58 protein-coding genes and 2 pseudogenes (2 of these 60 cut by a window edge) are annotated in these 57,671 nt (G+C 30.9%); 19 read left to right on the top strand and 41 right to left on the bottom strand.

Features of this window, described 5'->3' with window-relative positions; translation table 11 throughout:
* From AJ885_RS03300 to lepA, 12 genes are all read right to left on the bottom strand, one after another.
* Positions 1-731, bottom strand: the 5' portion of a protein-coding gene (locus AJ885_RS03300; RefSeq protein WP_070210232.1) for an ABC transporter substrate-binding protein. The gene continues 385 nt to the left of window position 1, outside the view; the window shows 731 of its 1,116 coding nt (coding positions 1-731); its start codon is at positions 729-731; its stop codon lies beyond the left edge, outside the window.
* 30 nt (positions 732-761) lie between these two features.
* Positions 762-1,196 (bottom strand): c-type cytochrome, encoded by a 435-nt coding sequence (locus tag AJ885_RS03295; protein WP_002853959.1) that lies wholly within the window; start codon positions 1,194-1,196, stop codon positions 762-764.
* Between the two features lie 8 nt (positions 1,197-1,204).
* Positions 1,205-1,396, bottom strand: a complete 192-nt coding sequence (locus tag AJ885_RS03290; protein ID WP_002853004.1) for a mini-MOMP protein — start codon at positions 1,394-1,396, stop codon at positions 1,205-1,207.
* A gap of 51 nt (positions 1,397-1,447) precedes the next feature.
* Entirely contained in the window at positions 1,448-1,954 is a 507-nt protein-coding gene (locus AJ885_RS03285; protein ID WP_002852919.1) for a YqhA family protein, read from the bottom strand.
* An 8-nt stretch (positions 1,955-1,962) separates the two neighbouring features.
* Entirely contained in the window at positions 1,963-2,994 is a 1,032-nt protein-coding gene (locus AJ885_RS03280) for an aspartate-semialdehyde dehydrogenase (protein ID WP_002880732.1), read from the bottom strand.
* On the bottom strand, positions 2,994-4,295 hold the full coding sequence (gene flgR / locus AJ885_RS03275) for a fla regulon two-component system response regulator (RefSeq protein ID WP_002880734.1): 1,302 nt from the start codon (positions 4,293-4,295) through the stop codon (positions 2,994-2,996). The genes AJ885_RS03280 and flgR overlap by 1 nt, the downstream gene beginning before the upstream one ends.
* Positions 4,296-4,351: 56 nt before the next feature.
* Positions 4,352-4,801: a flagellar assembly protein FlgQ gene (flgQ, locus tag AJ885_RS03270; protein WP_002880735.1), complete on the bottom strand. Its 450-nt coding sequence runs from the start codon at positions 4,799-4,801 to the stop codon at positions 4,352-4,354.
* Positions 4,777-5,292 (bottom strand): flagellar assembly lipoprotein FlgP, encoded by a 516-nt coding sequence (flgP, locus tag AJ885_RS03265; RefSeq protein ID WP_002880736.1) that lies wholly within the window; start codon positions 5,290-5,292, stop codon positions 4,777-4,779. Before flgP ends, flgQ begins: the two co-directional genes overlap by 25 nt.
* Before the next feature lie 66 nt (positions 5,293-5,358).
* Entirely contained in the window at positions 5,359-7,947 is a 2,589-nt protein-coding gene (gene gyrA, locus AJ885_RS03260) for a DNA topoisomerase (ATP-hydrolyzing) subunit A (RefSeq protein WP_070280736.1), read from the bottom strand.
* A 40-nt stretch (positions 7,948-7,987) separates the two neighbouring features.
* The gene (locus AJ885_RS03255; protein ID WP_002880738.1) at positions 7,988-8,563 is read right to left on the bottom strand and encodes a ComF family protein; all 576 of its coding nucleotides are present in this window, start codon (positions 8,561-8,563) and stop codon (positions 7,988-7,990) included.
* Complete coding sequence (gene mapA, locus AJ885_RS03250; protein WP_002861759.1) at positions 8,560-9,204, bottom strand: outer membrane lipoprotein MapA; 645 nt, start codon at positions 9,202-9,204, stop codon at positions 8,560-8,562. The genes AJ885_RS03255 and mapA overlap by 4 nt, the downstream gene beginning before the upstream one ends.
* Positions 9,205-9,280: 76 nt before the next feature.
* Positions 9,281-11,077, bottom strand: coding sequence for a translation elongation factor 4 (gene lepA / locus AJ885_RS03245; RefSeq protein ID WP_070247878.1), 1,797 nt, complete (start codon positions 11,075-11,077; stop codon positions 9,281-9,283).
* A gap of 125 nt (positions 11,078-11,202) precedes the next feature.
* Between lepA and cmeD the strand changes: the two genes are divergently transcribed.
* The 3 genes from cmeD to cmeF are packed head-to-tail and all read left to right on the top strand — an operon-like array spanning position 11,203 to position 16,234.
* On the top strand, positions 11,203-12,477 hold the full coding sequence (gene cmeD / locus AJ885_RS03240) for a multidrug efflux RND transporter outer membrane subunit CmeD (protein ID WP_070247876.1): 1,275 nt from the start codon (positions 11,203-11,205) through the stop codon (positions 12,475-12,477).
* On the top strand, positions 12,474-13,214 hold the full coding sequence (gene cmeE / locus AJ885_RS03235; protein WP_070210233.1) for a multidrug efflux RND transporter periplasmic adaptor subunit CmeE: 741 nt from the start codon (positions 12,474-12,476) through the stop codon (positions 13,212-13,214). Before cmeD ends, cmeE begins: the two co-directional genes overlap by 4 nt.
* Positions 13,215-13,216: 2 nt before the next feature.
* Positions 13,217-16,234 carry a multidrug efflux RND transporter permease subunit CmeF gene (gene cmeF / locus AJ885_RS03230; RefSeq protein ID WP_070210234.1) on the top strand — a complete coding sequence of 1,006 codons (3,018 nt, stop codon included), beginning with the start codon at positions 13,217-13,219 and terminating at the stop codon, positions 16,232-16,234.
* A gap of 23 nt (positions 16,235-16,257) precedes the next feature.
* On the opposite strand, the gene AJ885_RS03225 is transcribed toward cmeF, so the two are convergent.
* Genes AJ885_RS03225 through AJ885_RS03210 form a run of 4 tightly spaced genes read right to left on the bottom strand, consistent with a single transcriptional unit; the run spans position 16,258 to position 19,484 of the window.
* On the bottom strand, positions 16,258-17,064 hold the full coding sequence (locus tag AJ885_RS03225) for an adenylosuccinate lyase (protein WP_002861764.1): 807 nt from the start codon (positions 17,062-17,064) through the stop codon (positions 16,258-16,260).
* Positions 17,065-17,784: an arginyltransferase gene (locus tag AJ885_RS03220; protein WP_070210235.1), complete on the bottom strand. Its 720-nt coding sequence runs from the start codon at positions 17,782-17,784 to the stop codon at positions 17,065-17,067.
* On the bottom strand, positions 17,784-18,035 hold the full coding sequence (locus tag AJ885_RS03215; protein WP_002861766.1) for a hypothetical protein: 252 nt from the start codon (positions 18,033-18,035) through the stop codon (positions 17,784-17,786). The genes AJ885_RS03220 and AJ885_RS03215 overlap by 1 nt, the downstream gene beginning before the upstream one ends.
* Before the next feature lie 3 nt (positions 18,036-18,038).
* Positions 18,039-19,484, bottom strand: coding sequence for an acetyl-CoA carboxylase subunit A (locus AJ885_RS03210; RefSeq protein ID WP_002856595.1), 1,446 nt, complete (start codon positions 19,482-19,484; stop codon positions 18,039-18,041).
* 139 nt (positions 19,485-19,623) lie between these two features.
* Between AJ885_RS03210 and ftsW the strand changes: the two genes are divergently transcribed.
* Positions 19,624-20,787 (top strand): putative lipid II flippase FtsW, encoded by a 1,164-nt coding sequence (gene ftsW / locus AJ885_RS03205; RefSeq protein ID WP_002853553.1) that lies wholly within the window; start codon positions 19,624-19,626, stop codon positions 20,785-20,787.
* A complete protein-coding gene (murG, locus tag AJ885_RS03200) occupies positions 20,784-21,812 on the top strand; it encodes an undecaprenyldiphospho-muramoylpentapeptide beta-N-acetylglucosaminyltransferase (RefSeq protein ID WP_002880747.1) in 1,029 nt (342 codons plus the stop codon). Before ftsW ends, murG begins: the two co-directional genes overlap by 4 nt.
* On the opposite strand, the gene AJ885_RS03195 is transcribed toward murG, so the two are convergent.
* The 21 genes from AJ885_RS03195 to ileS form a co-directional block, all read right to left on the bottom strand.
* Complete coding sequence (locus AJ885_RS03195) at positions 21,783-22,946, bottom strand: MFS transporter (protein ID WP_070280734.1); 1,164 nt, start codon at positions 22,944-22,946, stop codon at positions 21,783-21,785. The genes murG and AJ885_RS03195 overlap by 30 nt on opposite strands.
* 7 nt (positions 22,947-22,953) lie before the next feature.
* A complete protein-coding gene (locus AJ885_RS03190; protein ID WP_070210340.1) occupies positions 22,954-23,805 on the bottom strand; it encodes an ATP-binding protein in 852 nt (283 codons plus the stop codon).
* Between the two features lie 61 nt (positions 23,806-23,866).
* Complete coding sequence (locus AJ885_RS03185) at positions 23,867-24,757, bottom strand: helix-turn-helix domain-containing protein (RefSeq protein WP_070247867.1); 891 nt, start codon at positions 24,755-24,757, stop codon at positions 23,867-23,869.
* Positions 24,754-25,359 carry a thiamine phosphate synthase gene (locus AJ885_RS03180; protein WP_070210237.1) on the bottom strand — a complete coding sequence of 202 codons (606 nt, stop codon included), beginning with the start codon at positions 25,357-25,359 and terminating at the stop codon, positions 24,754-24,756. The genes AJ885_RS03185 and AJ885_RS03180 overlap by 4 nt, the downstream gene beginning before the upstream one ends.
* The gene (thiH, locus tag AJ885_RS03175) at positions 25,349-26,494 is read right to left on the bottom strand and encodes a 2-iminoacetate synthase ThiH (protein WP_002870572.1); all 1,146 of its coding nucleotides are present in this window, start codon (positions 26,492-26,494) and stop codon (positions 25,349-25,351) included. The genes AJ885_RS03180 and thiH overlap by 11 nt, the downstream gene beginning before the upstream one ends.
* A 2-nt stretch (positions 26,495-26,496) precedes the next feature.
* Entirely contained in the window at positions 26,497-27,273 is a 777-nt protein-coding gene (locus AJ885_RS03170) for a thiazole synthase (protein WP_057100806.1), read from the bottom strand.
* A gap of 2 nt (positions 27,274-27,275) precedes the next feature.
* Positions 27,276-28,079, bottom strand: coding sequence for a thiamine biosynthesis protein ThiF (gene thiF, locus AJ885_RS03165; RefSeq protein ID WP_079396818.1), 804 nt, complete (start codon positions 28,077-28,079; stop codon positions 27,276-27,278).
* Entirely contained in the window at positions 28,076-28,267 is a 192-nt protein-coding gene (thiS, locus tag AJ885_RS03160) for a sulfur carrier protein ThiS (protein WP_044780229.1), read from the bottom strand. The genes thiF and thiS overlap by 4 nt, the downstream gene beginning before the upstream one ends.
* A 9-nt stretch (positions 28,268-28,276) precedes the next feature.
* Positions 28,277-29,374, bottom strand: coding sequence for a succinyl-diaminopimelate desuccinylase (gene dapE / locus AJ885_RS03155; protein ID WP_070210239.1), 1,098 nt, complete (start codon positions 29,372-29,374; stop codon positions 28,277-28,279).
* A gap of 3 nt (positions 29,375-29,377) precedes the next feature.
* Positions 29,378-29,977, bottom strand: coding sequence for a LysE family translocator (locus tag AJ885_RS03150; protein WP_070280733.1), 600 nt, complete (start codon positions 29,975-29,977; stop codon positions 29,378-29,380).
* Complete coding sequence (locus AJ885_RS03145) at positions 29,970-30,671, bottom strand: SIR2 family NAD-dependent protein deacylase (protein ID WP_070210240.1); 702 nt, start codon at positions 30,669-30,671, stop codon at positions 29,970-29,972. Before AJ885_RS03145 ends, AJ885_RS03150 begins: the two co-directional genes overlap by 8 nt.
* A complete protein-coding gene (locus AJ885_RS03140; RefSeq protein ID WP_079860269.1) occupies positions 30,668-32,878 on the bottom strand; it encodes an endonuclease MutS2 in 2,211 nt (736 codons plus the stop codon). Before AJ885_RS03140 ends, AJ885_RS03145 begins: the two co-directional genes overlap by 4 nt.
* Positions 32,868-33,218 (bottom strand): hypothetical protein, encoded by a 351-nt coding sequence (locus AJ885_RS03135; protein WP_044779174.1) that lies wholly within the window; start codon positions 33,216-33,218, stop codon positions 32,868-32,870. The genes AJ885_RS03140 and AJ885_RS03135 overlap by 11 nt, the downstream gene beginning before the upstream one ends.
* On the bottom strand, positions 33,211-34,509 hold the full coding sequence (gene murC, locus AJ885_RS03130; protein WP_079860270.1) for a UDP-N-acetylmuramate--L-alanine ligase: 1,299 nt from the start codon (positions 34,507-34,509) through the stop codon (positions 33,211-33,213). Before murC ends, AJ885_RS03135 begins: the two co-directional genes overlap by 8 nt.
* Before the next feature lie 63 nt (positions 34,510-34,572).
* On the bottom strand, positions 34,573-36,546 hold the full coding sequence (locus tag AJ885_RS03125) for an LTA synthase family protein (RefSeq protein ID WP_070210243.1): 1,974 nt from the start codon (positions 36,544-36,546) through the stop codon (positions 34,573-34,575).
* Positions 36,547-36,557: 11 nt separating this feature from the next.
* Entirely contained in the window at positions 36,558-37,334 is a 777-nt protein-coding gene (locus AJ885_RS03120) for a carbon-nitrogen hydrolase family protein (RefSeq protein ID WP_002880769.1), read from the bottom strand.
* Entirely contained in the window at positions 37,327-37,500 is a 174-nt protein-coding gene (gene xseB / locus AJ885_RS03115; protein ID WP_002853034.1) for an exodeoxyribonuclease VII small subunit, read from the bottom strand. The genes AJ885_RS03120 and xseB overlap by 8 nt, the downstream gene beginning before the upstream one ends.
* Positions 37,497-38,954: an IMP dehydrogenase gene (guaB, locus tag AJ885_RS03110; protein ID WP_002880772.1), complete on the bottom strand. Its 1,458-nt coding sequence runs from the start codon at positions 38,952-38,954 to the stop codon at positions 37,497-37,499. Before guaB ends, xseB begins: the two co-directional genes overlap by 4 nt.
* A gap of 9 nt (positions 38,955-38,963) precedes the next feature.
* Complete coding sequence (gene gatA, locus AJ885_RS03105; protein WP_070280729.1) at positions 38,964-40,325, bottom strand: Asp-tRNA(Asn)/Glu-tRNA(Gln) amidotransferase subunit GatA; 1,362 nt, start codon at positions 40,323-40,325, stop codon at positions 38,964-38,966.
* A complete protein-coding gene (locus AJ885_RS03100) occupies positions 40,322-40,432 on the bottom strand; it encodes a hypothetical protein (protein ID WP_002880777.1) in 111 nt (36 codons plus the stop codon). The genes gatA and AJ885_RS03100 overlap by 4 nt, the downstream gene beginning before the upstream one ends.
* Positions 40,432-43,179 (bottom strand): isoleucine--tRNA ligase, encoded by a 2,748-nt coding sequence (ileS, locus tag AJ885_RS03095; RefSeq protein ID WP_070280727.1) that lies wholly within the window; start codon positions 43,177-43,179, stop codon positions 40,432-40,434. Before ileS ends, AJ885_RS03100 begins: the two co-directional genes overlap by 1 nt.
* A 98-nt stretch (positions 43,180-43,277) precedes the next feature.
* Between ileS and AJ885_RS03090 the strand changes: the two genes are divergently transcribed.
* The 7 genes and pseudogenes from AJ885_RS03090 to AJ885_RS03060 all read left to right on the top strand — a co-directional run bounded on the left by AJ885_RS03090 (position 43,278) and on the right by AJ885_RS03060 (position 48,708).
* Entirely contained in the window at positions 43,278-44,366 is a 1,089-nt protein-coding gene (locus AJ885_RS03090; protein ID WP_002880779.1) for a CinA family protein, read from the top strand.
* A gap of 11 nt (positions 44,367-44,377) precedes the next feature.
* A pseudogene (locus AJ885_RS03085) lies at positions 44,378-44,802 on the top strand (GNAT family N-acetyltransferase).
* A 63-nt stretch (positions 44,803-44,865) separates the two neighbouring features.
* Positions 44,866-45,486, top strand: a complete 621-nt coding sequence (locus tag AJ885_RS03080) for an NAD(P)H-dependent oxidoreductase (protein ID WP_002880780.1) — start codon at positions 44,866-44,868, stop codon at positions 45,484-45,486.
* Positions 45,486-46,091, top strand: a complete 606-nt coding sequence (locus AJ885_RS03075; RefSeq protein WP_002861791.1) for an NAD(P)H-dependent oxidoreductase — start codon at positions 45,486-45,488, stop codon at positions 46,089-46,091. Before AJ885_RS03080 ends, AJ885_RS03075 begins: the two co-directional genes overlap by 1 nt.
* 124 nt (positions 46,092-46,215) lie before the next feature.
* Positions 46,216-46,752 carry a CDP-diacylglycerol--glycerol-3-phosphate 3-phosphatidyltransferase gene (gene pgsA / locus AJ885_RS03070; protein ID WP_044780215.1) on the top strand — a complete coding sequence of 179 codons (537 nt, stop codon included), beginning with the start codon at positions 46,216-46,218 and terminating at the stop codon, positions 46,750-46,752.
* Positions 46,749-47,855 carry an RIP metalloprotease RseP gene (gene rseP / locus AJ885_RS03065; RefSeq protein ID WP_053872670.1) on the top strand — a complete coding sequence of 369 codons (1,107 nt, stop codon included), beginning with the start codon at positions 46,749-46,751 and terminating at the stop codon, positions 47,853-47,855. The genes pgsA and rseP overlap by 4 nt, the downstream gene beginning before the upstream one ends.
* Positions 47,848-48,708, top strand: a complete 861-nt coding sequence (locus AJ885_RS03060; RefSeq protein ID WP_002882614.1) for a VirK family antimicrobial peptide resistance protein — start codon at positions 47,848-47,850, stop codon at positions 48,706-48,708. Before rseP ends, AJ885_RS03060 begins: the two co-directional genes overlap by 8 nt.
* Here AJ885_RS03060 and AJ885_RS03055 read toward each other — a convergent pair.
* Positions 48,701-49,702 carry a sugar phosphate isomerase/epimerase family protein gene (locus AJ885_RS03055; protein ID WP_070280725.1) on the bottom strand — a complete coding sequence of 334 codons (1,002 nt, stop codon included), beginning with the start codon at positions 49,700-49,702 and terminating at the stop codon, positions 48,701-48,703. The genes AJ885_RS03060 and AJ885_RS03055 overlap by 8 nt on opposite strands.
* Positions 49,699-50,972 (bottom strand): annotated as a pseudogene (locus AJ885_RS03050) (MFS transporter). The gene AJ885_RS03055 and the pseudogene AJ885_RS03050 overlap by 4 nt, the downstream one beginning before the upstream one ends.
* Positions 50,973-51,189: 217 nt before the next feature.
* Between AJ885_RS03050 and rpsF the strand changes: the two are divergent.
* Genes rpsF through rpsR form a run of 3 tightly spaced genes read left to right on the top strand, consistent with a single transcriptional unit; the run spans position 51,190 to position 52,398 of the window.
* Positions 51,190-51,567, top strand: coding sequence for a 30S ribosomal protein S6 (rpsF, locus tag AJ885_RS03045; protein WP_002812868.1), 378 nt, complete (start codon positions 51,190-51,192; stop codon positions 51,565-51,567).
* A gap of 8 nt (positions 51,568-51,575) precedes the next feature.
* Complete coding sequence (locus tag AJ885_RS03040) at positions 51,576-52,127, top strand: single-stranded DNA-binding protein (RefSeq protein WP_002861797.1); 552 nt, start codon at positions 51,576-51,578, stop codon at positions 52,125-52,127.
* A gap of 10 nt (positions 52,128-52,137) precedes the next feature.
* Positions 52,138-52,398 carry a 30S ribosomal protein S18 gene (gene rpsR / locus AJ885_RS03035; protein ID WP_002853032.1) on the top strand — a complete coding sequence of 87 codons (261 nt, stop codon included), beginning with the start codon at positions 52,138-52,140 and terminating at the stop codon, positions 52,396-52,398.
* Between the two features lie 60 nt (positions 52,399-52,458).
* Here the strand turns inward: rpsR and lon are convergent, their stop codons facing one another.
* Together lon and bamD are read right to left on the bottom strand one after the other, a co-directional pair.
* Positions 52,459-54,834: an endopeptidase La gene (lon, locus tag AJ885_RS03030; RefSeq protein ID WP_002861798.1), complete on the bottom strand. Its 2,376-nt coding sequence runs from the start codon at positions 54,832-54,834 to the stop codon at positions 52,459-52,461.
* 16 nt (positions 54,835-54,850) lie between these two features.
* Complete coding sequence (gene bamD, locus AJ885_RS03025; protein WP_070280723.1) at positions 54,851-55,498, bottom strand: outer membrane protein assembly factor BamD; 648 nt, start codon at positions 55,496-55,498, stop codon at positions 54,851-54,853.
* Positions 55,499-55,658: 160 nt separating this feature from the next.
* On the opposite strand from bamD, the gene fliW reads away from it, so the two are divergent.
* The 4 genes in view from fliW to AJ885_RS03005 are tightly spaced (each overlapping or abutting the next) and all read left to right on the top strand, a layout consistent with a single transcriptional unit that may run on beyond the window.
* Positions 55,659-56,048, top strand: a complete 390-nt coding sequence (gene fliW / locus AJ885_RS03020; protein WP_002852982.1) for a flagellar assembly protein FliW — start codon at positions 55,659-55,661, stop codon at positions 56,046-56,048.
* A complete protein-coding gene (locus AJ885_RS03015; RefSeq protein ID WP_070280721.1) occupies positions 56,048-56,779 on the top strand; it encodes a pyrroline-5-carboxylate reductase in 732 nt (243 codons plus the stop codon). The genes fliW and AJ885_RS03015 overlap by 1 nt, the downstream gene beginning before the upstream one ends.
* Positions 56,776-57,078, top strand: a complete 303-nt coding sequence (locus AJ885_RS03010; protein ID WP_002855822.1) for a transformation system protein — start codon at positions 56,776-56,778, stop codon at positions 57,076-57,078. The genes AJ885_RS03015 and AJ885_RS03010 overlap by 4 nt, the downstream gene beginning before the upstream one ends.
* Positions 57,075-57,671, top strand: the 5' portion of a protein-coding gene (locus tag AJ885_RS03005; protein WP_002866103.1) for a hypothetical protein. It continues 66 nt past the right edge of the window; 597 of the gene's 663 nt are visible here — the first part of the coding sequence; it begins with the start codon at positions 57,075-57,077; the stop codon falls past the right edge of the window. Before AJ885_RS03010 ends, AJ885_RS03005 begins: the two co-directional genes overlap by 4 nt.

The following is a 57,671-nucleotide window of genomic DNA, read 5'->3' as shown; positions in this document are numbered from 1 at the left end:
TCTCCTGCTGCTAAAAGTTTATCAAAACCAATTTGTCTTGCTTGTCTCGCAATTAAAGCAGCTTCAGGATGATAAATAGGCATATAAACAAAATCAGGATTTAAACTCTTAAGTTGCGAAACCACAGCTCTAAAATCTTTATCTCCTGAATTAATAACAAGTTTTTTTATAATTTTCCCACCATTATTCTTAAAAGAATTTTCAAAAGCTCTTGCCAAACCTAAAGAATAAACATTGCTTTGATCTATGATGATAACAGCGTTTTTAAGCCCTAAATCCTTAGATACATAAGTAGCAAATTTATCTCCTTGAAAACTGTCTTTAAAACAAACTCTACTTGCATATTTCTTTTTATCTAGCAATTTATCTCCAGATGCCACTGGAGCTATTAGAGGAATTTTTTTCTCTTCTGCTATAGAAATAGCTTGAATGGTATTTGGAGTTGTAGCTTCACCAATAATCCCAAGGACTTTATCTGTTGCTATTAAACGATTAACTCCGTTTGAAGTTTCAAGTTTATCTCCTTTTGTATCTATTGTGATAAGTTTAATAACATCTCCATTTGAAAGTTTTGGTTGTAGCTTATTAGCCAGTTCAATTCCGTTAAAAACATCTTGCCCATAAGCTGCCACAGTTCCAGTTAAAGGTAAAACTACTCCTATATTAATATCCTTAGCATATAAGCAATTTACCATAGTTAAAACACTTAAAGTTAAAATTAGTTTTTTCATAGCATTCCTTTTAATTATAGTTTTTACATTTTATTTTAGAAATATATTATGTTTTGTTTTTTGCGCAGGTTCTTCTTCAAGAAGGTCTTTTACTTGCAAATCAAGCGCAAAATTTCCACCTTTAATATAAGCAATAATATTATCTATATCCTCGTGGCTTAAATTTCTAGCATAAAAAGCCATTTGAGAAGCTGTTGTAGAGCTACTACTATCAAGAGTATAACCTATCAAAGCTCCTTTAATATCCTCAGGAGACATATCTTTTAAAATTCTAGATCCTATAACACTCTTTTCAGCATTATCTCCATGGCAAGTATTGCATTTATTTTGAAAATACAAAGCCTTCGCTTTTTCCATATCATATTGCTTATTTGCATCAAAGGTATAAGTAAAAAATGATTTCAAGTTAATACCAAAAAGCGCAACAACAAATATTGAACTAATAAACAACCATCGTATAATCATGATTTTCCTTATTTTATTGTAATTTCCGTTTGTGTTTTATTTTGATATCTATGTGTTTTTTTATTGTATTTTTTTTCTTTTTTAATATCATAGCGATAACGAACAGTCCCTGAAACTTCTATATCTTTAAAGACTTCATCCAACGGAGCTGCAAAAACAAAATGATTTAAAATCATACCAATTAAAAATATTTTTTTCATTTTTATTCTTTAAACACAAAAAACGATTATATCAAAAAAAGATAATCCTTGTTAATGACCACCTTTATGTAAAAAATAAAGTCCTACACAAAGAGCTAAAATCGATCCAGCAAGAAAAGCCATATCCACAGGAGTAGCAAATTTCATCTGCAAAACCCTTTGAAAGAAATTTACCACTAAGACCATAATGATAACTTTTGCAAGCTTGTCTTTTAATTGATCTAAGCTATGCACCTCTAAAACCTTGCTTTGTTTTGTTTGTTTAAATTCTTCTATTTCGCTGATAAAAAGCTCATAAACTCCAAAAGAAAAAATAAACAAAACTAAAGCCATAAGATAAAGATCAACAGCTCCTATAATTAAAGCCACCACATCCTCATGCAAATCCACATTAGAACCTGCATCAAAAAAATAATTATAAGTATAAAATATAACTTTTAAAACATCATAACTTGCAATAAAAAACAATACAAAAGCTCCAATTAAACCAAAAATTACGGGTAAAATTGTAACAATACGACTTCTAACAAGTAAAGATTCAAATATTTTCTCTAACATTTTTTTCCTTATTTATTTTTTAATTCTAACCATTTTTGCGCAATACGCACAGCATTTGTTGCAGCACCTACACGAATTTGATCTGCCACACACCAAAGATGGAGTATTTTTTTATCATACACATCAGCGCGAATTCTTCCTACATAAGTTTCATTAGTATCACTTGTCATTAAAGGCATAGGGTATTTTTTATTTTTAGGATCATCTATGACAACAACACTTGGTGCTTTTTCTAAAATTTCTTTAGCTTTTTTTACATCTATTTCTTTTTCAAAATGCATAGTAATGGCTTCGCTATGACTTCTTAAAACAGGTACTCTTACACAAGTTGCTGAAACTTCTAAATTTTTATGTAAAATTTTTTGAGTTTCATTGACCATTTTAAGTTCTTCTTTGGTGTAATCATTATCCATAAAAACATCAATTTGTGGAATAAGATTAAGTGCTAAAGTATAAGGAAAAGTTTGAGATTTAAACTCATCAAGTTTAAAAGCAAAAAAACTTTGCATGGCTTCGACCAATTCTTGCATTCCTTCTTTTCCTGCTCCACTTGCAGCCTGATAGGTACTTACATCAACACGCTTTAAATTAAATGCATCATTTAAAGGTTTTAAAACTTGCACCATTTGTATGGTAGAACAATTTGGATTAGCAATAATCCCTGTTTTTTTCCAATCTTTAATATCCTCAGGATTGCATTCAGGAACCACCAAAGGAACATCTTTTTCCATTCTAAAATGACTTGTATTATCAATAACAACAGCACCAGATTCTGCTGCAAATTTAGCATATTTTTCACTCACACTTCCACCTGCGCTAAAAAAAGCAATATCAATAGGATTTTCTTTAAATACATTTTCAGTAAGTTCTTTGACTTTATAAGCTTTGCCTTTAAATTCTACTTCACTACCTACACTTTTTGCACTTGCTAAAGGTAAAATACTTTCCACTGGGAAATCAAGTTCATCTAAAACATTTAAAAGCTCTTCCCCAACCGCACCAGTAGCACCCACAATGGCTATTTTTTGTTTTTTTGACATTACTTATCCTTTATTTGATATTTTTTAATTTTTTCATTTAAAATTTTTATATCCATACCTAAAATTTGAGAAGCTTGATCCTTGTCATAATCTACACTTAAAAGAACTTCACAAATCAATTCTTTTTCTAAATTCTTTACATCTTTTTTTATACTTCTAGCTTCTAAGAACAAATCTTCACTTGAAATTTCATCATTTTCACTTAAAATACAAGCTCTTTGTACAACGGATATTAATTCTCTAATATTACCAGGAAAATCATATTCAAGTAAAGCATTTTTAGCTTCTTGGCTGAGCTGTTTTTCCTTAAAATCATATTCTTTACAAGTATCTTCTAAAACCTTTTGAGCTATACCCAAAACTTCTTCTTTACGCTCTCTTAAAGGCGGAATATTAATAGGAACAGTGTTTAAACGATAATATAAATCTGAACGAAATTCGCCATTTTTTATTTTTTCATCTAAATTTGCATTAGTTGCACTGATAATTCTTACATCTATTTTGATGTTTTTCGTACTTCCAAGTCGTGTGATTTCTTTTTCTTGCAAAGCTCTTAAAAGTTTGGCTTGAATTTCATAAGGCATTTCGCCAATTTCATCTAAAAACAAAGTACCCTCATTAGCCATTTCAAAAAGCCCTATTTTAGTTGCATTGGCATCAGTAAAAGCACCTTTTTCAAAACCAAAAAGCTCACTTTCAATCAAATTTGCAGGAATGGCTGCCATATTAATAGCAACAAAAGGCTTATTAGAGCGTTTAGAATGGGTGTGAATATAACGAGAAAATACCTCTTTTCCTACTCCACTCTCTCCAAAAAACATTACAGAGGCATCAGTTTTAGCCGCTTTTTGACTTAAATTTAATGTTTTTTCTAAATTAGGAGAAGTTGAAAAAAAATCTTTATTTTCTTCTTTTTTTTCATTTTTTTTGCTTTTTTTATCGGCTGTTTTTTCTCTTATGATTTTAGCACGCTTAATAGCCTCGACTAAAGTATCAACATCAAAAGGCTTGGTTAGAAAATCTTTTACTCCCAAACGAACCGCTTCTATAGCACGGTTTAAAGTAGCATTTCCTGTCATAATAATAAAATCATATTTATTTTCACAGGCTTTAACAAATTCTATGCCATCAATTCCTGGCATATTAATATCTGTAATAATCAAATCTGTATTCTCATCTATTTTTTTTAAAGCCTCAGTGGCAGATTTATAAGATTTAATATTAAATTCTTCATACTCTGCTAATGCAATTTCTAAGGATTTACGCATATTAATATCATCTTCTACTATGACTAAATTCATCCTAAGCCTTTTAAAAAATTTCTACTATAGTATCCAATTTGCGCTTAATTTTGAATTTACTTTTTTTTAAGATAATAAATTATCGCATTTTGTTCGCCAAATTCCACGGTAAAACGCAAGGGTAAAATTTTAACATAGGTTTCACTTTGAGCACGTAATAAGTCAGTATTAACAATATCCTTAACACTGATTTTAGCTCCTATAAAGCAATCACTTAACTCATCTTTATGAGAATTTAAAAAATTAAATTTAATTGTTTTTGGCATATTATCATCAATCAATCCTAAAGAAGTTCGAGGTAAAACTTTTAAATCTTGATCACTATAAGAAATTTCACATACCCATTGTTCTTCAACATTTTCACTTTGCGTCATTGCTAAGGATAAATTTCGATTTTGATGAAAGAGAATGAAATTTTTACTAGAAAGCTCTGCCCAAAAAATAAATTCATCTTGGGCAAAAAGCTTAAAGCTAAGAAAGATTAATAAGCAAACAATTCTTTCCACTTGTCTGCATCGATTTTAAGTTCTAAGTTTACTCTATAAAGCCCTTGATTAAAATTCTCATCAATAATACTTGCATTTTTAATCAAACCATTTACTTGCGCAGTAATAGTTGAACTTCTAAGCATTGCATCTTTTACAGTATCCTTACCATTCACTTTCACACCATAAAGCTTACTTGCAAGCTGTCTGTAAGCATCTGTAATCGCTGCTCTTTTTGCTAAAGCTAGGGCTTGAGCAGTAGAAACTGTATTCATCGGAGCAATCCCTTCACCAACTGCTGTAAAACTAAGTTCCGTTTCGCTAGCATCTGGAGCCAACATTTTTTCTTCTCTGATAATATCACGCACATCATCTTTATCGACTTTTTGCACGATAACATCTTGAGATGGAGCAGTGCTATTTGCACTTGAATTTTTAGTTGCACTGTTTACACTTGGTACACAACCAGCGAAAATTCCTGCTATTGCTAGCATAAAATAAATTTTTTTCATTTTTACACCTTCAAAATATTGTAATTAGTAAAATAAAAAGCAATAAGCGTTCCAACTTTAAACTTATTACAAATCTAAACCAAAGTTTTCATCGCTTAACTCATCCTCATCATTTTCCTCTTTAGGACACTTAGCGATGCTAACCACCTCGTCATTTTCCACGTTAACAACGATGACGCCACTTGTGTTACGCCCTGCTTTTCTAATACTTTGCATATCAACACGTATCATCTTGCCTGAACTTGTAAGAGCCATCAAATCCATAGTTTCATCTACTATAACTACGCTAATAAGATCTTTAGTTTTTTCTGTAAGTTTCATGCAAATTACACCCTTACCACCTCTGCTTTGTAATCTATATTCTCCAGCATTGGTGCGTTTTCCTATACCTTTTGCGCTTATGCTTAAAATTTCTTGCTCATCATTTTCTACAACAACTGCACCTACTAATTCGTCATTTTTCTCTTTAAACTTAATAGCCGTCACCCCACGACTTACACGGCCGATTTCACGCACTTTGGCAAGTGGGAATTTGATACACATACCTTTTTTGGTTACTGCAAAGAGCATTTTACCTTGTGTGTTTATACTTTCTTCATTTTCAAAATTTTCATCATCTAAATTTTCAATTTCTTGATTTTCTAAATTTTCTTCACCACCACTGGTAAAAATTTCATTTTCATCTCTTTGAACAATAATAGCAGTTACCAACTCATCATTTTCATCCAAGTTGATCGCTCTAACTCCTACACTTCTGATATTTTGATATTCACTCAAATTTGTACGCTTTACAATACCATTTTTAGTAAAGAAACATAAAGATTTACTCTCATCAAAATCCGTGGTTGGAATAATAGCCATGATTTTTTCTTCAGCTTGTAAATTGATAAGATTTACCACTGCTTTTCCTTTAGCCGTTCTTGAGCCTTCAGGAATTTTATAAACTTTAAGCCAATAAAGCTGTCCACGATCTGTTACAAACATAAGCGTATCATGTGTATTTGCCGTAAAGAAACTTTCTATAAAATCATCATCATAAGTCGTAACGGCTAATTTTCCTTTTCCGCCTCGTTTTTGCTTTTCATATTGTTTACTAGGCACACGCTTAATATAACCGCGATGCGTAATAGTTACAACCATATTTTCATTAGGAATCAAATCTTCAATATCAATATCATCATAATCATCTTCAATTTGAGTAATACGTGGCACATCAAATTTACTTCTAATTTCTTTTAATTCATCGCGAATTAAATTTTCAAGCAAGGTTTCACTTTTTAAAATTTCTTCAAGTCTTGCAATTTCTTTCATTAATTCTGCAAGTTCATTTTCGATTTTTTCTCTTTCAAGTCCTGTTAAACGACCTAGTTTCATATCTAAAATAGCATTGGCTTGAAGCTCACTAAGACCAAATTTAGCTACCAAAGAATCTCTTGCGGTATTATTATCAGAACTGTTTTTAATTAAAGCAATCACTTCATCTATATTATCAAGTGCAATTTTAAGACCTTCTAAAATATGAGCTCTTGCTCTTGCCTTTTGAAGTTCAAAAATCGTTCTTCTAATAATAACTGTTTTTCTATGGGTTAAGAAAAGATTTAAAAGTTCTAACAAAGAGAAAATTTTAGGTTCTTTATTGTGAATTGCCAACATAATCACACCAAAAGTACTTTCCATAGTGGTAGATTTAAATAGATTATTTAAAACAATTTCACTCATAGCCTCACGTTTAAGCTCTATAACAACGCGGATTCCTTCTTTATTGCTCTCATCTCTTACTTCAGATATTCCTTCAATTTGCTTTTCTTTAACAAGCTCTGCAATCTGCTCTATAAGCCTAGCTTTATTGGTTTGATAAGGAAGCTCATCTATAACAATAACATCTTTATTTGTCCTTTTTTCAATATGAGTTTTAGCTCGCACTTTCACACGACCACGCCCTGTGCGATAAGCTTCTATAATACCTTTTTTACCATAAATTATTCCACCTGTTGGAAAATCTGGGCCTTTAATAAACTGCATAATCTCTTCTAAGCTTGCATCTTTATTATCAAGCAAATATAAAAGCCCATCTATCAACTCATTTAAACTATGAGGCGGGATGTTTGTTGCCATACCTACAGCTATACCACTTGAACCATTTAATAATAAATTTGGAACCCTAGAAGGTAAAACATCAGGTTCACTTTCTGAACCATCATAATTTGGAACAAAATCGACCGTATCTTTATCTATATCTTTTAAAAGCTCATGAGAAAGTTTACTCATTTTTGCTTCAGTATAACGCATCGCAGCGGCGCTATCACCATCTATAGATCCAAAGTTGCCTTGTCCTGTAATACTTGGATATCTCATAGAAAAATCTTGAGCCATTCTAACCAAAGCATCATAAACTGCTGTATCTCCATGTGGGTGATAACGACCTATAACAGCACCCACTATACGGGCTGATTTGACAAAATCTGTTCTACTTTTTGCCTCATCATTTTGCATAGCATATAAAATTCTTCTATGAACAGGCTTTAAACCATCTCTTGCGTCAGGCAAAGCACGACCTATAATAACACTCATAGAATAGTCTAAATAACTACTTTTTATAGAATTTTCTATATCTACAAGTTCAATATCAGAATCTTTGCTAAAAATATTCTCCATAAAAATCCTTCTATTAGTTCAAAGTTTTGATTATAGCATATTAAACTTTTGCATCAGCTAAAACAAGAGCAAAAAGTACAGAAATTTTATTTTCTTCTAAAACTTTTTTAGCTTCCAAAAGGCTAGAACCAGTTGTTACAATATCATCTACTAAAATTACAGGTTCGTGAATGGTTTTTAAGAGTTTGTAATTTCTTTTATGTTTTTGACGAAATTCTAAACTTTTTCCAGAATATTTAATATGATTTTGTGCTTTTAAAATATTAAAAACAGGTTTTACAAATTTTGTTTTAAGATATCTAGCTAAAATAGCAGAATGTGAATAAAGCATATCTTCAACCTTATCATCTAAAGCTATAACATTAATTGTCATTCTAGGATCAAAAAAATCTTTAAATTTTGCAAAACTTAATTTAGCAAGCATTTTATAAACGAAATAACCATAAAAATAATGTTTAGAGTGAAGCAAGTGTTGTATCTCATGGTATTTATAAAAAGAATAGACTTTGAAATTATTATCAAGCTTTCTTACATTTAAGGAAAATTCAGAAAGCTCTAGCTCACATAAATCACAAAAGCAAAGCAGAGCAAAAGCTCCGCAATTTATACACCTCAAAGTTCAGAGATTAAACTAGCTGCTTTATTTGCCATTTGTTTTATTAACAAATGAGTATAAAAAGTTGTTTCTTTTAGATCATCGAAACCTTGTACATCTTGCTTGGTGCGGATTGTAAATTTCTTATTTTTGTTTATATCGCTAACTTGTAAAACTCCTACTAGTTTTGAATGTAATCCTGTAGTATCTTGAGTTGCTCCATAAGATATAAATTCTAAATCAATCTTACTCACATAAGGTGAATTTTGATCGTTATTGTCAAGCACAACTATTCCTCTAGCTTCAAGTTCTTGTTTTAAATAAGTATAAAATACCGCATTAAAATTCACATCAACAAATAACTTTTTCCCTTTAGCATTTAAAACTTTTTGTCCTTCTTTTAAATCATAAAATCTATGCAAATAAACCTTTTTTAAAGCAATACCAGTGTCTAAAGTGCGTTTATTGGCACAACATTGAATTCCAACATCGCTAATGTACAAAAGCCCTTTAATCTTTGCTTCAAAGCCATCAGGACTTTCGCAAGAACTGCATTGAGAATTTCTAGAAATTTGATTAACTTGAGCAAAAGTATCTTGTTTAGTTGCACAAGCACTCAAAAATAAAATAGGCACTATAAAAATCAAAAATTTTTTAAACATTTTTTCTCCTTAGAAAATTATTTTAAAATTGTATTAAAAATACAAGCAAATTTCAAGCCAAGTTTTAAATTTATCATCAATCTATCTTTAAAACACTCAAAAAAGCTTCTTGAGGTAAATTTACCTTACCTATAGCTTTCATTCTTTTTTTACCTTCTTTTTGCTTTTCTAAAAGCTTTCTTTTTCTAGTAATATCCCCACCATAGCATTTTGCTGTCACATTTTTACCCATGGATTTAACAGTCTCCCTTGCAATGATTTTATTTCCAATACTTGCTTGAATGGCCACTTCAAAAAGCTGTCTAGGAACTATTTCTTTCATAGCGCTAACAAGCTCTCTTCCTTTACTTTGTGCTTTCTCATTAGGCACGATAATGCTTAGCGCATCAACATTTTCACCCGCCACTTTAATATCAAGTTTTACCAAATCCCCTACTCTAAATTCTATAGGTTCATAATCAAAACTCGCATAGCCTTTTGTTAAGGACTTTAATTTATCATAAAAATCCATCACAATCTCATTTAAAGGTACATCATATTCTAGCAAAACACGCTCAGGTGTGATATAGTCCATTTTAACCTGCACTCCTCTTTTGCGATTTAAAAGAGTGATTAAATTCCCTAAAAATTCACTTGGAGTAATGATAGTGGCTTTAACATAAGGCTCTTTTATATGATCGATTTTATTAACAGGAGGAAGCTCGCTAGGATTTTGAATTTTAACAAGTTCTCCATCGGTTTGATAAATTTCATAAGTCACAGTTGGAGCTGTAGCAATTAAATCAAGATTAAATTCTCTTTCAAGTCTTTCTTTGATCACTTCCATGTGTAAAAGTCCTAAAAACCCTACCCTAAAACCAAAGCCTAAAGCCAAAGAAGTTTCAGGCTCATAGGTAATAGAACTATCGTTAAGTTTTAGCTTATCTAAAGCATCTCTTAAATCTTCAAATTTATCCGTTTCTATAGGATAAAGTCCTGCAAAGACAAAAGCTTTAGCCTTTTCAAAACCGCCTATGGCTTCTTTAGCCTTGTTTTTTACTAAAGTAATAGTATCGCCTACTTGTACATCACCTACAGTTTTAAGCCCTAAAACCACCACGCCTACTTCACCTGATTGTAAAGATTGAGTTTTAATTGGGCTTAAAGGATGAGGATAAAAAAGATCTTGAACTATATGTTTTTTATCCGTACTCATGACTAAAACTTCATCATTTTTAGCAATACTTCCTTCATAAATCCTAACTAAAGCCAAAGCACCCAAATAATTATCAAACCAAGAATCATAAATTAAAGCCTTAGTAGGAGCTTCATCATCTGTTTTTGGTGCAGGGATTTTAGTAATAATTGTTTCTATAAGCTCTTTTATACCCACTCCTGTTTTTGCACTCACGCAAATGGCGTCTTTACAATCTATGCCTATAATATGCTCGATTTCATGCTTGACTTTTTCAATATCAGCATTAGGCAAATCGATTTTATTAATCACAGGAATGATTTCAAGATTATTTTCAAGCGCTATATAAACATTAGCTATAGTCTGTGCTTCAACACCTTGAGAAGCATCTACTACAAGTAAAGCCCCTTCACAACTTGCCAAAGAACGACTCACTTCATAAGAAAAATCCACATGGCCAGGAGTATCAATAAGATTTAAAACAAAATTTTCGTTATTAAATTTATAATTTAAACGCACCGATTGTGCTTTTATAGTGATACCACGCTCTTTTTCTATATCCATAGTATCCATAACTTGTGAACTCATCTGCCTATCACTAATAGCACCACACTCGCTAATAATCCTATCTGCAAGAGTAGATTTTCCATGATCTATATGAGCTATAATAGAAAAATTTCTAATATTTTTTACCGACAAAATTTCATCCTAAATATAAAATTTTAAAGCTAGGATTTTAACAAAATTTATGTTTAAAACAAATAAATTTTATTTTATATAAAAAACTTCAATTGAAATTTATATAAAGCATACTAAAATATCAAATGTTTGAAAAATATTTAAAATCAGCTATGTTTTTAGCTCTTTATCCCTTAGCAATGTTAGCTTCTAATTTGCACGAATTTATAGCACTAAGTCAAAATAACGAATCCTATCTCATTAAACAAATGCAAAGCGAACAAGCAAATTTGGACAAAGAACAAGCTTTTAGAAATTACCTACCCTCTCTTGGTCTAAACTCAGCTTATGTAGCCAACAATAAAGATCGCTTCATTATCGATCCACAAGAAAGTTTATTTGCTAAAGTTTCTCTTAATTTTTTGCTTTTTGATGGGGGTGCTAGAGAGGCCAATTTAAGGGCTTTAGAAAGCAAAGAAAAATTAAGCCTTTTAGACAAAGAACAAAGCAAAAATTACCTTGCCTTAAATGCAATCACACTTTATTTCAACACCCTAAGTCTTGAAAAAATTTTACTAGCCAATCAACAAAAAGTAGCTTTTTTAAAATCAACTTTTGAAAGATTGCAACAATTTTACGATGCAGGACTTAGCCCTAAACATGAACTTGAAAGCATTAAAGCCAAATATCATTTAAGCTTATTAGAGCTCAGTCAAAATGAATTAAAACTTGCCAATATACAAAAAGAGATTAAAATTTTAAGCGATACAGATTTTAAAGTGCAAGGGAATGCTTTTTTAGAAAATCCGCAACAAGAAAAAAGTCAAAACTATGAAGTAATGATAGCTAAAGAACAAATCAATCTTGCTAAAGAAAGTGTAAATTTAGCAAAAGCTGAATATTTTCCAAAATTTTATATTCAAGATAATTTTAACTTTTATAAAAACAATTATAATCCAAAAGTTCCGGCTCCTTTTGCAAATTTAGCGGATCAATTCTTAGAAAAATATTCTCAAGGTAATCAGTTTATTTTAGGTATGGAATGGAAAATTTTTGATTTCAATGCAAGGGCTAAAGAAGTTGAAAAAGAGCGTTTAAACGTTCAAATAGCCAATGCAAACGCAAGGTTTAGTGAGAGAAAAAATAAAGAAGAATTAAATTATTTAGACAAAAGTTTAAAAGTTTTACAAGAACAAATTTTAGCTCTTAATCTTAGCTTAAATGCTGCAAATTTAGCTTTTGAAAGCGTAGATAAAAAATACCAAGCAGGACTTGTTTCTTATGTGGAATATCTTCAAGCTTTAGAGGCTAAATTTAAAGCACAAAGCGATTTAGAGCTTGCTAAAAATGAATTTGAAATTACTAAAGCAAATTATTATTTTAATGCAGGTATAGATCTTAATTCAAAGGTTAAAGAATGAAAAAAATTCTATTTTTACTTCTTGCTTTTAATTGCGCCTTTGGCGAAGAAATTTATGCAAGTTTCAATGTAGAAGCATCAAAACAAAGTAAACTTGCCCTTGAAAGCATAGGTTTAGTTCAAAAAATTCCTGTAGAAATTGGACAAAAAGTCAGCAAAGGAGAACTTTTACTTGCTCTTGATCAAGAAAGTGAAAAAATAGCTCTTCAAAATGCCCAAAATTCTTATCAACTTGCTCTTGTAGAATACGAAAATACCAAAAGCAAAATGCAAAAAATCAAAGCTGTAGAAAATGTTATAGACAAACAAAGCTATGAAGATATGAAAGCTAAGTTTGATGCAGCTAATTTAAATTTAAACAAAGCAAAAATCAATATAGCTTATTATAAAAATATCATGACAAAAAAAGAATTGCGCGCACCTTATGATGCTATTATCGCAAATAAATTTATACAAGTGGGTGAAGGAGTAGGAGGAGTAGCTCAACCTTTAATAGAAATTTTTTCCTATCCACAAAGCAAACTGATTTTAAGTTTTGATGAAAAATACAAAGATAAAGTTAAATTAGGCGATGATTTCTTTTACAAAATCGATCAAAATGGTACAGAATTGAAAGGAAAAATCAGCCTTATCTATCCAAGTATAGAAGTAAAAACAAGAAAAATTTATGCTGAAGTGCAAACTACAAATTTAACACCAGGGCTTTTTGGCGAAGGTAGAATCATCACTAAAGATTAAAAATGTTTAAACTAGCTATAAACCGACCAATTACTGTGCTAATGTTTTTCTTAGCTCTTATGATTTTTGGACTAATCTCTGCTTTTAGCATGAGTGTAAATTTATTTCCTAATGTTTCCATACCTCTTATAAAGATTACAAGCAAGGTAAATGGGGATTTAAATTTCGTAGAATCAAAAATCACTAAAGAAATAGAAAATGCTCTAAGTGAGATTGATGGAGTAAAGACCATAACCTCAGCTGCGTATGATAATTTTAGTGTGAGTGTAGTCGAGTTTAAACTAGGTAAAAATCTTGAAGTAGCTGCTAATGATGTGCGTGATAAAATAGGAACTTTAAGCCTACCTTCTAAGCCTGAAATTGAAAAAATCAGCTCAGATTCTGGTTCTGCTATTTCGCTTTTTTTATATTCTAAAGATAAATTACAACTCATGCGCGAAATCAATGATAAAATAAAACCTTTTTTGCAAAGAGTTGAAGGAGTAGGTAAAATCGAAGCTAAGGGTTTTTTAGAACCCCAAATTCGCATAGAATTAAAACCAAATGAACTTAGAAAATACAATCTTAACGCCCTTGATGTAGCAAATATCATCAAAAGTCAAAATTTTAAACAAGCCCTAGGCGAACTTAATAACAATCAAGATAACTATATCATCAAAGGCTATTTTGAAGCCACAAATTTAGAAGAACTTAGCAATCTTCGCATAAAAACAGGAGTATTTTTAAGCGATATTGCTAATATTTCAAGCCTTTATGAAGATGAAAAACAAAGTGCTTTATACGAAGGTAAAGAAGGGGTGCTTTTAGAACTCGGAAAAATCACAAATTATAACACCCTTGAAATGATTAAAAATGTCAAAAATGCCTTGCCTATTTTAGAAAAACAAATTCCAAAAGATATAAGCATTAATGTGCTTTACGATAAAAGCTTAAATATCCACAAGCATCTTTCTCAAGTGATTTTTGATATGGTTTTGGGGATTTTTCTAACCCTTGTAATTGTATTTTTATTTTTAAGAAATTTAAGTGCAACTCTCATTGCTTGCATAGCTATACCTACTTCTATCATTTCAACTTTTTTTATTATCGATCTTTTAGGCTATGATTTAAACCGCTTAACTTTCATAGCTTTAACCTTAAGCATAGGAATTTTTATCGATGATGCTATAGTAGTGATTGAAAATATTGCTAAAAAACTAAAAACTTATCCGCCTTTACAAGCTGCTTTTTTAGGTATCAACGAAATAGGTTTTAGCGTTTTAAGCATCAGTATAGTTTTACTTTGTGTTTTTATCCCTATTTCTTATATGAACTCTATACCAGGGCTTTTTTTCAATGCCTTAGGCATAAGCGTTGCAAGTGGGATAGTGATAAGCTTTTTGGTTTCTGTATTTTTAATACCTAGTATTGGAGCAAGATTTTTAAATCCAAAAGAAAGTAAGTTTTATGAAAAAACAGAAGTTTTTTTTGAAAAAATAGAGCAAAAGTATGAAAATTTACTCTATAAAATTTTACAAAATAAAGCAAAATTTATCCTAGCCACTCTTGTTTTTGTAGGGCTTTCTTTTGCTTTAGCTACCCGTATAGGACTTGATTTTTTACCTATGGAAGATGATAGCGAAATTCAAGTTTTACTTGAAAGCAAAAAGGATTTAAGTTTAGAAGCCATGAAAGAAAAAAGTTTAAATTTGCTTGAAAAAATCAAAAATGATAGCAATGTCAAATACGCTTTTTTACTTGTAGGCTATGATGATGCCAAAGATGCTACAAAGGCTAAAATTTATGTTAAACTTAAAAATTTAGACGAAAGAAATTTAAGACAAAGTGCTATAGTAAGTTTATATCGTCAAAAATTTCAAGATGAAAGTTTAAAAATCAAAATTTTAGAACTTCCAAAGATAGAGGGTGCAGGCATTGATGATCCCGTGCAGTTTTTAATCTTAGGAGATGATTTAAACACTCTAAAAGAAGCTGCTTCTCGAGCAAAAGAAATTTTAGGCACTAATGCACGCATTGTAGATATAAGCGACAATGCTAATGCTACAAAAGATGAAGTAGCCTTACACATCAACAAAGAAAAAGCTAAACTTTTAGATGTCAATCCTGAATATATCGCTGGGGTTTTAGGGTATTCTTTTTCGCAACTTAGCGTAGGAAGTATGGATAGAGGCAATTCAAAAGATGATATTATCCTAAGTTTTGCTCCAGAATTTAAAAAAGACATAGAAGCTTTAAAACGCATTAGTATTAAAAACAACCAAGGTGTAAATTTAGAACTTTCAAGCGTGGTGGATTTTATATACAGTAAGGATTTAAAAACTATCAATCGTTACAATAAAAACCGCTCTGTGAAAATCACAGCTGGAGTAAATGATCTTTCCTTAGGAGCGGTGCAAAAACTTTTACTAGATAATATGGATAAAATTTTAAATAATAATGCAAGTCTTAGCTATGCTTTTTCAGGCTTTATCAATCTTTTAGGTGAAACCGTGCAAGGTTTTGCTATGGCAGTAGTACTTGCTTTTGTTTTAATTTATCTTGTTTTAGCTGCACTTTATGAAAGTTTTATTTTACCTTTAATCATCATGATAACCATGCCTTTAGCCTTTGGAGGAGCATCTATAGGGCTTTTTATCACAGGGCATAATTTTTCGCTTTTTGTACTTATTGCCATCATCTTACTTTTTGGTATGGTGGGGAAAAATGCTATTTTACTTGTGGATGTAGCCAATAAAAAATGCCATGAAGGTTTAGATCCCGATAAAGCTCTTTTAATCGCTGGAAAATCACGCTTAAGGGCTATATTGATGACAACTTTTGCTATGATTTTTGCCATGCTCCCACTCGCTCTTTCAAGGGGTGCGGGCTATGAAGCTAATTCTCCTATGGCAATAGCCATTATCTTTGGGCTTATAAGTTCGACCTTGCTTACCTTACTCGTAGTACCTGCACTTTTTAAATTTTGTTTTAAGCTAGATAGCAAATTAAGAAAAATTTATGAGAGAGAAAAATTAAATTAACCAAAATGATTAATTTAATTTTTTTAAGTATTATTCTTATAAAGTGCTTTTAAGTTATCATAGGCAATTTGTATTTTTTCAAACTGTTCTCTTGCGTAAGCTTTTTCTATTGCACTTTTTCCTTGATGAAAATCAGGATGATAAAGTTTTACCAAAATCAAATATTTTTGTCTGATTTCACTAAGATCATTTTGCGGAGTACATTCTAAAGTATTAAAATAATTACTAAAAAGCTTAGCTAAAGCATTAAATTTCCATTTCATATTTTCTTTATTGTGAATATTTTGGCGAAATTTTTTATACTCTTCTCGGTCAACTTCAAAATTCACGCAATATTTTAAATGCTCGCTCTCATCTGCAAAAGCTTCAAAAAGTTCAAGAGTATTCTCGTTTTTATATTCTAAAATTAGAATATTTGTCATTTCATTATATTCTATATTATGATCTTGAAAATAATTTCTTATATAGGTAACAAATAATTTTTCATTAGAGCTTAACTTCATCAAAATTCTACCCGCAGCAAAATCAATCTTGATAAACAACATAGGCTTAAGCATATTATTTTGCTCAAAATTTAATCTAAAAGTTTTAAAATGAGCATCTTGTAAATTCTCTATACCTTCATTTGTACTTTTGCGATATTTTTGATCTAAAACTTTTAAGAAATAACGACGCTGTGGAATTTCATTTTCTTCAAAAAAAGAAAAAATTTTATTTTTTCGTCCTATGACCTTTGTGAAATTTTTGGTAATCAAGTCTTTAAAATACTGAAATACGCTAATATCATCTGTATTAACATTGATAGTTTCTAAAGTTTGCACGATTTGCATCTATTTCTCCCATAAAACCTCATTTTCAAAAAGCTCTTTAGTGCCTTTTAAAATTTCATTGGGTGTATAATCGGCTTTATAAGATAAAGATTGACACTTTTTTACAAAATACCCAAGATAAATATAATCTAAGTTCATTTTTTTAGCTATTTGTATTTCATTGAGCAAAGAAAATTTACCCAAAGAAAAATACGAAAAATCAGGATCATAAAAACAATAAATGCTTGAAATTCCATCCTCTAAAATATCAATCAAATCAACACAAACGAGCTTATCTTCTATATAAAATGCAAGCTCATATCCAAAATTCATAAAACCATCGACATAAAGATTATAATACTGCTTAAAGCTTAAATCATAACGCTTCCAGTTCTTTTTTTCTTCCATAAAACGATGGTATTTATCATATAAAAACAAATGTTCATTGCTTAAATTGGGTGTTCTAAGCATAACTTTGGTGTTAATATTTTTATTTACAACCCTTCTTTCACTTCTTGAAAAATTATATTCATTAACTAAAATTCTAAGACTTAAACATTCATCACAATCTTTACAAATAGGGCGTGAAAAATACCTACCAAAACGACGCCAACCTCGTTTTATTAGCCCATTATTGATTTCTTTAGGGCAATTTTCAATGTATTTATACTCTATTCTTGAGCGTTTATCTTTTAAGTAAGGACACTGATCTTCAAGAGTACAAAAACCAATCTCAAGCATTAAATTTTCTTAATATCTGCATTTTTGATAAATTCGGAAAATTCATCCTGTAGTTTTTCTTGCTTTAAGAAAATTTCTTGCATTTCCTTATCTATGTTTGTTTCTTGATTTTTTTCGCGAATATCTTTAGCTAGTTTTTCTAAATTTTTTACGCTTGCCCCACTCTTGCTTGATTTCTTTGCTAATTTTGGGGTATTGGTGTTAGCTTGCATTTCTTTTTTAATACTTTTAAGACTGTCTAAAAAATCCATCTATTATTCTCTACTTTCTCGTATTTTTTTAAGCGTAGCAGCTATTGCAGCTATAACTTCTTCTTTATTTTCTTGATGACGATCTTCTGTTTTTTCTAATAATTCTTGCATATGTGTTTCTATGAAAGAGGTGTCTAAATACCCTCTTCTAAATTCTCTTGTTTTTGTAATAGCGATTAAAAATGGTATTGTTGTTCTAATATCATCAATCACAAATTCCTTCAAAGCACGCTCAAGTTTATTAACCGCTAAATCATAACTTGTTGCTTTAATAATAAGCTTTGCAAGCATGGAATCATAATAAGGCGGTACAGTATAGTCTTTATAAATATGACTATCAACCCTAACAGATGGTCCAAGAGCTGGGTAGTATTCTCCTATTTTTCCAGGACTTGGAATAAAATTTTTCCATACATTTTCAGCAGTAATTCTAGCTTCAATAGCAAAACCCCTAGGTTTAATATCGCTTTGTTCTAAGTCCAAAATTTCTCCTGCTGCAATACGAATTTGTCTTACAATAAGGTCAATACCTGTAATTTCTTCAGTAATTGGATGTTCAACTTGAATTCTTGTATTCATTTCCATAAAATAAAAGCGATTATAATCATCAAGCAAAAACTCTATAGTTCCAGCATTTGTATAACCTACAGCCTTAGCAGCTGCCACAGCTGTAACACCCATGGTTTTTCTAAGATTATCTGAAATTCCAGGGCAAGGTGCTATCTCAATTACCTTTTGATGTCTTCTTTGGATAGAACAATCCCTTTCACAAAGATGGATAATATTTCCGTAGTTATCTCCTAAAATTTGAAATTCTATATGCCTAGGATTAACTACATATTTTTCCATAAATACTTCATCATTATTAAAGTATGTTAAAGCTTCTCTTTTGCAAGATTCAAAGGCATTTTCAAGATCTTGTTCTTTATGAACAACGCGAATTCCGCGTCCACCTCCACCACCTGAAGCTTTTAAAATAACAGGATAACCAATCTTCTCAGCAAAAATTTTAATTTCTTCCATGCTATAGGAATTTAATTTTTCAGTCCCTGGAACAATAGGTATGCCATTTTTAGCCATTAACTTACGAGCGATATTTTTATTTCCCATCTTATGGATTACTTCAGATTTTGGACCTATAAAAATAATTCCAGCATCTTCACAAGCCTTAGCAAATTCGTAATTCTCACTTAAAAATCCATAACCAGGATGGATCGCATCAGCACCACAAGCCTTAGCAATCTCGACAATACGAGCAACATCTAAATATCCTCTTATAGCATCCGTTCCTATGCGATAAGCCTCATCTGCGATTTTTACATGCAAACATTCACGATCAGGCTCTGTAAAAACTGCAACACTTTTAATATGTAAATCTCTACAAGCACGGATTACTCTAACAGCTATTTCAGCTCTATTTGCTATGAGAATTTTATGGATTTGATTCATAATTTGCCTTTTTTATTATATTTTTATTGTTAATTTTAGCAAATTTTCCTTACAAAAACTTAGCAAAAAATTTAATTTATTTTAGTTATAATAAAACTTTTTAAAATTTTAATTCCAATAAAGAAAAGTTATAATTATAATGGTTGCTGATAAAAGATTATTTTATTTAAGTTGTATTTTAATCACCATAGGAATAGTATTTTCATACTCTCTTACAGCTTTTACTGTTCTTTTTCTTGACTATAGCGAGTTTCATTTTTTTATTCGTCAGCTTTTTTTTGGAATTAGTGGCATACTTATAATGTTTTTTATTTCTCGATTGGATCCTGATAAGGCACTTTCTAAAAAAATTATTTTAGCTATTTTGATTATTTCTTTTATCTTTATTATCATTTTACCATTTTTACCTTCTGCATTAGCAACAGCTAGCGGAGGAGCTAAACGCTGGATACGCTTAGGCCCACTCTCTATCTCTCCTGTGGAATTTTTTAAAATAGGATTGATTTATTTTTTAGCATGGAGCTATACAAGGCGTATTGATGATAGCAAAAAAGCTATCAGACACGAGGCTTTAATTCTTCTACCTTATTGCATCTTAGCTTCTATAGTTATAGGATATATTTATATCACTCAAAACGATTTAGGACAAAGCGTAATTTCTTTCTTTTTGATTCTAGCTTTAGCTTTTTTTGCAGGAGCTAGTAAAAGGCTTTTTGCTTTTGGAACTTTAATCATTATGATGATAGGTATAATGGTAATTTTTAGCAACCAAAGAAGAATTCAAAGAATCGCTTCTTGGTGGGGGAATATACAAGATGCTTTTTTACCTATGCTTCCTGATTGGCTAGCAAATGCTTTGAGAGTAAGTAGCAACAGCGAACCTTATCAGATTTCGCACTCTTTAAATGCTATAGCCCATGGAGGAATGTTTGGTGAAGGCCTAGGACTTGGAACTTTTAAATTAGGCTTTTTAAGTGAAGTGCATACTGACTTTGTTCTTTCAGGAATTACTGAAGAAATAGGACTCTTAGGTCTTGGAGTTATTTGCTATATTTATCTTTGGATGATTTTAAGAATTTTTAGAATTGCAGGAAGATGCGAAGCTAAACAAGATTTTATTTTTTGTTCAGGCATAGCCTTACTTTTACTTTTTTCTTTCTTTATGAATGCTTTTGGTATTATTTCTCTTACTCCACTAAAAGGTGTAGCGGTTCCACTTTTAAGCTATGGAGGAAGTTCAATGTGGGCAATTTGCATAGGCATAGGATATGTATTAATGATTTCAAAAAAGGTTAAATTATGACAATAGCTTTAACAGGTGGCGGAACTGGAGGGCATTTAGCCATAGTGCGTTGCTTATTAGAAAGTGCGATTAAAAAAAATATAGAATGTATATATATAGGCAGTCAAAATGGTCAAGATAAAGCTTGGTTTGAAAATGAAGTACGCTTTAAGGAAAAAATTTTTTTAAGCTCTAAAGGAGTGGTTAATCAAAGCAAATTTGGCAAAATCAGTTCTTTACTCCACACCTTAAAACTCTCCAAAGATTGTAGAGAAATTTTTAAAAAATACCACATCCAAGCCGTTTTTAGTGTAGGTGGATATAGTGCAGCTCCCGCATCTTTTGCGGCTTTATCCTCACATTTGCCTCTTTTTATACACGAGCAAAATTCAAAAAGTGGCTCTTTAAACATGCTTTTAAAACCTTTCGCTACAAAATTTTTTAGCGCCTTTGAAAAAGAATTTAGTCCTTATCCTGTGGCAAATAAATTTTTTGATAATGCTAGGACTCGCACAGAATTAAAAAATATTATTTTCCTAGGAGGATCACAAGGAGCTAGCTTTATAAACGAACTAGCTTTAAATCTCGCCCCAAAGCTTCAAGAGCAAAACATCAAAATCATCCATCAATGCGGAAAAAATGATTTTGAAAAATGCAAAAAACACTACCAAAGCTTAAATATCCAAGCTGATGTTTTTGACTTTAGTTCAAATTTGGAAGAAAAAATGAAAAATGCAGATCTAGCTATATCAAGAGCAGGTGCAAGTACCCTTTTTGAACTTTGCGCCAACACCTTGCCTGCTATTTTCATACCTTATCCTTATGCAGCTAAAAATCATCAATACTTTAATGCTAAATTTTTACAAGATCAAGCTTTATGTCAAATTTTCACGCAAGATTCGATCAATCTTGATGATTTTTTAAAAGCAATGTTAAAACTTAACTTAGAAGATATTTCTACAAGATTGCAAAATATAGCACAAAAAAATGGTGGGGATATTTTGCTAGAAAAAGCACTATCTGATAACTTGGCTTTTATACGATAAATATCCAAAGATATTTACTAAAATTCCAACAAAAACTAACATCAAAATAGCAAATGAAAAATTTTCAAATTTATCATGCAAAAAACCTATAATCCATTGTCCTTGTGCTGCGATTAAATACCCAAAACCCTGAGCTAAAGCAGAAAGTCTCGCTGCTATTTGAGCATTAGAGCTTTTTTGTGCAATAAAAAGCAGTGCAATGCCAAAAACTCCACCCCATGGAAAACCCATGATAAAAGCACTAATAATAATAGAAATTTTGCTATCAAAAATAAAGAGCATACCAAAAGCGATCACATACATACTGCACAAACCTGCTATGTAAAAAGTATGTAAATTTTGCCTTAATTTTCCTAAAAGTAAAGGGCCAAAAAGAGACACTGGAGCTGCAACAAGTTGAGCAAATAAAACCATACTTGTAGAAAATTCTTTATCAAATCCTTTTTCTACAACAATTTGAACATACCAAAAAAACAAAGAATAAACTAAAAAACTTTGAAATCCCATAAAAAGAGTAATTTTCCAAGTTGTTAAATTTGTAAAAAGATTGATTTTTTTATAAGCTTTTTTCTTAATGCGAAAAAATCTACCATTTTTAGCTTGAGAATAGTAAACTACTAAAGCTACAAAAGAAAAAATAGCCCAGAAAAACATAGCTCCAGCTAAATCAAATACACTAAGCAAAGGTATAGCTAAAGCAATACCCATAATCGAAGAAATAGTCAAAACAAGACTATAAATTCCCATTATACTTGCCATTTTTTTTGGAAATTTTTCTTTAATAAAACTAGGAAGTAAAACATTTGCAATTGCTATACCACAGCCCATTGCTAACATTCCCAAAAATAAGCCATATACACCAAAATAAGAACGAATAATTTCGCCTAAAAAAATTAAAAAAATTCCAAAAACAATAGCACGAATAGGAGAAAAATACCCCACAATAAAAGAAATACTTCCAAAAGCTATCAAAGGAAGACTTGTAAGTATGCCCGCTACGGTTGAGTTTAAATAATACTTATCTTTAATAATATCAATAATAGGCCCCACTGCAGTAATTGGGGCTCTAAGATTAAAAGCTACAATAATAACAATAATAACATTAATCCAAAATATCTTTTTAAAAGAAGCCATAAAAGCCTTATTTGTTAAGTTCTACTTTGAATATTTTACCTTCTGCCATCTTAGGAATCCATAAAATATTACCTTCAATAAATATATCTGCAGGACCTTTCATCAAAGGAAGTTCAAGTTTTACAGATTTAACATTATCTAAATTATAAATATATCCATTTAGATTATTTCCCCAAGAACTTACCAATAAACCATCTTTATAAGGAACTATTCCATCATAAGATTCTTTTTCATTTTTAATTATACTGAGTTCTTTTGTATTTAAATCATAAGCCATTACAACACCGCCACTTACACCATCAGGATGATAACCAGCTATAAAAAGCTTATATTTTTTTCTATCTAGATATAACCCATTTGGACCGCCAAATTTTGCTAAATCAAGTTTTAATAATTCATCATATTGCTTAGTTTTTAAATCAACCTTTAAAATAAGCCCTGTGCCAGTATCGCTAACCAAAAGCGTATTGTCGTCTAATTTTTCTATGTCATTTAAAAAGATTGCACCTTTAATAGGTAAATTAAAAATTTCTTTTTTAGTTTTAAGATCAAAACCGCGTAAAACATCGATATCTACCACATAAAGAGTTTTTCCAATCTCCATCATGCCTTTTGGTGCATTAAGATGGGTTAAAAATTTATATTCTAACACTTTGCCATTTTTATCAAGCTTAGAAATAAATCCATCATTATCTTTCGCCAAAGGTTCAAGTTTTTCTCCTACATTAGATACATAAACATAGTTTTTATCTACAAAAATACTTTCAGGGCTTTTAAAACCATCAAATTCTTGATATTTTAATTCACTTGCACCAAGCAAACTTCCAAGAAGCGCTAAACTTAAAACATATTTTTTCATATTTTCTCCTTTATTTAAAAATATTTTCATTGAATTATATTTATTTAGATAAAAAAATGTGCTAGTTTTTTGATAAAAAATACAAGTTTTTTGTTTTTTGATATTGCTTAGGAGTTTGCTCATATTTCTCTTTAAATCTTTCAATAAACCAAGCTACCGAAGAAAAAGCGCACTCATTAGCTATTTCATTGATATTTTTTTTAGAAAATTTAAGTAAAATCTTTGCTTTTTGCAACCTTTTTTCATCTAACCATTTTTTAGGACTTTGTCCAAAACATTTCTTAAATTCTTTAGAAAAAGTTGCTAAATCTAATTTCGCAAAATTAGACATTTCATTTACGCTTAAAAATTCTCTACCACAATACTCAAAAAGTTGGGAAAGATCAAGGCGAAATTCTTTTAAAATTCCTGATAAAAAACTAATAAAATAAATATTCTTATTTAAAAGCAAATGTAAAAAAATCTCTTCAAATTTCAAACTCACTATAGGATCTAAAATTTGCGTATTTTCTTCAAAATGCGGTGAAAAACTTTCCAAAATTCCTTGCAAAATCTTATCATTTTTTACCCAAAAAATTTCATAGTTTTGAAACTTTTGATCTAGTTTAAAAAAATCTTTATACTTATGAATAAGTTCAATTAAAAATGCATTGTCAAAAAAAAATAAATAAGCTTCATAAACTCCTTTACTAAGTCCTACATTACTTAAAGTATAGCTCCCAGCTTTTAAAAACAAAGTTTCATAAGAGTTAATCTTATAATCTTTTGATGCAGTATGTAAAATTTTATATCCTTTGCGAACAAAAGTTAAAAGATGACTTCCTACATTAACAAAAGTAGAATGCGAAGTATCCGTTTGTGTATATTTGGCAAAAGTGCAAGATTTAATTTTTTTATAATTGACACCTTTTAATTGCTTTAAATCTTCTGGTAAAGAAAGAATTTTATTCATCGTAAATTTTGCCTACATTCTAAAAGATACTTTTTAAGATCTTTTTCTTTCATTAAAATTTCACGCATACAAACGCCTGCTATATTTATATCTTTAAAATTTTCCATATTTTGAGCATTGATACCGCCTATAGCATAAAGCGGAATTTGACTAAATTCAAGTAAGGATTTTAAAAAATCAAGCCCTTTAGGTTCTAAACCCGCCTTGCAAGAACTTTCAAAAATATGCCCTACAAAAGCATAATTTACCTTATAACTCATCGCCTCTAAAAGCTCTTCTTTGCTATGGACTGAAGTACCAAGTATATGAAAATATTTTATTAATTTAGGCTCTTTTCTTAGCAAAGAAAGCGGTGCGTGAAAATAACGATGTCCCAATTTTAAACAAACCTTATCAAAAGAATGCAAAAAACAAGTCACTTTTTGCTTTGTGCAAATGCTTAAAACTTCTTTTGCTAAGTCATAATACTCAAATTCGCTTAAATCTTTTTCTCTTAAAACTATAGCATCTACCTTGGCCTTAGCAAGTTTTTCAATCTGCTTTAAGAAGTCTATTTGCACACATTTTCTATCACTTATAGCGATGATTTTTTTATCCCACATAAATGCTATCACTCATCACAGCTTGCAAATTGGATCTTTTAAGCATGGCTAAAATTTCATCTACACTCCTATCATCTGAAATTTCAAACTGCTCATCGCCCTTTTTCTCGCCCTTATGCTCACCTATACCCACACTCACTCCTGCACTCATTTTAGTAGCACCAAGCTTGATAACCTCATCTCTAAAACCTATTCTTTCACGACTTGAAATGGTAATACCCGCAAAAGGTAAAAAAAGTCTATAAGCACAAAGTACTTGCAAAAGGCGTTTTTCACTCACATCTTTAGGATGGATTTTGGCATTATTGATAATAGGTCTTAAACGAGGCACTGAAATAGAAATTTCAGCATGCGGATAAGCTTGTTGTAAAAAATGCGCATGAAGTGCCGTAGCAAGAGCGTCTTTTCTAAAATCATCTATACCCAAAAGTGCCGCAAAAGCCACTCCACGCATACCCGCTTTTAAAGCTCTTTCTTGAGCATTAAAGCGATAAGGAAAAATGCGTTTTTCGCCACCTAAATGAATTTTAGAATATTTTAAAGGATTGTAAGTTTCTTGAAAAACAGTCACATAATCACAACCCTTTTCATGTAAAATTTTATATTCATCTTCATTCATAGGATAAATTTCAACGCCTACAACCTTAAAATACTCTCTAGCTATTTTACAAGCATTTGCTATATATTCTACACTTGCAAACTCCCTACCCTCACCTGTTAGCATTAAAATTTCTTCTAAACCACTTTTAGCAATAGCTTGCATTTCTTCGTGAATTTCAGCTTCACTTAGCTTAGCTCTTGCGATTTTATTTCCTTTTTGAAAACCACAATAAACACATTTAGAATTACAATAATTTGACAAATAAAGCGGAGTAAAAAGAGAGATAGAATTTCCAAAATATTTTTGCTTGACTTTGGCGGATTTAAAGGCTAATTCTTCTATGAAATCTTCTGCTGTACTTGAAAGCAAGGCTTTTAAATGCTCTATACTTAAATGCGTTTGATTTAAAGCATTTTTAACATCCTTGGCGCTAAATTGACTCTCATCATAGCTTTGAACTTGAGTTAAAACCTTGTTTAAAATTTCGCTTTTTATTTCCTGCATGTGAGGTAAATGCTGCATATAATCTTGCATGATTAATCCCTTAAAAAGCCTGTTAATGGAGAACTTGCTTTAGCCTCGCTCACACTTGCCAAACCCGCCAAAAAAGCCGCTCTTCCTGCATTTACCGCCAAAGAAAAAGCTCTAGCCATCAAGGCTATATCTTTAGCTTCAGCTATGGCTGTATTTACCATCACCGCACTTACTCCCATTTGCATAGCTTCACAAGCTTGCGCAGGACTTCCAATACCCGCATCTACAATAATAGGCAAATCAATTTCATTAAGCAAAATTTGTATAAATTCCTTAGCACATAAGCCTTTATTGCTCCCAATAGGTGCTGCCAAAGGCATGATAGCCGCAGCTCCTGCATCACGCATAGCTCTAGCTGCGTAAAGATCAGCATGCATGTAAGGTAAAGGCGTAAAGCCCTCTTTAGCTAAAAGCTCGCAAGCTTTAATCGTTTCATAATTATCAGGCAACAAATACCTACTATCACTTATCACTTCTATCTTGATAAGTTCTCCGCAACCAAGCTCTCTTGAAAGCCTTGCAATACGTAAGGCTTCATCGGCGTTTCTTGCGCCTGAAGTGTTGGGTAAAAGTGTGATATTTTTAGGGATATAATCAAGTATATTAGCAATTTCCCCTGTATTTGCACGGCGTAAGGCTAGAGTGATAATCTGCGCTTTAGCTTCTTCTATGGCTGATTTTATAAGCTCTAGCGAATATTTTCCAGAACCTAAAATAAATCTTGAATCAAACTCGTATTTGCCTATTTTTAATTTATCATTTTTTAAATTTTCTTGCATTTTTACTCCTTATTTGCTAAAAGCTCTAAAACAAGGTTACTTTGATGTCCTGCGCAAATATTTACCCTTGGCGCCATAAGTCCATTTCCTAGCTTAGCACCATTTACCAAATCCCCACATACATAGAAATTTTTAGCAATTTTTCTTGTTTGTATGCTGTTGCTATCGCCATAACCCGCAAGTCCTGAAGCACAGATTAAAATACTATCTTTGTAAAATCTATGAAAATTTTGTGCTATCATCGCTTTTGCGATAGCACTATCAAAGGCTTCACAAACTATATCTATATCTTTAAACAAAGACTTTAAATTATCCTCATCGATTTTTAAAGTGCAAATTTCAACGCTAATATAAGGGTTAATCTCGCTAATTTGCTCTTTTAAAGCTTCGGTTTTAAATTTACCCAAATCACTCACACGATAAGCTTGACGATTCAAATTACTAGGCTCAATCACATCAAAATCAATCAGCTTTAAAAACCCCACACCACTTCTTGCTAAATTTATCGCTATATGCGATCCAAGTCCGCCCAAACCACAAACTGCCACACGTCCATTTTTAAGCTTGTCGTGAAGTTTTGGAGTGTGTCTTGCTCTCATCATAGCGTCTAGCGCATCTTTTGGAGGTAAAGTATTTCTTTCTATACAAAAAAGCTCATCATCTTCGTTTAAAGCGATATTCTCTTTTGTTGCAAAACCATTGATAATCCATACATCGTTTTCATTTTTGCTGATATTATCAAAAAATTCCAAACTTGTTTTAAAGTCTGTATCAAGTTCTTTGCCATTAAATTTCACTCTCATCATCCACCCCCTACAAAACTTACGATTTCGGCTTTATCATTTTCTTTTAAAATCAAATTTTCAAACTCACTTTTTGGTATGATTTCTCCATTTAATTCTAAAGCAATAAGTTCGATTTTAAAACCTTTTTCTTTGATAAAATCCATAAATTTAAGCTCTTTAAAATCAAGTTTTTCTCCGTTAATGATCATTTTAAACCTTTAAAAATTCTCTATCAAATCCCTAAAAACAAGGCAAAGTTTTTCAAATTCTTCTATGCTTACTCTTTCATCAATAGCGTGAATTCTATCATTACAAACCCCAAATTCCACTACTTTTACACCATATTTTGCAAAATACCTTGCATCACTTGTACCGCCTTTGGTATTAAGCTCTGGTACTTCATGAGTGATTTTTTGAACGCTTTCATTCATTTTTTGAACGATTTTATTATCGATATTTGTCAAAAAAGCTTCGCTTGATTGTTTTAGCTCTAACTCATAGTTTAAACCATGGCAAATTTTTTCTACATAACTTTTTACATCTTCTAAGCTTGTATCAGGAGAATTACGCACATTAAACATAAGTTTTAAATCATTTGGCGTAACATTACACACCCCCATACCTCCGCGAATATCGGTAATAACGATTTTTGAAGGACTAAATTCAGCACTTCCAGGATCAAGATCAAAACCCGCTAAAAGCTTTAAAACTGGCGCAAAATCATGCACAGGATTGATACATTTTTCAGGATAAGCAACATGCCCTTGTTTTCCGCGGATTAAAAGTTTTCCATTGATAGAACCACGACGCCCTATTTTAATACTATCGCCGATTTTTTTAACACAGGTTGGCTCGGCAACCACAGCATAATCAGGCAGCATATCTCTTTCTTGCATCCATTCTAAAACAGCCTTAGTTCCATATATAGCTTCGCCTTCTTCATCACTTGTTAAAATAAGACTCAGTCTTGCTCCTTTAAAATCTACATTCTTTGCCGCATCTACAAAAGCTGCTACTCCGCTTTTCATATCTTGAGCACCCCTTGCATAGATAAAGCCTTCTTTTTCTATAGGCACAAAAGCATCACTACTCCAACCCTCGCCTGCAGGCACCACATCTACATGCCCACCAAAAGCTAAATGCTCACCCTCATCTTTAAATTTTTTAGTGAGTAAAAGGTTTTTAATGCCTTCTTTTTCTATAAAAAAAGCTTCAAAATCACTCAGTTCCATAGCGATGAAATTTAAAGCTCCATCATCATTTGGCGTAACAGATTTAAATTTTAAAAATTCGATTAAAAATTCTTTTGCATTCATTTTTTATCCTAAGAAAGTTTTATATAATAAATTAAGAGCAAAATACTCTATAATTATAGCTGAAATTATATTGATTATAAAAACAACTTTTGCACTAAAAACATGACTATATCTTGCCACCACAAAGGCTAAAGCACTTACCCAAAAAAGTATAGCCACAACAAGCCCTAAAGTCATCAAATAAGCATAATCACTACTTAAAACCACGCTTGCAGCACTAAGCCAAAATCCTATCACAAAAGGATTTGAACCATTTAAAAAAGCTCCTTTAATATAACTTTTCAAAAGACTTTCTTTAAATTCTTTATGCTCTAAATTTAAGCTTTCTTTCTTTTTTCTTAGCATCAAGTACGCCATATAAGTTAAAAAACAAAAACCAAAAATCGCCAAAGAACGCATAAAAATAACATTGTCTAAAAAATTTAAAAGCCCAAATTGAAGCAAAAAAAGATAAAGCATATCTATACTAAATGCTCCAAGTCCTACAGCTATGGAATTTTTAAAAGCTTTTAGTGCATAAGTTAAAATCAAAATATTTACAGGTCCAAAAGGAACACTCACTCCAAAGCCCAAAAAAACTCCACTTAAAAAAGAATCAAACATTACCATCTTTCATAAAATTTTCTATATCAAGTGCGATTTTATCAATAGCGCTTATAATATCTTCTATATAGATTTTATCAAAATACCGCTCTAAATTCGCATCTTTTTCGTAGATATTTAAAATACTTTTTTCGCACATTGAAGCATAACGCCCTACAGGCAAAACCGCCCCACTTGTGCCTACGCTGATAAAAAGCGAAGTTTGATTTAGCAAAGAATAAAGCATAGCATAAGCAGGAGCTTGCTCTTCAAACATGACTATATTGTGTCTTAAATCCTTACTTTTGCATTTTGGGCATTGTTTATCTGTGATTTTTTCATAACCTATATTAAAAATTTCTTCGCATTTTAAGCAGCGAAGTTCGGGCAAAAAGCCATGCAAATGCACTACATCTTTACACCCTGCACGCTCTAGCAAATCATCTACATTTTGCGTGATAACAAAAAGATTTTTACCCCATTTTTCTTTTAATTGTGCGATTTTTTCATGAGCATGATTTGGCTTTACATTTTGAAGTTGCGCCCTTCTTGCATCGTAAAAATCAAGCACTTTTTTAGGGTTTTTTCTAAAACCTGTTGCGGAGCAAACCTCCATCACATCGTATTCTTCCCAAAGTCCATCATTATCTCTAAAAGTTTTAAGTCCACTTGGAGCAGACAAACCCGCTCCACTTAATATCATAATGTTTTTCATAATCTCACCACCTTAGCACCAAAGCCACCTTGATTGATCGGTGCGTCATTAAAGCCTTTAACACTTTTATGGGTTTTTAAAAACTCTCTTACCGCAAAGGCAAGCTTTCCTGTGCCTATACCATGATAGATCAAAACCTCATCAAATCCCGCTATTAAAGCATCTGAAATAAATTTATCAAGCCTTGAAATAGCCTCATCACTCCTAAGTCCATGCAAATCCAAAGTTACGCTTAGATTGCTTGGTTTGCTTACGCTTATACTTGTTTTTGCTACTTTTTTTGGCATTGCACCACTTTTTTTAAGCAGTTTTAAAGGCACACGAAGTTTGATCCCATCGCTTTCAACCATAGCATCGTTTTTAGAAATGCTTATGATTTTACCCTTAATTTTTTCATATTTTACAAAATCCCCCACACGCAATTCTTCGTTTTGCTCCATACTTGGCAAGATGATTTCTTTTTTAAGTTCATTGGCTTTATTAAGGCTTCTTTGCTTATCTTTTGTGTCTTTAAGCTGTATGGTTTTCTTAGCTTCTTCTATGGCTTTGTGAAATTTAAATTCTAAATTTCTCAAACTCGTGCGAAATTCTTGTTCATTTTTTTCTTTTTGATCTTTTAAAGAAAGTAAAATTTCATCGACTTTTTGCTCTTTTTTCTCAACATTTTCAAGCTTAGCTTTTAGTTCTAATTCAAGATTGATATTTTTACCCACAAGCTCTTCTAAATTTTCTTTATCCTCGCCATAAAGCTTTTTAGCCTCGCTAACTAAATTCGGCGGAATCTGATAACGCAAAGCGGTTTCAAAGGCATAAGATTTTCCTATAGTACCTTTTAAAAACTCATATTTTGGGCGTGAAAGCTCTTCATCATATAAAGCAGCAATGAGTTCAACTTGCTCATTTTTTGCTAAAAGCATGGCAAGGCGTTTGTGGTGCGTGGTGATGATGATTTTAAGATTATTAGCTATGAGTTTTGAAATTAACACACTATACAAACAAGCCGCTTCTTCAAAATCTGTTCCAAGCTCTATTTCATCTATACCTAAAAGCAAATTTTTCTTAGAAAAAAGTCTAGAAAAATGCAACATTCTTCCTGCAAAAGTTGAAATGTCGTTTTTAACATTTTGCGGATCTTCTATGATGGCATCAAATTCTTTAAAAGTACCAATTTTACTTTCACTTGCTTTGATATGCATAGGCAAAAGATGTTTAGCTAAAAATGCTGCGCTTAGCATGGATTTTAAAAGCATGGATTTTCCGCCTGCATTTACCCCTGTGATGATTAAAACTTGTTTTTTAAATTCCAAACTCACGCTTTTTGGATTTTTTAAGGCAGGATGAGCGAAATTTTTAAGCACTAAATCCGTACTTTGATCACACAAAACAAATTCAAAATCCTTTTTTTTAGCAAGCAAAACCCTAGCACTATAATGATCAAAAAGATCAAAGGCTGTATTGATAAATTTTAAAAAAGGTAGGTTTTTTGCTAAAAAAGCTGAGAAATTTTTAGCGTATTCATAATAAATTTCTTCTTTTTGATTTTTGATTTTTTCTATATCATTTTGCAAATTTTCAACACTTAAAGGCACGATATAAAAGCCACCGCCACTACTTCTACCTATGATTTTTGCTTTAATAGCGTGATTAAACCCGCCTCTTACAAGCAAGGCTTCAAGATTGTTTATAAGATGGATTTGTGTATCGATAAGATAAGGCATTAAAGCTTTTGTATAGCAAAATTTCTTAAACTCAGCTATTATGCTTTCGTTTTTCAATCTTAGAGCGGCATTAAGATTTACAAGTCTTTCATCTAAACTTTCTTTTAATTCCCCTTTCTCATCGAAATTCAAACAAAGCTCCAAAGCCCCGCTAACAAATTCTATCTTTTGTAGCCAAGAGTCTAAATTTGTTCCTAGTTTTATTTTTTTTAACTTTTCAAAATAACGAAAAATTTTTACAAATTCAAAAATTTCATCTAAATGTAAAATTCCTTGCTTGCTTAAATGAACTAAGGCTTTATCAAGATTGCTAAGCTCTGGCATAGCAGGAAATTCCACCTCGCAAAGCTCATGTATGCGTTTAAAATGAAGATTAGAATCTCCTTGCAAAAAAATCTCCTTATCTCTTGCAAAAAGGCCTTTAAATTCTTCTAAATAGCCGTTTAAATCAAGCTTTGAGATCAATTCTTCTTTTGCATCATTCATCATTTAACCTGCAATCTTTAATATCTATGATTAAAGAATTAAAACTTTGATTATTATCTTTTGAAATAAAACTTCCTGTACCAAATTCATAGTTAAAATACGCCTTAGATACATTAATATCTTTACATAAAATATTTTTATTTTGATTAAAAGCTACGATAATATCTGTTCTTAAACGACTTTTTTGCGTATTTTCAAATTCAAAAAATACCGCTAAAATGATAAAGATCACAAGCAAAATACCAAAAAAAGGTTTGGTTTTTTTGCCTAATTTTTCACGCAAAGCAAAAGTGATTAAGGCTAAAATTAAGATAATTAAAAGATATAAAAAAAATCTACTCATTTTTTTGCCTTAATTTATTGCTAATATCTCCCGCACCAAAACCTATAATAAGCCCTTCTTCAAAAACCTGCCCCTTAGAAGCTACCAAAAATTTACCCTCTCTTTTAATATCTTCTACAAACAAAGCCTTAGGAAAAACCGCCTTTAAATCAAGTTCTATAGACTCTTCTCCTGCGGCATAAACAGGTAAAATTACAAGCTCATCAACACCTTCAAAAGCCTTTGCAAATTCCTTTAAATTTGCGGCCAAACGCGTGTAGCGGTGAGGTTCAAAAATGGCTGTAATTTTTTTATATCCACCTAATTTTGCGTATTCTTGTGCTGCACTTAAAGTCGCTTTTATTTCGGTAGGATGATGACCATAATCGTCAATTAAAACCAAATTTTCATCAGCATGTAAAATATCAAAACGCTTTTTAATACCTTGATAATTTTTAAGCCTGGTTCTTATCGTTTCTATATCTAAGAAATTTAAAGCCGCCAAAATTGCCAAAGACGCATCAAGGGCTAAATGATATCCCATACCAAAAACCTTAAATTCACCTAAATCTTTCAACTCAAAACTTGTAAAAGGTTTGAAATTTTCTATACACATGGTGCAGTTTTTGATATCTTTGCTCGGATAAAGCTTGATTGACTCATTTTTATAATTTTTCAAAAACTCATCTTCAGCATTAATCACGCGAATTTTAGCCGTATCTAAAAACTCCACATAAGCATGATGGAGTTTTGAAACTTCATTGCCATAATGATCTAAATGCTCTGCTTCTGCATTGGTAACTATAGCCAAATAAGGATTTGAATTTAAAAAAGAACTATCGCTCTCATCAGCTTCAAAAACAAGGTTTTGGCTTTCTTTATAAATCATATTTGAACCAAATTCTTTTAAAATCGCTCCGATAATCACAGAAGCATCATCAAGCAAAGAAGCTAAAATGCTTGAAGTTGTGCTTTTTCCATGTGCTCCTGCAACCGCAAAAACACGCTTATCTTCTAAGATAAGAGGTAAGGCTTCCTTGCGTGAAAGACATTTAATGCCTAATTCTTTAGCGTGTTTAAATTCAGGATTTTCTTCTTTAATTGCAGCAGAGTAAATAACTAAATCTTTGTTTAAAATATTGTCTTTATGATGAGGGATGCTGACCTTAACCCCTTCTTTTTCAAGTTCTTTAGTAATTTTACTTTCCTTAAGATCACTCCCACTAATCTTAAAGCCTTTTTCTTTTAAAAATCTTGCTAAAGCGGAAATTCCTATACCACCTATGCCGATAAAATGGATATTTTGCATCATTTAAACCTTTATACTTTAAAGGCTAAATTTTAGCACTTTTTTACTAAAAAGAAAATATAAATCCTATTTTGAAATGCCTAGACGCTGACTTAATTGATAAAGATTTAATTCTTTATAAAATTGAGTGAAATTTTTATGATATTCATCGAGTTCAAAGGCATGATTTGTATCTTTTAAGGTATTATTATTTTCAAAATAATACCCCTTAGCACCGCTATATACGCCATTTTTATCAATCCATACAGCATCGTTGATCCCAAATTCTAATTTCTCATCACTTGGTCTTGCCAACATATTTCTTCCGCCTACGCTTAAATACTTGACATTATTTAAACTTAAAGCATAAAGAGTTGGAAAAATATCTTTATGAGATCCTACACGATCTTTATCATAATAAATATTATCTTGCAAATCCTTAGGAATATAAAGATAAAAAGGTACACTATAAGCAAAAGCTTTTTGGGAATTTAAATCCATACTCATTTCGCGAACTCTATGATCTCCAGTCGCTGCTATAATAACACTATTCTTAAATGGACTTTGTTTTACTTTATCTAGAAATTTTCCAAATTCATTATTTGCATAAGTATAAGCTTTGATAATATTGTCTTGTTTATCTTTTTCATAAGGAAGCATATTAAGCAAAGTTTGTGGAATGTTTTCTAATTTTGGCAAATCATTTTGCGGAATTTTATAAGGTGGATGATTGGATATGGTAAGAGCAATTATAAGGGTTTTATGTGGATTTTTTTGAAGCAAGTCATAAACTTTTTTATATAAAAACTCATCAGCTACCCCATAACCATTTTCACTATCTTTTGCTCCATTATACTCTTTCATTAAAATATTTTCATCTATAATCTCATCTACTCCCAAAATACTGAGATAATTTTTAATATTTTGCCAAGATCCATTACCTGCACTTACAAAAATCACCTTATATCCTGCTTTCTTATAAACAGCAATAGGTGTTAAATCTAAATAAGTTTTCTGAAATTTACTTGTAGAAATATTAGACAATGGACTTACAAAAAATAAATTTGCAAAACTTGGTATAGTTCCATTACTAGAACTCAAGAAGCGTTTGAATAAAAAATCTTGCTTAAAATGTTTATCTAATGAACCCAAAAAATTATGTTCTGTATTTGTAAAATCAGCCAAATTAAGCCCAAAACTTTCCATTAAGTTAACAAATACACTAGGATGATTCTTTTCAGCTTTTAGATTTATAGGACTTTGATGCAAATAATCAAAAAGTTTTTCTTTAAGTTCTTGTGCTTTCAAAGATGTGATAACCTTCAAAGCCGCTTCTTCTTTATATTGTTTTAAAGCCCAAAAAAATGCCATAATTGGATTTAACATTGTATCATTTACAACACTATACTCACTAAAAGAATAATTTTGTACATTTATAGCCACATGCTTAAAGGGACCCCTTAAGGCTATAACATAAACAATAATTAATATTAAATTTAAAGCTATCAAGGGAAATAATCTTAAATTAACAGGTTTTAGCTTTAAATTTAATATTTTCAAATTTAAAAAAACTACAAAAACTCCAAAAATCAACATTAAAGCTAAAATTTTTAAAATTGGATAATCATGATAAATAATACTTAAAATAGTTTTTGTATTATCATCTTTTAGAGTAAACATAAAAATATCAAATTTAGTCTTGTAAATTTCGTAATAATAGTATTTTGCATAAGAAAATCCTATACAAAGACAAGAAAGAACAATTATATAAACGCTTGAAAAAATGAAATAAAAATTTTTACTATATATTACTAACTTATTATTTATTTTTATATTAGAAAAAATTAAACTTAAAAAACCACAAAGCAAGAATGGTAAAAACGCTGCGCTTAAAAATCTTATATCATGAAAAACACCCAAAAGATACATTAAAAAGATTTCATTTTTATCACTAATTAAACCTGTAGGGATGAAAGAATTTTGCATTAAAATACGATTAATGGCAAAAGTTACTATAAATAATACGCTAAAAATAAAAATTTGAAGCAAAATTTTTCTCATATTTACCTTCTTTAAAAATTCTTAAGAATTTTATCAAAACCCCAAAGTTTTCTTGCTTCATCGCTTTTTTTAGGCTCTATAATAAGCATTTCTTCTTCAGAACCCAATTTACTTTCTATCTCACCAAAAGCGTTGATAAACAGAGTATCGCCATAAAAATTCCACTCATCTTTTGTTTTGCCTATGCGATTTACTCTTAAAATGCTTGTAGAATTTAAAAAAGCTCTTGTTTTTAAAAGTTCTTCCCATCTTTGTTTGCTTTCAAAGGTACAAGCACTAGGAACGATAACCAAATCAATTTTTTTCGCCATAATCTGTTGCCAAAAAATATCAAAATGTGTCTCAAAACCAAAAAGCAAAGCACATTTTAATTTTTCATAATTAAAAGTAAAAATTTTTAATTCTGATGGAGTTTTGTTGCTAAAAAATTTTTCTTCATTCCAATGTTCATAAGGCATTAAAATTTGCTGTTCATAACTTTTGACACCATTTGGAGCAACTTTTAAGCAAAGTTTTTTATAACTTTTAGCTTCAACGCTTACATAAGGAGCGATGATTTGTAATTCATATTTTTTAGCAAGTTTAATCAAGCTTTCTTTTTTAGCTTCACTTTGTTCTTTTATCATATTTTTTGGCATGTGTAAAAGTTCTGTAAAAAAACTATTAATCACATATTCGCCCAAAACTACCAAATTTGCCCCATTGTCTTTTGAAGCTTTAAGATAATAATCGAGCCTTGATTCACTTAAAGCTAAAGTTGGAAACTGTAAAGCTGCTATTTTACTCATCGATTTGCTCCACTTCTAATTTTGCTTTTTCAAGCTCAAGTCTTGCTTTTTTGATACTCTCTAAACCTTCTTTGTAAATTTTTACACTTTCATCTAAGGCAAGCTCTTGATTGTTTAATTTTTCCAAAGATTCATTAGCGTGTTTTAAATTTTCTTCAAAACTCATTGATGATTGACCTTGTAATTTGGTGCTTCATGAGTGATAGTAACATCATGTACATGACTTTCTTTAAGCCCTGCAGTAGTGATTTCAACAAATTCAGCTCTTTTTTGAAAATCTTCTATATCTTTAGCCCCAACATAACCCATAGAAGAACGCAAACCTCCTAAAAGTTGATGCACCACGCTTCTTATACTTCCCACATAAGGAACACGCCCTTCTATACCTTCAGGAACAAGTTTATCTTGAGCAGTACCTTGCTGAAAGTATCTGTCTGAACTTCCTTTTTGCATAGCCCCAAGTGAACCCATACCACGATAAGACTTATATTGTCTTCCTTGATAAGTAAAAAGCTCTCCTGGACTTTCATCTGTTCCAGCTAAAAGCGATCCTATCATAACAGAACTCGCACCTACAGCTAAAGCTTTTGCAATATCACCTGAATATTTGATCCCGCCATCGGCTATCACAGGAACGCCGAATTTATTTGCTTCTTCCACGCACTCATCAATGGCTGAAATTTGTGGCACACCCACACCTGAAACAATGCGTGTAGTACAAATACTTCCTGGCCCAATACCTACTTTAACCGCATCTACCCCTGCTTCACAAAGTGCTTTTGCTGCGGCTGCAGTAGCGATATTTCCTGCGATAAGATCTAAATTTGGATATTTAGTTTTAATTGCTTTTACCGTATCAATAATACCCTTAGAATGTCCATGCGCAGAATCAAGCACAACAACATCAACGCCAGCTTCAACTAAAGTATCCACACGATCCATTTGCCCTACTCCTATAGCCGCACCCACACGCAATCTTCCAAAACCATCTTTATTGGCATCAGGATATTCTTTGCGTTTTTTAAGATCTTTTATAGTGATAAGTCCTTCCAAGCGTCCTTGTTCATCTACTATAGGAAGTTTTTCTACTTTGTTGGTGCTAAAAATTTTTTCCGCATCATCTAAAGTACAACCCTTTGGAGCAGTAATTAAAGGCATTTTAGTCATAACATTTTCAACCAAATTTGAAAAATCACTCTCAAATCTTAAATCACGATTGGTAAGTATGCCTATTAGTTTCTTATCTTCATCTACTACAGGAACACCTGAAATTCTATACTCTGCCATGATTTCTAAAGCCTCTGCAACACTTGCTTTAGGACTTACAAAAATAGGATCGATAATCACCCCACTTTCACTTTTTTTCACTCTTTTTACTTCTCTAACTTGTGAAGCTATATCCATATTTTTATGAATTACCCCAAGTCCTCCAAGTCTTGCCATCATGATAGCAGCTCTGTGTTCAGTAACTGTATCCATAGCCGCAGAGATTAAAGGCATATTTAAAGTGATATTTTTTGTTAGTTTAGTGTGAATTTTTACTTCCTTAGGTAGAACTTCAGAATACCCAGGACGCAGTAATACATCTTCAAAAGTTAAAGCTCTTTTTACAATTTTCATCTTTCATCCTTAATTTTTAATCATTTGTTCTAAACTTAAAGCCCCATCTAACAAGGTTTGTTCATCATAAGCTTTGCAAATCAGTTGTGCTGATATATTAAGCCCTTCTTTATCTTTTGCAACAGGCACACTAATGCCTCCAAGTCCTGCTAAATTTACAGAGATAGTATAAACATCTTCTAAATAAGTTTGCATAGGGCTTTTTTGAGTATCAAATTTAAAAGCCGTTGTAGGAGTTACAGGCATAAAAATAAGATCACAATCTTGCAAAATTTCTTCATATTTTGCCTTGATAAAAGCTCGAGCTTTTTGTGCTTTGATATAATACGCATCATAATATCCACTGCTTAAAACAAAAGTTCCTAACAAAATTCTTCTTTTTACTTCTTCGCCAAAACCTTCGCTGCGTGTATTTACATACATTTCTTTTAAATTTTGGATATTTTCAGAACGCTTGCCATAACGCACCCCATCATAACGACTTAAATTTGCACTTGCTTCAGCTGTTGCGATGATATAATACGCTGCGATATCAAACTTAGAATCAAGCAAATTTTTATATACAATCTCATGTCCATTAGCTTTTAACATATCTATGGTTTTTAAAAGTGCGTTTTTTACTTCGCTATCTGCATCATTGACATAATTTTCAATCACTGCGATTTTTAATTTTTTATTTGCATTTAAATTTGAAGCGATTTTGATAAACTCGATATTTGCACTCGTGCTATCCATTTTATCATATCCTGCGATCGCATCATATAAAATTGCCGCATCTTCTACATTTTGCGTTAAAACCCCGATTTGATCCAAACTTGAAGAATAAGAAGCCAAACCATAGCGACTCACTCTTCCATAACTCGGTTTAAATCCTACACAACCACAAAAAGCCGCAGGTTGGCGTACAGATCCACCTGTATCAGAACCTAAACTTGCTAAAGCCAAGCCACCCGCTACCGCAGCAGCACTTCCACCACTTGACCCACCTGGAACACGCTCAAAATTTAAAGGATTTAAAGTTTTTCCATAACAAGAACTCGCTGTTGAACTTCCCATAGCAAATTCATCCATATTGCAACGCCCAAAAGGAGAAAAACCATTAGCCTTTAAATTAACAATCGCACTTGCATCATAAGGAGCGATATAACCTTGTAAAATCTTACTCGCACTAGTAAGCTCCCAGCCCTTTACACTGATATTATCTTTTATAGCTACAGGCACACCTTCACCTGAAACACTTAAGTCTTTATCTAAAAATTGTTCGATATAAGCACCTATTTTTTTTTCTTTTTTTGCTTTTTCATTGAGTTCTTTTTTTAAATTTTCAAGTTCTTCTTTGGAGTATTTTAAAGCTTCTTTTAAAGTTATCATTTATTTTCCTTTGTTTTTTTGATCAAAAATACTGCTAAAGCACTAAAAGCCAAAACCACCGCTATAGTTGCAATGATAATACTATTTGGAATCGGATTTTCTAACATTAAACCCCTTTTAAAACTTCTTCACATCTTAAACAAGGTGTTTCTTCATTTTTACTTTGAAGTTTCCAGCATCTTGGACATTTACAAAGCGAAGATTTGGTGATTTTAAATTTCTCATTCTCTACTTCAAATTCAGCTAAAATTTCTTCATTTTCATTGCTGATTTGACTCACCATAAACCAATCGGCTAATTCCTCATTTGGGAATTTATTAAAACTAATGTTTAAATTTAATTCCAAGGTAGATTTAATGATTTTATCTTTTTTAAGCATATCAATTTGTTCAAAAAATTTCTCTCTAGCACTCATTAAAAATGTATCATCTATACCAAAATCATAATCAAAATCCTGAGTTAAACTCAAATCAAATACATCTTTTGCATCGCCTTTGATTAAAACATTAGCATGTTCTAAAGCCTCATCTACACTATAGCTTAAATTTGGAGCAAGTAAATTTAAAAGTTCTTTTGCTATCAAAGCCATAGCCACTTGAGCAGATTTTCTTCTTTGAGCATTTTCACTATCGCAATAAAGTCTATCTTTACTGATATCAAGATAAATCCCACTTAAATCCGCACTTAAGAAATTTAAAAGCAAACTAAAACCTTTAGCAAATTCATAAGCAAAAAATGCTTCTTTACTTGCTTTAAAAACTTTAGTTGCACGACTTAATATCCATTTATCAATAAAACTAAATTCTTTAACTTCTAAATCTTTTAAGTCATTTGTATTAGCAAGTAAAAATCTTATAGTGTTTCTTATTTTGCGGTATTGTTCGCCTACTTGTTTTAAGATATTGTCTGAAATTTTTAAATCACTTGAATAATCACTTAAAAGTATCCAAAGTCTTAAAATTTCAACTCCATAGGTTTTTGCTACATATTCAGGAGCGATCACATTGCCTTTAGATTTAGACATTTTTTGCCCTTTTTCATCGGTGGTAAAACCATGAGTTAAAATGCTTTCATAAGGTGCGCTTTCATTGATCGCTGTACCTACAAGCAAAGAGCTTTGAAACCAACCCCGATGCTGATCGCTTCCTTCTAAATACATACTTGCTCTTTTTTCTCCTGCATCATAAAGTCCGCTATTTAAAACTGCATTAAAAGTACTTCCGCTATCAAACCAAACATCTAAAATATCATATACTTTTTCTAAATTTTCAGCTTTATATTTTGAATTTGTAGGAATTAAATCTTTGATTTCAAACTCCCACCACGCATCAGCACCGTGTTTTTCAAAAATAGCTGCTACAAAGTCAAAAAGTTCATCATCAAAAATCACTTCTTTAGTGTTTTTATCTCTAAAAAAGGCTATAGGCGTTCCCCAGTCCCTTTGTCTTGAAATACACCAATCTGGGCGATTTTCCACCATAGAACCTATTCTTTTTACCCCACTTTGCGGATAAAAGGTTGTTTTTAAAAGTTGTTCTTTTGCACACTCTCTTAAAGTTTTTCCTTGAAGTTTTGGTTCATCCATTAAAATAAACCATTGTTTAGTAGCTCTATAAATCACAGGCTTATGCGTTCTCCAACAAAATGGATAAGAGTGTATAAATTTAGAAGAATGTAACAGTTTTTCGCCTAAAAGTTCTAAAATTTTTTCATTGGCCTTAAAAATATGAAGACCTATAAACTCTTCAAGCAAATGAGAAGGCAAAAGCCCTTTAGCTCTTAAAGTTTCATCATAACATCCACTATCATCAACAGGCATTAAAACCTCAATGTCATATTTCAAACAAGCATAGTAATCATCTTCGCCATGTCCTGGTGCAGTATGTACAAGTCCACTTCCACCATCCATCAATACATGCTCGCCCATAATTAAAACAGATTTTCTTCCATTTAAAGGATTGATAGCTTCAAGTTTTTCAAATTCTTTTGCATTTAATTCTTTTTGAATTTCTCCACTTGTAAGTCCTTTTTCTATCATACCTTCAAGTAAGGCACTAGCAAAAATCAAACCTTCTTTAGTGATCACATAATTTTCATTAGGATTTAAGGCTATAGCTTGATTAGCCACCAAAGTCCAAGGTGTAGTTGTCCATATCACTGCACTTGCTTTTGATACGCCTAATTTTTCGCAAGCTTTTGCATCTAAATCAAAAGCCACAAAAATAGAATAATCTTCTTTATCTTGATACTCTACTTCAGCTTCCGCTAAAGCTGACTTTGCCGCCCAACTCCAAAAAACAGGCTTAGAACGCTCACAAAGTAAGCCTTTTTTAGCAATCTCGCATAAAGTTCTATAAATCGCTGCTTCAAATTCAAATTTCATAGTCAAATAAGGCTTATCCCAATCCGCAATAATGCCTAAATTTTTAAATTCTTCTCTTTGGATATCTACAAATTCACTCGCATGTTGTCTGCAAAACTCACGAATTTCTTTTTTACTTAAGCTTTTTTTCTTTTCTCCAAGCTTTACTTCTACTTGTTGTTCTATAGGTAAACCATGACAATCCCACCCTGGAGTAAAACGCACACTCTCACCTTTAAAATAATGCGTTTTGATAATAGTTTCTTTTAAAATTTTATTTAAAGCATGTCCTATATGGATATGTCCGTTAGCATAAGGGGGGCCATCGTGTAAGGTAAAACTTTTTTTCGCATTTTTGCGATTTTCTTTCATTTTTTCATAAGCATAATTTTGCTCAAACCATTTTTTAAATCTTTGCGGTTCAAGTTCCGCTAAATTCGCCCGCATAGCAAAACTAGTACTGGGCAAAAGTAGAGTTTCTTTGTAGTCCATTTTTTCCACCTAATTTTTAATAATCTTAAATTCTACTCAAATTAGCTTTAATTTCTACTTTGTTTTTGGCTATAATTATAAGAAAAAAAGGAAAATTTATGAAACATTTGCTTTATCTTATAGGAGATGAGCTTACTATAAACGAAAAATTCAAAAATTATATTTATAGAACTTATGAAGAAAAATTTAAAGAAATTAACGAAATTCGCATACAAAATAAAACCGATAAAGATTTACCCTTTTTACTTGAAAATCTCTTAAATCAGTATGATTTTATCACTTTATTTACAAGCTCTTTGCATTATGCGACTGTTGCTAAAATTTTAGCAACTTTAAATGATGATAATCTTATCTTAAAAGATGATACCTTGGTTCCAGATAAAGCAGAATTTAGTAAAAATAGCTTTGTATGTAATTTTTCAAATTCAAAAATTAATGTCGTTAAAATAAATCCAAGCGGAAAATTACCTGATCTTCTTGGGCATATAAAATTAAATTTTGCATATTTTTGCATTTTTGGCATGGATGATGAAAGCGCTATATTACTACTGCAAACCCTAACAAAATCTTATGAGATAAGTATAAAATCAACCAAGCTTTTAGATAATCTTGTGCTTATTAAGGCCACTTGCGCTAATTTTGGAAAACTTGATGGTTTTTTAAATAGCGTAAAAAATCTTTTTGGACAAAAAGTATTTTTAGGTAAAGATCCTATACATTTTATAAGCTCTAAACTTTTAGAAAAAAAATTAAAAATTTCTTTTGCTGAAAGTTGCACAGGCGGACTTTGTGCAAGCACCTTAACCAAAATTTCAGGTGTAAGTGAAATTTTTGAAGGATCTATTGTAAGTTATTCCAACCGCATCAAACACGAATGGCTTGGAATTAGCGAAAGCGTCTTAGAAAATAATGGCGAATACAGTGAACGTTGCGTTTATTTTATGCTAAAAGGTATTTTTAAAACAGCTAATCCTGATTTTGCCTTAGCTATTAGCGGAGTAGTTGGCGAAAAAGATGAGGGAAAAATAAAATCAGGCACTATTTATATAGGTGCAATGTTTAGAGATGGAACTTTTGTCCAAGAAACTCTTTATTTAGATGGGGATCGTGAATTTATGCAAGAACAAGCCGTTTTAGCATCTTTTTGCTTGCTTTTAAAATTAAAACCTGAAATTTTTGAAATTTAAAGGATTTAAAAATGAAAGAAATTAAGCTAAAAGAAGACTTGGAAAAAATTTATCCCTTGATAAAACAATTAAGAAACAATCTATCTTTGAAAGTTTTTTTAGACAAATTCCAACTTGCTACACAAACTCAACATTATAAACTTTTTGCCTATGAAAATGAGGGAAGCTACAAAGCAGCTTGTGGAGTCATGCCTTTTAATGTGCTTTATCATAACCATTGTCTTTATATTTGTGATTTTGTCGTAGATGAAACTTTAAGAGGAAAAGGTATAGGTCAAGCTTTTTGAAAAAAATCCAAATTTGGGCAAAAGATCAAGGATATGAAGAATTAGAACTAAGTTCAAGTTTTTTTAGAACACAAGCTCATGAATTTTATATCCAAAAAATGGGTTTTGAAAAATCCGGTTTTGTTTTTAAGAAAAATATCAAACTATAATATTTTTTGATTAAGCTTTGCATTTTATAATTAATATTATTATTTTTGATTTTAAGGAATAAAATGAATTTTAAAGAACTAATTTCAAAACGCAGAGCTTGTAAACTTTTTAATGATAAAAAAATCAATGAAAAGGATTTGCATTGTATCTTAGAAAGTGGAGTCTTAGCCCCGAGCTCACATGGATTTGAGCCTTGGAAATTTGTAGTATTAGAACAAAAAGAACACAATCTTAAACTCTCAACCCTATGTTACAATCAACAAAATGTAGCAAGTGCGAGTCATAATATTATTTTTCTAGCAAGAAAAGATCTTCAAAGCAAAGATGAATTTGCACAAAAACAAGTGCGTCGTTTCTCAGGTTCTAGCGAAGAAAATTTTCAAAAAATTTTAGAAATTTACACCCATAAAACCAATGCAATGAATGATGATGAACTCTATCATTACGCACAACTTCAATGCTATCTTGCTATGATGCAAATGTCGCTAGCTGCAATGAGCTTAGGTATTGATTCTTGTATGATAGGTGGCTTTGAAAAAACTAAGGTTGATGATTTTCTTCATTTAACTTATCCTTTTGAAACTGCTGTAATTTTATCCTTAGGATATAAAGCCCACGAACCAAAATATTCTACTCAACGCTTAAATTTTAATGAAGTCGTCGAATTTTACAAGGAAAAATAATGAAAAAAGAACTTGAAATTTTTAGCACAAGATATTCTTGTAGAAATTTTAAAAATGAAAAACTCAAAAAAGAGGATTTAAATTCTATTTTAGAAATAGCAAGATTAAGCCCCAGTTCCTTAGGACTGGAACCTTGGAAATTTATAGTAGTGCAAGATGAGAAAAGAAAAGAAGAGCTTTCTAAAATTTGCAACCAACAAAAACATGTAAAAGATTGCGCTGTATTAATTATCATCATTTCAAGACTTGATTTTTTAGATTATTTTGAAGAAAAACTTAGAAAAAGAGATATGAGTGAAACAGAAATTCAAAAACGCTTAGATACTTATATGCCTTTTTTAAAATCTCTAAATCAAGAACAAAAAATATCTTATGCAAGAGAACAAGCTCATATAGCTCTAGCTAGCATAATTTATAGTGCTAATGCTTTAAATATAGCAAGTTGTACTATAGGTGGTTTTGATAAAGAAAAGCTTGATTCTTATTTATCACTTGATATTCAAAAAGAAAGATCAAGTTTGGTGGTGGCTTTAGGATATTGCAACGATGAAAAAAATCCTCAAAAAAATCGTTTTAGTTTTGATGAAGTTGTAAAATTTATTTAAATTTTGCTTAAAAGCAAAATTTAAATAAAAATAAACTGATTCTTTTTTGTATTTTTACTAAGTCTTTGCTTAAATTTTATACAATTTTGATTATAATTTTACATTTAATTTCACAAGGCTTGTTATGAATTTACCCAATATCTTGGCGGTTTTTAGAATGGTTTTAGCGCCTTTGCTATTTTTTTTATTAATTCATCATTTTGAAAATATTCATCAAAGTTGGATTAACTATTTTGCTGCTTTAACTTTTTCATTAGCAGCTTTGAGTGATTTTTTTGATGGATACATTGCAAGAACTTGGAAACAAACTACAAAACTGGGCGGAATCTTAGATCCATTAGCCGATAAAATGCTTGTTTTAGCAGCTTTTTTAGGGCTTTTGCTTACAGGAAAAGCTAATGAATGGGTAATTTATATTATACTAGTAAGGGAATTTTTTATCACGGGTTTTAGAGTTGTAATGATCAGTGAAAATTTAAATGTCAATGCTTCTTTTGCAGGCAAACTTAAAACCGCTTTTCAAATGACTGCGATAGGATTTTTAATCATGGAGTGGATAGGCGGAGAAATTCTACTTTACATAGCTTTGATTTTAACTCTTTATTCTGGATTTGAATACATCTATACTTATACAAAAGCTCAAAAAAAAGGAGAAAAATGAGATCTTTATTGTTTTTAATTATTATTTTGATTTTAGGAATTAAATTTTATTCTATTGAATTTTTAGCAACTGTTTTAGTCATCTCATTTTTAATCTTCTTTCACGAATTAGGACATTTTTTAGCTGCAAGATCTTTGGGTGTAAAAGTTGAAGTCTTTAGCATAGGATTTGGAAAAAGTCTTATAGAACGTGAATTTAAAGGCACAAACTATCGCTTAAGCACTTTACCACTTGGAGGATATGTTAAACTTAAAGGACAAGATGATATGCGTCCTGGTTTTGAAAATCTAGACAAAGATAGCTATAGCATTTTAAGCCCCTTAAAAAAGATTTATATTCTTTTTGCTGGACCATTTTTCAACCTGATTTTAGCTTTTTTTCTTTATATTATCATAGGAAATTTAGGTCTAAACAAACTTGCTCCACAAATAGGAAACATAGCGCCAAACTCTGCTGCACAAGACATAGGACTTCAAAAAAATGATACTATCTTAGAAATCAACGGTGTAAAAATTCAAAGCTTTGATGAAATTTCAAAACATTTAAGTTTAGAGCCTTTGAAAATATTAACCAATAGAGAAGGAAAAAATTTAGAATTTATTTTAACTCCAAAAATAGGACAAGGATATAATGACTTTGGGCAAATTATTGAAAAACCTCAACTTGGAATCAGTCCAAATGGTACAAGCACTCTTGTAAAACATCAAGGTTTAGAAAGTTTTAAATATGCCGCACAAGAAAGTTTTCAAGCTTCTACACTCATCATCAAGGGTATAGTAAAACTCATAAGTGGTGAAGTTGAAGCAAAAAATTTAGGTGGTATTATTACCATGACTGAAATTACCTCAAAGGCTGCACAAAATAGCTTTACTTTACTTTTATTTATCACTGCTTTAATTTCTATAAATTTAGGCATTTTAAATCTTTTGCCTATTCCTATGCTTGATGGAGGACATATACTTTTTAATATTTATGAAATGATTTTTAGACGCAAGGTTCCACAGCGTGCTTTTGAATACTTAAGTTATGCAGGCATGGCAATACTTTTAAGCTTAATGCTCTTTGCAACTTATAATGATATATCAAGGATTGCAGGTGAATAAAAAATTTTCCTACCCTATTCCAAATTTTACTGATAGAAGAAAAAGTATCATCTTTTGGCGCTATTTACGTTTTCAAGCAAGAAAAATTCTATATTTTCCTCAAGTAAGGCTTCTAGAAAAAACGCTTAATGAAGAAAAAAATAAACATTTAAAAGACTTTTTCTCTCAAAGACCCTATGCTTGCTACAATGCTATAAGAAGATTTTGCGATAAAAGTTTTAAAGCAAATGAACGCGTTAAAACACTTATTTATGATGTTGATAAGGGACTTACTTGTTTTAAATTTCTTCCCGAAGAACAAATGATTTTTTCTTTTGATGAAGATTTTGAGCTTTTTTTAGGATATAACCATAATGTTTACGAAGAAGGTTTTTGGGCTTTTTCTTTAAAATTTAAAAAATACACTATTTCACAATGTAATTTTTGCTTTACTTTAGAAAATAATCTTCTACTTTCTTGCATACAAGGATATAAATACAAAGATTTTAATATTTTAGAAATTAATAAAATTTTAACTAAAAAATGTCATGGTTTGCGCCCTGTTGCTTTACTTATAGAATGCTCTAAGATGCTTTGTGAAATTTTAAAACTTCAAGCTACTTTAGGTGTACATGAAAAAAATCAAATCCGTTCTCAAAAAGGAAAAGAAAAAGGCTATTTTGTAGATTATCAAAAAATTTGGCTAGAAAATGGTGGAGAATTAATAAAAATCGATAAACACAAATACTACAAGCTCCACCACTCGCAAAAAAACCTAGAAGAAATCCCTTCACAAAAACGCTCCATGTATAAAAAACGTTTTGCCATGCTTGAAAATATTAAACAAAATTTATTCCAAATTTTATCTAAATAATACTTTTTAAATATTCTACACTTTTCTCACAACCTTTTTTTTGAAGTTTTAAAAGCCTCTCTAAGCATTCTTGAGATACTTCTTGAGGATAATAATACTGCATAGCTTTTAAATCTTCAAACAAAGATTTTTCTATCTTAAAAGCCCCTTTACCTAATTCTTTAACCCCGCCTGTTCCTTTTTCTCTTTTAAAAGTCGCACAATAAGGATAACATTGCTCTACATTAATACGGTCAAGTCCTTCTTTTTTAAGAATTTCTACACAAGTTTTAATGTCTAAATTTCCTTCTCCCAAAGAAACGCCGCAAACATATTCTACACCCTCTTCAATGAAAACTATATGATCTTTACAATGCGTGCTAAAAGTATATTTAGCCATGTCTTTGCAAGCTTTTATAGGATCTTCATAGGCCATCATAGAATTTCCAAAATCATATAAAAATCCTATTTTAGGATGACTGATCAATTTCAACAAATCAAGCAAATCCTCTGAAGTTTGATACTCATGATTTTCTATAGCAAGTTTTAAATCATATTTTTCCAAAATCGGTATCAAAGCTTTTATTTCATCCTTTGTAGCTAAAAAATCTTCTTTATCGAATCTAGTAGTAATTTTAGAATCATCATAAGCCCCATCGCTAGCATGTTTAACTTTTTTATTTTTATCGGTTAAGGGCACATAAGAGCGTATAATTTTAGCACCTAAAATAGAAGCTACTTTAGCAATTTTTTCAAATTTATCTTTATTAAAACCCTTAGAATCGATCTCACAATACATATTGTATTCATCCAATTTAGCTTTAATTTTTTTAAGATGATTTTCGTCATCGCTTCCTAAGCATCCCCATTCTTCATCCAAACCAAAATCTTTAATGATATTTATAATCACACCCTCACAGCCCAAATTTTTAGCAAAATCGATATAAGAAAATATATCCATCCTGCCATTTTGAAACCATAAATGCATGCTTTCAGTTTCTAAACCTATTTTCATGATACCACTCCTTTTAATGCTTTTTTTCTAGCTATCATCTTAAGTAAAATCGTAGTTACAATCACACCACAAATAGCAAAAATCCCCATTAACGCAAAAACAATTTGATAGCCTAATAAACCTTTAAAACGATCATCATAAAACCATAAAGTGCAAAACAAAAAAGTTGTGGAGAATAACCAAAAATACAAGCTATACTCATAGCAGCTCCACTAATTTCTCTAGGTACTTCTATCTCATCCACAGGTGCAAAAAATGTCGCACGCATAGTAAAAATAAGAGCGGCAAAACCTAAGGTTAAACTCATACCAAAATAAATATTTAATTTCTCATGAGGCATAAAAACAAAAATTAATATGGCCAAGGCTCCTAAAATCAAAGCAAAACGCAAATATCTTGTTGAAGATTTAAAGGTTTTATCTGCTAAATATCCCCCAATTGGCCCACCTACTAATTTTAAAGTATATTGATTGATAATACCATAAGCACCGACCAAAGCCACAGGCATACCATAAATATCTTTTAAAAATGGAATAAAATAAGTCAAACCACAATACACAGAATAAATAGTAAAAATGGTCAAAGATACCACCCAAATTTCAGGAGTTTTAATCGCTTTGATAACTCCATTCCAAGCGGCTTTGTTTTTACTGATTTCATTTCCTTGCTCATCTTGGGTATTAATTTTGTCATCTTCAAGTAGAAAATATGCCAAAATACCTGCTATAATCACACAAGCGCTATAAAATAATATAGCAGCCTTAAGTCCACCTGCGCCAGACCCTAAAAGTAAAAAAATTCCCAAAGCACTAAAAGCAACTATAGTATCTATAACGCCACGTCCTGCTTCTAAAAATCCAAAAAGTCTTCCTTGTTGAGTAGAATCTCCAAGCAAGCGAATGGCTTTAAGCAAAACAGGCCAATACACAACTTCTCCAAATAAAGAAAGCAAACCTCAAGCTATTAAAATTCCATAAAAAGAAGGAAAAGTAGAAATATAAATTCCAACCAAACCCACACAAACCAATGAAAAAGGAATGAGTATTTTTTTAGAAAATCTATCTGCTATATAAATGGATGCAAAATTTCCCACCGTTTGCACTATGCCATAAACTGAGAGCGCGAGTCCAATTTGTGTATTGCTAAGATTCATAAATTCTTGCATAGGCACATAAAAGGCATCTTTTAAAGAGGAAAGTTTAAAAACAGTTCCTCCGCCAATAACTAAAACGATAAAAGTAAACCAACGAATAGGTTTCGTACTATTCATATCCACCCTCCTTTTTTAACAATTCGCAACTTAAATTAATTATATCACGGATTAAGATAAAAGGTTAAAATTTCACCTTTAAATTATAAACAGATAATTACAAAAAGTTACAACACTTATTGAAGTATAAATTAAGTATATTTTGATATAATTTAGTCTTGCTTTATGCAAAATCCTTGCTCATGAAAATGGGCTTTAATATCCATAAGGAGAAAAGATGAAACATTATGAGGTTTTATTTATCTTAAAACCAACACTTACCGAAGAGGAAGTGAATGCGAAGTTGGAATTCGTTAAAGAAGTCCTAACCAAAAATGGTGCAGAAATTGAAACTGTTGTTCCAATGGGCACTAGAAAATTAGCGTATAAAATCAAAAAATACGAAAGAGGAACTTATTTTGTGATTTATTTCAAAGCTCCTACAAACTTGATCGCTGAGCTTGAAAGGGTGTTAAGAATCACTGAAGAAGTAATAAGATTTTTAATCGTAAAATATGAAAACAAAAAAGAAATTGCAGCTTGGGAAAAACTAAGCCACGGGATTAAGCAATCTAAAAAAGAAATCAAACCTTTAGATGCTCCTGAAATTCAATAAGGAAAAAGATGTTTAACAAAGTTGTTTTGGTTGGAAATCTTACACGTGATATAGAAATGCGTTATGCACAAAGCGGTAGTGCTATTGGGGCTTCTGCTATCGCAGTAACAAGAAGATTTACCACAAATGGAGAAAAAAGAGAGGAAACTTGCTTTATTGATATAAGCTTTTATGGTCGCACCGCAGAAGTTGCAAACCAATACCTTACAAAAGGTTCAAAAGTACTCATAGAAGGACGTTTGAGATTTGAACAATGGAGTGATCAAAATGGACAAAATCGCTCTAAGCATAGCATTCAAGTTGAAAATATGGAAATGCTTGGCGGCAATTCCAATGCTCCACAACAAGGTGGAATTGGCAATAATAGCTTTTCAAACAACAATTATAGTGGAAACTATGAAAATCAAAGCTATGATCCTTATATGAGTGAAAATCAAAATTTTAATAAAGCAAAAGCAAACCCTGCTCCACAAAGAAACCAAAACCCACAACACGAAGAAAAATTAAAAGAAATTGATATCGATGCTTATGATAGCGATGATACTAATTTACCATTTTAAAGGATAAACTATGGCAGAAAAAAGAAAATACTCTCGCAAATATTGCAAATACACTGAAGCAAAAGTTGAATTTATTGATTATAAAGATACAGCAATGTTAAAACATGCTTTATCTGAAAGATTTAAAATCATGCCACGCCGTTTAACAGGTACAAGCAAAAAATACCAAGAAATGGTAGAAGTTGCAATCAAACGTGCAAGACATGTAGCTCTTATCCCTTATATAGTGGATAGAAAAGAAGTAATCAATAATCCTTTTGAAGGACTATAATCTTTTAAAAGCAAACTTGTAAAAAGTTTGCTTTCTTATACATTTATTCTCAAAATAAAATTAAACCAAAGTATATTCTAAAACATCACTAAAAGTATCAACAGCAATGATTTCCATATTGTCTCTAACCTCACTAGGAATATCTTTTAAATCCCTTTCGTAATTTTTTCTTGGGATTAAAGCTGTTTTTATATCTGCTTTATAAGCTGCAATTAATTTTTCTTTTAATCCGCCTATTGGTAAAACTTTTCCTTTTAAATCTATTTCACCTGTCATTGCAACATCTGCTTTAACCTTTTTATCACTAAAAATAGAAGCAATGGCTATGCTTATCGTAATGCCTGCGCTTGGGCCATCTTTTGGAGTAGCTCCATCTGGCACATGTATATGAATATTATAACTATCATAAACATTAACTTTAGGATCGATAATTATTTTTTTAGGTATTTTTATTTTTCCTTCATCGATTAAAACTTTTATCATGCTAAAAGCAATTCTAGCTGATTCTTTCATTACATCACCCAAACTTCCCGTGAGCGTTAATTCTCCTTTACCTTTAATTTTTACAGCCTCTACTTTTAAAACATCTCCACCTACACTTGTCCAAGCCAAACCATTAACCTGACCTACTTGATTTTCTCCATTATTTTTTTCTATTTCAAAAACTTTTTTATCTAAAAATTCATTCAAATTTTTTGTATTAATAATGACTTTTTTAATATTTTCTAAAAGTAGTTTTTTAGCACTCTTACGACACAACTCTGCCACTTTGCGACGCAAATTTCTGACTCCTGATTCACGAGTATAATCACTAATGATTAACTCTATAGTTTCATCATCAATAGATAATTCATTGGATTTTAAGCCATGTTTTTTAAGCTCATCTGGAATTAAATATTTTTTCATTATATGAAATTTTTCACTTGGAGTATAAGAGCTAAGTTCTATAAATTCCATTCTATCTCTTAAAGGTGCAGGAATATTGCTAATATCATTTGCCGTTGCTATAAAAATGACTTTACTTAAATCAATATTAAAATTTAAATAATAATCCCTAAATTTAGAATTTTGCTCTGGATCTAAAATTTCTAAAAGCACCGCACTTGGATCGCCTCTAAAACTGCGATTTAATTTATCAATTTCATCCAATACAATTACAGGATTAATTTGTTTTGCCTCTATGAGTCCTTGGGTAATACGTCCAGGCATAGCGCCTATATAAGTTCTACGATGACCACGTAGCTCATTAACATCTTCAAGTCCGCCTAAGGCTATGCGAATAAGCTCTCTTTTTAAAGCTTTTGAAACAGAATTTGCCAGTGAAGTTTTACCCACGCCAGGAGGTCCATAAAGACAAAGTATAACTTTAGCACCATCTTTTTCTGCTATTTTTCTTTTTTCTAAAAGTTCCCTAACTGCAAAATATTCTTCTATGCGTTCTTTTGGTTTATTTAATGCATAATGATCATGGTTGAGCTGTTTTGAAACTTCTTTGATATCAAGTTTTTTCTTAGAAATTTTTTCAAAAGGAATATCTAATGCTGTTTCTATGTAAGTTTGAATCATCGATGCTTCGGAATTATCTTGATGAATGCGTTCGAATTTTTCAATTTGTTTTTTGATTTCTTTATAAGCATCTTCGTGCATAAATTTCTTCTTTAATTCCAGACGCTTTTGATACTCTCTAACCTCATCTTCTTTTTGTGTGTCAGAACCAAGCTCTTTTTGAATTTGTCTTAATTGTTCTTTTAAAAAATATTCTTTATTTACCTTATCAATACGAGAATGTACTTTATTTTTAATTTCTTTTTGAATTTTATTGGCTTCTATTTCTTGGGCAATTAAATCTATTAATTTTACTAATTTTTGCTCAAGATCTGTTAAAACAAAAAACTCATAAGCAACTTGTTTTTTAATACGCACAGTATTTAAAATCAAATCACAAATCCTAGACGCATCAAAACCTTCTTCAATTGTTCTTAAAAGATCCGGAGAAAAATAATGACTAATATTTGCCAAATTTTTTACCTTCTCTTTTAAAACTTCAAGAAGCGCTTCTTTTTTAGTTCCTTCTAAAAAGTCTTCTTTTATAAGTTCTATCTTGGCTTCTAAAGGTTTATTAGAAATTTGCTCTATAATTTTACCCTTAGCATATCCTTGAAAAAGTATTTTCACCCTTCCATCAGGTAAAGGAACTTTTCGCATGATAGTCCCAATCACTCCACAATTATAAATTTCATCAAAATTTCTTCCATTTTCCAACCTTGAAGGCGCAACAAAAAGCATACTATCATTTTTAATCGCAAGATCTAAAGCTTTCATATTGGATGAATCGTTAATAAAAATAGGAGTTATCATAAAAGGATATAAAAATAATTCATCTTCAACCAATACTGGTAAATTTGCTGGATAATTTTGTATCTCTTCAATCTGCATTTATTTTCCTTGTTTATTAAAATCTTTCAAATATACTTCTATACCAAGGAAGCTCAGGTTTGATAATACTTTGCTGATAAAATTCACTTTCTTGAAGTCTTTGTTTATAAATTTGTGCACTTTCATCATGCCCTATGCGCTGGTATAGATTTTCTATAGTACTATTAAGATAAAAAACCGCTAAATTAAATTTTGTAAGCATTGTCTGAACCAAAGGTTCATATTCTGTATAAGGATAATCTTTCAAAAAAGTATCTATTTCTTTTTGGCTTTCAAGCATTAAAGCCTGATTACGATTTGGCACTGCAAATGCATCAAATTTTGCTTTAATTTTAAGATAGCGAATATAATCAGCATTGCGTGAATTTCCAAATTTTTTATTATATTCATCTAAATAAAATTCAGCTAACTTATATTCCTCTTCATCCATATGAGCTTGTGCTAAAATAATTAAAGTAGTTTCCAATAAAGGATCGGCAACGTGCTCACTTGCCATACCATTATAATGATCATCGGCTTTTTCCAAATCCTTGTCCTGTAAATCTTTAATAATTTGCTTATACCACTCACTAGAACTAAGATTGTATAAACCTTCATCATTTTTTGCACTACACGCATTAAAAAAAACACTTAAAAAAACCAATAAAAAAATACCTTTTTTCATACCTCACCTTGATTTATATTCTCAAAAATCTATATTTTAACGATTTTATAATTATGTTCTTCTAAAATTATAATAAAATTAATTAAATAATTTAAAATTTTGGAATGATTATTGCTTATTTTATGTTAAAATATTAAACATTATAACTTGAGGAGAAAACATGACCCTAGCTGTTAAATGCCCTATCTTAGGTTTTGAAGAAACCAAAAATATGGAATTTTCAACTATCGATGAAGTATTTGTAAGACTTAAAAGTCTTGATGGTAAAGACTTTTCTTTTGTTTTAATTAATCCTTATTTGATTAGACCTGATTATGAATTTGATATACCAACTTATTATCAAGAGCTTCTTTCTTTAACACCTGAATCTAATATGAAAATTTTTAATATAGTAGCCATAGCAAAAAGCATTGAAGAATCGACAGTGAATTTTCTAGCTCCAGTAGTCATTAATCTTGATAATAATACTATGGTACAAGTGATACTAGATACAGTTAATTATCCGGACTTTTTTCAAGCTGATCAAATTGCTAATTATATTAAAAAATAATGCTCTATATACTTGCAAATGGAGCTATGGCAACAGCCTTAGCCTATGGATTAAAAGATGATTATGAAATTTGTATAGTAGGAAGAAGTATAAAAAAACTTCAAGCCCTCACCAAAGAAGGCTTTAAAACCTTACTTTACAAAGATTTTAACATAGAAGATAAAGATGTTATTTTAGCATTTAAACCCTATGCTTTAGAAAATATTGCTCAAATGCTAAAAGGACAAGCACGTATCTTAATCTCTGTTTTAGCCAATGTTGATTTTGAAAAACTACAAACCATCAAAGCTCAAAATTATGTTAGAATAATGCCTAATACAGCAGCCAAATATAAGGCTTCAACTACACCATATATACTTAAAAACTCTCATTTTGAAAATGAAATTTTAGACATTTTAAAAACTTTTGGCTCGGCTTATAAATTAGATAATGAAATACAAATGAATGCAGCTATGGCGATTAGCGGCTGCGCTCCTGCTTTTTTAGCACTTATAGCAGAAAGTATTGCTAATGCTGGAGTTTATGAAGGTTTGTCAAAAGAACTTAGTCTCAATCTTACGCGCTCTTTATTTAAAAGCTCTAGTGCTTTACTAGAATATGAACATCCAGCTATTATCAAAGAAAATATTTGCTCCCCTGGCGGAGTTACAATAAAAGGCATAAAAATACTCGAACAAAAAGGAATTCGCGGAAGTTTTTTTGAAGCCATAAATGCTAGCAGCGCTAAATGAAAAAGGCTTTCATACTTATAGAAAGTATTAGTGCTATAACGATCATATCTTTAATTTTCATTGGCATTTTTTATTACTATACTCAACTTTACAAAAACTATGAAAATTTAAATATTTTTGAAAGACTCTATAAACTTCAAGAAGAATTATATGAAAAGCCCATTTTTAAAACCATCATACTTCAAACTTCAGCCTTAAAACCTATAGTTTTACAAGAACAGTTTGTTAATGATGGTATATTTCAATTTCAAAAATTATACTTTCAAGATCAAAATTATAGCGTTTATTTTAAAGAATGAGCAAAGCTTTTACACTTTTTGAACTTATAATATCACTAATACTTTTTACTTTTATAACTAGCTTACTTTCAAAACCTTTAATGGATTTTTATCATTTAAATTTCACTGCTTTACATACAAACAATCTTATCACTCAAGCACATTTAAACTTGCTTAAAATAGAAAAATTAATACAAAATTGTATTAATATTACATTTTCACAAAATACATTAAAATGTCTTTTAAAAGATGAGTTAATTAGCCTAAAAGATAATAAACTTTATCTTATTAATTCTGCTCTTATTTTAGAAAATAATCATACACTTTATTCACCTCATTCTGATTTTAAAACACAACTCCAAAATAGAAAAGATTTATATAATGACAATGAGCATATTAGCTATGCTTATAAAATTAATAAGATTGAAAAAATATCCATCTTAGAAAATGGTATATCTACAAATTTTACAGGTAGTTTTATTCCTTTGCAAGCTCAATTAGTTATCAAATTGCAAAATGAAGAACTTATATATGAAATAAAGCCAAAATTTAATGAACAATTAAACCAACAAGGATTAATTTCTAAAAACATAAGCTCATTTAACCTGCAAAAC

It is taken from the genome of Campylobacter sp. BCW_6464, assembly GCF_001762775.1.
GTDB lineage: Bacteria > Campylobacterota > Campylobacteria > Campylobacterales > Campylobacteraceae > Campylobacter_D > Campylobacter_D jejuni.
The sequence above is the reverse complement of the archived record's forward strand: the minus strand, read 5'-3'. Positions and strand labels throughout refer to the sequence as shown.

What these genes read in the sequence shown, in the direction of transcription:
- AJ885_RS03295 (WP_002853959.1), bottom strand. Translation starts at nt 1,196, where the DNA reads ATGATTATACGATGGTTGTTTATTAGTTCAATATTTGTTGTTGCGCTT.
- AJ885_RS03290 (WP_002853004.1), bottom strand. Translation starts at nt 1,396, where the DNA reads ATGAAAAAAATATTTTTAATTGGTATGATTTTAAATCATTTTGTTTTT.
- AJ885_RS03285 (WP_002852919.1), bottom strand. Translation starts at nt 1,954, where the DNA reads ATGTTAGAGAAAATATTTGAATCTTTACTTGTTAGAAGTCGTATTGTT.
- AJ885_RS03280 (WP_002880732.1), bottom strand. Translation starts at nt 2,994, where the DNA reads ATGTCAAAAAAACAAAAAATAGCCATTGTGGGTGCTACTGGTGCGGTT.
- flgR (WP_002880734.1), bottom strand. Translation starts at nt 4,295, where the DNA reads ATGAATTTAGTCATAGTAGAAGATGATATTAATATGCGTAAATCCTTA.
- flgP (WP_002880736.1), bottom strand. Translation starts at nt 5,292, where the DNA reads ATGAAAAAAATTTATTTTATGCTAGCAATAGCAGGAATTTTCGCTGGT.
- gyrA (WP_070280736.1), bottom strand. Translation starts at nt 7,947, where the DNA reads ATGGAGAATATTTTTAGCAAAGATTCTGATATTGAACTTGTAGATATA.
- mapA (WP_002861759.1), bottom strand. Translation starts at nt 9,204, where the DNA reads ATGTTTAAAAAATTTTTGATTTTTATAGTGCCTATTTTATTTTTGAGT.
- cmeD (WP_070247876.1), top strand. Translation starts at nt 11,203, where the DNA reads ATGTTTGAAAAATATTTAAAATCAGCTATGTTTTTAGCTCTTTATCCC.
- cmeE (WP_070210233.1), top strand. Translation starts at nt 12,474, where the DNA reads ATGAAAAAAATTCTATTTTTACTTCTTGCTTTTAATTGCGCCTTTGGC.
- cmeF (WP_070210234.1), top strand. Translation starts at nt 13,217, where the DNA reads ATGTTTAAACTAGCTATAAACCGACCAATTACTGTGCTAATGTTTTTC.
- AJ885_RS03225 (WP_002861764.1), bottom strand. Translation starts at nt 17,064, where the DNA reads ATGCAAATCGTGCAAACTTTAGAAACTATCAATGTTAATACAGATGAT.
- AJ885_RS03220 (WP_070210235.1), bottom strand. Translation starts at nt 17,784, where the DNA reads ATGCTTGAGATTGGTTTTTGTACTCTTGAAGATCAGTGTCCTTACTTA.
- AJ885_RS03215 (WP_002861766.1), bottom strand. Translation starts at nt 18,035, where the DNA reads ATGGATTTTTTAGACAGTCTTAAAAGTATTAAAAAAGAAATGCAAGCT.
- AJ885_RS03210 (WP_002856595.1), bottom strand. Translation starts at nt 19,484, where the DNA reads ATGAATCAAATCCATAAAATTCTCATAGCAAATAGAGCTGAAATAGCT.
- ftsW (WP_002853553.1), top strand. Translation starts at nt 19,624, where the DNA reads ATGGTTGCTGATAAAAGATTATTTTATTTAAGTTGTATTTTAATCACC.
- murG (WP_002880747.1), top strand. Translation starts at nt 20,784, where the DNA reads ATGACAATAGCTTTAACAGGTGGCGGAACTGGAGGGCATTTAGCCATA.
- AJ885_RS03195 (WP_070280734.1), bottom strand. Translation starts at nt 22,946, where the DNA reads ATGGCTTCTTTTAAAAAGATATTTTGGATTAATGTTATTATTGTTATT.
- AJ885_RS03190 (WP_070210340.1), bottom strand. Translation starts at nt 23,805, where the DNA reads ATGAAAAAATATGTTTTAAGTTTAGCGCTTCTTGGAAGTTTGCTTGGT.
- AJ885_RS03185 (WP_070247867.1), bottom strand. Translation starts at nt 24,757, where the DNA reads ATGAATAAAATTCTTTCTTTACCAGAAGATTTAAAGCAATTAAAAGGT.
- AJ885_RS03180 (WP_070210237.1), bottom strand. Translation starts at nt 25,359, where the DNA reads ATGTGGGATAAAAAAATCATCGCTATAAGTGATAGAAAATGTGTGCAA.
- thiH (WP_002870572.1), bottom strand. Translation starts at nt 26,494, where the DNA reads ATGCAAGATTATATGCAGCATTTACCTCACATGCAGGAAATAAAAAGC.
- AJ885_RS03170 (WP_057100806.1), bottom strand. Translation starts at nt 27,273, where the DNA reads ATGCAAGAAAATTTAAAAAATGATAAATTAAAAATAGGCAAATACGAG.
- thiF (WP_079396818.1), bottom strand. Translation starts at nt 28,079, where the DNA reads ATGATGAGAGTGAAATTTAATGGCAAAGAACTTGATACAGACTTTAAA.
- thiS (WP_044780229.1), bottom strand. Translation starts at nt 28,267, where the DNA reads ATGATCATTAACGGAGAAAAACTTGATTTTAAAGAGCTTAAATTTATG.
- dapE (WP_070210239.1), bottom strand. Translation starts at nt 29,374, where the DNA reads ATGAATGCAAAAGAATTTTTAATCGAATTTTTAAAATTTAAATCTGTT.
- AJ885_RS03150 (WP_070280733.1), bottom strand. Translation starts at nt 29,977, where the DNA reads ATGTTTGATTCTTTTTTAAGTGGAGTTTTTTTGGGCTTTGGAGTGAGT.
- AJ885_RS03145 (WP_070210240.1), bottom strand. Translation starts at nt 30,671, where the DNA reads ATGAAAAACATTATGATATTAAGTGGAGCGGGTTTGTCTGCTCCAAGT.
- AJ885_RS03140 (WP_079860269.1), bottom strand. Translation starts at nt 32,878, where the DNA reads ATGATGAATGATGCAAAAGAAGAATTGATCTCAAAGCTTGATTTAAAC.
- AJ885_RS03135 (WP_044779174.1), bottom strand. Translation starts at nt 33,218, where the DNA reads ATGAGTAGATTTTTTTTATATCTTTTAATTATCTTAATTTTAGCCTTA.
- murC (WP_079860270.1), bottom strand. Translation starts at nt 34,509, where the DNA reads ATGATGCAAAATATCCATTTTATCGGCATAGGTGGTATAGGAATTTCC.
- AJ885_RS03125 (WP_070210243.1), bottom strand. Translation starts at nt 36,546, where the DNA reads ATGAGAAAAATTTTGCTTCAAATTTTTATTTTTAGCGTATTATTTATA.
- AJ885_RS03120 (WP_002880769.1), bottom strand. Translation starts at nt 37,334, where the DNA reads ATGAGTAAAATAGCAGCTTTACAGTTTCCAACTTTAGCTTTAAGTGAA.
- xseB (WP_002853034.1), bottom strand. Translation starts at nt 37,500, where the DNA reads ATGAGTTTTGAAGAAAATTTAAAACACGCTAATGAATCTTTGGAAAAA.
- guaB (WP_002880772.1), bottom strand. Translation starts at nt 38,954, where the DNA reads ATGAAAATTGTAAAAAGAGCTTTAACTTTTGAAGATGTATTACTGCGT.
- gatA (WP_070280729.1), bottom strand. Translation starts at nt 40,325, where the DNA reads ATGATAACTTTAAAAGAAGCTTTAAAATACTCCAAAGAAGAACTTGAA.
- AJ885_RS03100 (WP_002880777.1), bottom strand. Translation starts at nt 40,432, where the DNA reads ATGTTAGAAAATCCGATTCCAAATAGTATTATCATTGCAACTATAGCG.
- ileS (WP_070280727.1), bottom strand. Translation starts at nt 43,179, where the DNA reads ATGGACTACAAAGAAACTCTACTTTTGCCCAGTACTAGTTTTGCTATG.
- AJ885_RS03090 (WP_002880779.1), top strand. Translation starts at nt 43,278, where the DNA reads ATGAAACATTTGCTTTATCTTATAGGAGATGAGCTTACTATAAACGAA.
- AJ885_RS03080 (WP_002880780.1), top strand. Translation starts at nt 44,866, where the DNA reads ATGAATTTTAAAGAACTAATTTCAAAACGCAGAGCTTGTAAACTTTTT.
- AJ885_RS03075 (WP_002861791.1), top strand. Translation starts at nt 45,486, where the DNA reads ATGAAAAAAGAACTTGAAATTTTTAGCACAAGATATTCTTGTAGAAAT.
- pgsA (WP_044780215.1), top strand. Translation starts at nt 46,216, where the DNA reads ATGAATTTACCCAATATCTTGGCGGTTTTTAGAATGGTTTTAGCGCCT.
- rseP (WP_053872670.1), top strand. Translation starts at nt 46,749, where the DNA reads ATGAGATCTTTATTGTTTTTAATTATTATTTTGATTTTAGGAATTAAA.
- AJ885_RS03055 (WP_070280725.1), bottom strand. Translation starts at nt 49,702, where the DNA reads ATGAAAATAGGTTTAGAAACTGAAAGCATGCATTTATGGTTTCAAAAT.
- rpsF (WP_002812868.1), top strand. Translation starts at nt 51,190, where the DNA reads ATGAAACATTATGAGGTTTTATTTATCTTAAAACCAACACTTACCGAA.
- AJ885_RS03040 (WP_002861797.1), top strand. Translation starts at nt 51,576, where the DNA reads ATGTTTAACAAAGTTGTTTTGGTTGGAAATCTTACACGTGATATAGAA.
- rpsR (WP_002853032.1), top strand. Translation starts at nt 52,138, where the DNA reads ATGGCAGAAAAAAGAAAATACTCTCGCAAATATTGCAAATACACTGAA.
- lon (WP_002861798.1), bottom strand. Translation starts at nt 54,834, where the DNA reads ATGCAGATTGAAGAGATACAAAATTATCCAGCAAATTTACCAGTATTG.
- bamD (WP_070280723.1), bottom strand. Translation starts at nt 55,498, where the DNA reads ATGAAAAAAGGTATTTTTTTATTGGTTTTTTTAAGTGTTTTTTTTAAT.
- fliW (WP_002852982.1), top strand. Translation starts at nt 55,659, where the DNA reads ATGACCCTAGCTGTTAAATGCCCTATCTTAGGTTTTGAAGAAACCAAA.
- AJ885_RS03015 (WP_070280721.1), top strand. Translation starts at nt 56,048, where the DNA reads ATGCTCTATATACTTGCAAATGGAGCTATGGCAACAGCCTTAGCCTAT.
- AJ885_RS03010 (WP_002855822.1), top strand. Translation starts at nt 56,776, where the DNA reads ATGAAAAAGGCTTTCATACTTATAGAAAGTATTAGTGCTATAACGATC.